The organism is Pseudomonas sp. F8002 (assembly GCF_013385495.1).
In the GTDB taxonomy this organism is placed as follows: domain Bacteria; phylum Pseudomonadota; class Gammaproteobacteria; order Pseudomonadales; family Pseudomonadaceae; genus Aquipseudomonas.
In genome coordinates this window covers 1-55,877 of the sequence record NZ_JACAPW010000010.1, presented here as the reverse complement: position 1 = coordinate 55,877, position 55,877 = coordinate 1, and the positions used below count along the sequence as shown (strand labels likewise).

Annotated in this window: 51 protein-coding genes and 1 tRNA gene; 27 read left to right on the top strand and 25 right to left on the bottom strand. The window is 60.8% G+C overall.

Translation table 11 applies throughout. The annotated features are described in order from the left end of the window. The first annotated feature begins 154 nt into the window (after nucleotides 1–154). Entirely contained in the window at nucleotides 155–1,096 is a 942-nt protein-coding gene (bcsQ, locus tag HX811_RS08495; protein ID WP_177045543.1) for a cellulose biosynthesis protein BcsQ, read from the top strand. Between the two features lie 242 nt (nucleotides 1,097–1,338). On the opposite strand, the gene HX811_RS08490 is transcribed toward bcsQ, so the two are convergent. The 5 genes from HX811_RS08490 to HX811_RS08470 all read right to left on the bottom strand — a co-directional run bounded on the left by HX811_RS08490 (nucleotide 1,339) and on the right by HX811_RS08470 (nucleotide 5,570). Further along, nucleotides 1,339–2,553, bottom strand: coding sequence for a methyltransferase (locus HX811_RS08490; protein WP_177045541.1), 1,215 nt, complete (start codon nucleotides 2,551–2,553; stop codon nucleotides 1,339–1,341). Beyond that, on the bottom strand, nucleotides 2,534–3,223 hold the full coding sequence (locus tag HX811_RS08485; protein WP_032899447.1) for an ABC transporter permease: 690 nt from the start codon (nucleotides 3,221–3,223) through the stop codon (nucleotides 2,534–2,536). The genes HX811_RS08490 and HX811_RS08485 overlap by 20 nt, the downstream gene beginning before the upstream one ends. Before the next feature lie 38 nt (nucleotides 3,224–3,261). Beyond that, nucleotides 3,262–3,957: an ABC transporter permease gene (locus HX811_RS08480; RefSeq protein ID WP_003218063.1), complete on the bottom strand. Its 696-nt coding sequence runs from the start codon at nucleotides 3,955–3,957 to the stop codon at nucleotides 3,262–3,264. Nucleotides 3,958–4,030: 73 nt separating this feature from the next. Continuing rightward, a complete protein-coding gene (locus HX811_RS08475) occupies nucleotides 4,031–4,783 on the bottom strand; it encodes an ABC transporter substrate-binding protein (RefSeq protein WP_003218061.1) in 753 nt (250 codons plus the stop codon). 13 nt (nucleotides 4,784–4,796) lie between these two features. Beyond that, nucleotides 4,797–5,570 (bottom strand): ABC transporter ATP-binding protein, encoded by a 774-nt coding sequence (locus tag HX811_RS08470; protein WP_003218059.1) that lies wholly within the window; start codon nucleotides 5,568–5,570, stop codon nucleotides 4,797–4,799. Between the two features lie 554 nt (nucleotides 5,571–6,124). Between HX811_RS08470 and gabP the strand changes: the two genes are divergently transcribed. After that, nucleotides 6,125–7,516, top strand: a complete 1,392-nt coding sequence (gene gabP / locus HX811_RS08465) for a GABA permease (protein ID WP_003218057.1) — start codon at nucleotides 6,125–6,127, stop codon at nucleotides 7,514–7,516. Nucleotides 7,517–7,657: 141 nt separating this feature from the next. Here gabP and HX811_RS08460 read toward each other — a convergent pair whose 3' ends face one another. Beyond that, nucleotides 7,658–8,071, bottom strand: coding sequence for a hypothetical protein (locus tag HX811_RS08460; RefSeq protein WP_008435696.1), 414 nt, complete (start codon nucleotides 8,069–8,071; stop codon nucleotides 7,658–7,660). Between the two features lie 73 nt (nucleotides 8,072–8,144). Beyond that, nucleotides 8,145–9,065 (bottom strand): alpha/beta fold hydrolase, encoded by a 921-nt coding sequence (locus tag HX811_RS08455; RefSeq protein ID WP_177045539.1) that lies wholly within the window; start codon nucleotides 9,063–9,065, stop codon nucleotides 8,145–8,147. A gap of 172 nt (nucleotides 9,066–9,237) precedes the next feature. On the opposite strand from HX811_RS08455, the gene HX811_RS08450 reads away from it, so the two are divergent. The 3 genes from HX811_RS08450 (at nucleotide 9,238) to HX811_RS08440 (ending at nucleotide 12,459) form a co-directional block, all read left to right on the top strand. Beyond that, the gene (locus HX811_RS08450) at nucleotides 9,238–10,203 is read left to right on the top strand and encodes an arsenic resistance protein (RefSeq protein ID WP_102367919.1); all 966 of its coding nucleotides are present in this window, start codon (nucleotides 9,238–9,240) and stop codon (nucleotides 10,201–10,203) included. Nucleotides 10,204–10,290: 87 nt separating this feature from the next. Then, on the top strand, nucleotides 10,291–11,931 hold the full coding sequence (locus tag HX811_RS08445; RefSeq protein WP_177045538.1) for a glycosyltransferase family 39 protein: 1,641 nt from the start codon (nucleotides 10,291–10,293) through the stop codon (nucleotides 11,929–11,931). 126 nt (nucleotides 11,932–12,057) lie between these two features. After that, complete coding sequence (locus tag HX811_RS08440) at nucleotides 12,058–12,459, top strand: hypothetical protein (protein WP_003218048.1); 402 nt, start codon at nucleotides 12,058–12,060, stop codon at nucleotides 12,457–12,459. Between the two features lie 91 nt (nucleotides 12,460–12,550). Here the strand turns inward: HX811_RS08440 and HX811_RS08435 are convergent. The 4 genes from HX811_RS08435 to HX811_RS08420 form a co-directional block, all read right to left on the bottom strand. Continuing rightward, nucleotides 12,551–12,626: transfer RNA gene (locus HX811_RS08435), tRNA-Phe, on the bottom strand. A 103-nt stretch (nucleotides 12,627–12,729) separates the two neighbouring features. Further along, nucleotides 12,730–13,002 (bottom strand): oxidative damage protection protein, encoded by a 273-nt coding sequence (locus HX811_RS08430; RefSeq protein ID WP_087693327.1) that lies wholly within the window; start codon nucleotides 13,000–13,002, stop codon nucleotides 12,730–12,732. Further along, nucleotides 12,999–14,066: an A/G-specific adenine glycosylase gene (gene mutY / locus HX811_RS08425; RefSeq protein ID WP_087693328.1), complete on the bottom strand. Its 1,068-nt coding sequence runs from the start codon at nucleotides 14,064–14,066 to the stop codon at nucleotides 12,999–13,001. The genes HX811_RS08430 and mutY overlap by 4 nt, the downstream gene beginning before the upstream one ends. Then, on the bottom strand, nucleotides 14,063–16,279 hold the full coding sequence (locus HX811_RS08420; protein ID WP_177045537.1) for an AsmA family protein: 2,217 nt from the start codon (nucleotides 16,277–16,279) through the stop codon (nucleotides 14,063–14,065). The genes mutY and HX811_RS08420 overlap by 4 nt, the downstream gene beginning before the upstream one ends. Before the next feature lie 295 nt (nucleotides 16,280–16,574). Here HX811_RS08420 and HX811_RS08415 point away from each other — a divergent pair, with 295 nt between their 5' ends. The 7 genes from HX811_RS08415 (at nucleotide 16,575) to HX811_RS08385 (ending at nucleotide 22,363) form a co-directional block, all read left to right on the top strand. After that, nucleotides 16,575–18,236: an OFA family MFS transporter gene (locus HX811_RS08415; protein ID WP_102367922.1), complete on the top strand. Its 1,662-nt coding sequence runs from the start codon at nucleotides 16,575–16,577 to the stop codon at nucleotides 18,234–18,236. 256 nt (nucleotides 18,237–18,492) lie between these two features. Next, nucleotides 18,493–19,086: an imidazoleglycerol-phosphate dehydratase HisB gene (gene hisB, locus HX811_RS08410; protein WP_003218037.1), complete on the top strand. Its 594-nt coding sequence runs from the start codon at nucleotides 18,493–18,495 to the stop codon at nucleotides 19,084–19,086. Next, nucleotides 19,086–19,724 (top strand): imidazole glycerol phosphate synthase subunit HisH, encoded by a 639-nt coding sequence (hisH, locus tag HX811_RS08405; protein WP_003218034.1) that lies wholly within the window; start codon nucleotides 19,086–19,088, stop codon nucleotides 19,722–19,724. Before hisB ends, hisH begins: the two co-directional genes overlap by 1 nt. Next, nucleotides 19,724–19,981 carry a DUF2164 domain-containing protein gene (locus HX811_RS08400; protein ID WP_003218033.1) on the top strand — a complete coding sequence of 86 codons (258 nt, stop codon included), beginning with the start codon at nucleotides 19,724–19,726 and terminating at the stop codon, nucleotides 19,979–19,981. Before hisH ends, HX811_RS08400 begins: the two co-directional genes overlap by 1 nt. A gap of 39 nt (nucleotides 19,982–20,020) precedes the next feature. Further along, on the top strand, nucleotides 20,021–20,758 hold the full coding sequence (gene hisA, locus HX811_RS08395) for a 1-(5-phosphoribosyl)-5-[(5-phosphoribosylamino)methylideneamino]imidazole-4-carboxamide isomerase (RefSeq protein ID WP_003187784.1): 738 nt from the start codon (nucleotides 20,021–20,023) through the stop codon (nucleotides 20,756–20,758). Nucleotides 20,759–20,767: 9 nt separating this feature from the next. Further along, nucleotides 20,768–21,538, top strand: coding sequence for an imidazole glycerol phosphate synthase subunit HisF (gene hisF / locus HX811_RS08390; protein WP_003218030.1), 771 nt, complete (start codon nucleotides 20,768–20,770; stop codon nucleotides 21,536–21,538). 66 nt (nucleotides 21,539–21,604) lie between these two features. Further along, entirely contained in the window at nucleotides 21,605–22,363 is a 759-nt protein-coding gene (locus HX811_RS08385; RefSeq protein ID WP_177045536.1) for an ABC transporter substrate-binding protein, read from the top strand. Here HX811_RS08385 and HX811_RS08380 read toward each other — a convergent pair. The 4 genes from HX811_RS08380 to HX811_RS08365 all read right to left on the bottom strand — a co-directional run bounded on the left by HX811_RS08380 (nucleotide 22,316) and on the right by HX811_RS08365 (nucleotide 27,122). After that, nucleotides 22,316–23,620, bottom strand: a complete 1,305-nt coding sequence (locus HX811_RS08380; protein WP_177045535.1) for a Vps62-related protein — start codon at nucleotides 23,618–23,620, stop codon at nucleotides 22,316–22,318. The two genes, HX811_RS08385 and HX811_RS08380, sit on opposite strands and share 48 nt — an antisense overlap. 74 nt (nucleotides 23,621–23,694) lie before the next feature. Beyond that, nucleotides 23,695–24,477 carry a divergent polysaccharide deacetylase family protein gene (locus HX811_RS08375; RefSeq protein WP_177045534.1) on the bottom strand — a complete coding sequence of 261 codons (783 nt, stop codon included), beginning with the start codon at nucleotides 24,475–24,477 and terminating at the stop codon, nucleotides 23,695–23,697. A gap of 1 nt (nucleotide 24,478) precedes the next feature. Further along, entirely contained in the window at nucleotides 24,479–25,786 is a 1,308-nt protein-coding gene (locus HX811_RS08370) for a S41 family peptidase (protein WP_003218023.1), read from the bottom strand. Nucleotides 25,787–25,817: 31 nt separating this feature from the next. Then, complete coding sequence (locus tag HX811_RS08365; RefSeq protein WP_003218021.1) at nucleotides 25,818–27,122, bottom strand: murein hydrolase activator EnvC; 1,305 nt, start codon at nucleotides 27,120–27,122, stop codon at nucleotides 25,818–25,820. A gap of 377 nt (nucleotides 27,123–27,499) precedes the next feature. Between HX811_RS08365 and HX811_RS08360 the strand changes: the two genes are divergently transcribed. Next, nucleotides 27,500–27,850, top strand: a complete 351-nt coding sequence (locus HX811_RS08360) for a PBECR2 nuclease fold domain-containing protein (protein ID WP_256344402.1) — start codon at nucleotides 27,500–27,502, stop codon at nucleotides 27,848–27,850. Nucleotides 27,851–28,148: 298 nt separating this feature from the next. Here HX811_RS08360 and gpmI read toward each other — a convergent pair whose 3' ends face one another. Beyond that, complete coding sequence (gene gpmI, locus HX811_RS08355) at nucleotides 28,149–29,675, bottom strand: 2,3-bisphosphoglycerate-independent phosphoglycerate mutase (RefSeq protein ID WP_087693337.1); 1,527 nt, start codon at nucleotides 29,673–29,675, stop codon at nucleotides 28,149–28,151. Nucleotides 29,676–29,826: 151 nt separating this feature from the next. Between gpmI and HX811_RS08350 the strand changes: the two genes are divergently transcribed. Genes HX811_RS08350 through secB form a run of 3 tightly spaced genes read left to right on the top strand, consistent with a single transcriptional unit; the run spans nucleotide 29,827 to nucleotide 31,024 of the window. Further along, entirely contained in the window at nucleotides 29,827–30,240 is a 414-nt protein-coding gene (locus HX811_RS08350) for a rhodanese-like domain-containing protein (protein ID WP_003218014.1), read from the top strand. Between the two features lies 1 nt (nucleotide 30,241). Then, on the top strand, nucleotides 30,242–30,496 hold the full coding sequence (gene grxC / locus HX811_RS08345; protein ID WP_177028519.1) for a glutaredoxin 3: 255 nt from the start codon (nucleotides 30,242–30,244) through the stop codon (nucleotides 30,494–30,496). Nucleotides 30,497–30,538: 42 nt separating this feature from the next. Then, nucleotides 30,539–31,024, top strand: coding sequence for a protein-export chaperone SecB (gene secB, locus HX811_RS08340; protein ID WP_003218009.1), 486 nt, complete (start codon nucleotides 30,539–30,541; stop codon nucleotides 31,022–31,024). 132 nt (nucleotides 31,025–31,156) lie between these two features. On the opposite strand, the gene HX811_RS08335 is transcribed toward secB, so the two are convergent. Further along, on the bottom strand, nucleotides 31,157–31,612 hold the full coding sequence (locus HX811_RS08335) for a tRNA (cytidine(34)-2'-O)-methyltransferase (RefSeq protein ID WP_003218007.1): 456 nt from the start codon (nucleotides 31,610–31,612) through the stop codon (nucleotides 31,157–31,159). On the opposite strand from HX811_RS08335, the gene HX811_RS08330 reads away from it, so the two are divergent. Beyond that, complete coding sequence (locus HX811_RS08330; protein WP_177045532.1) at nucleotides 31,611–32,048, top strand: hypothetical protein; 438 nt, start codon at nucleotides 31,611–31,613, stop codon at nucleotides 32,046–32,048. The two genes, HX811_RS08335 and HX811_RS08330, sit on opposite strands and share 2 nt — an antisense overlap. Before the next feature lie 627 nt (nucleotides 32,049–32,675). On the opposite strand, the gene ntrC is transcribed toward HX811_RS08330, so the two are convergent. The 4 genes from ntrC to glnA form a co-directional block, all read right to left on the bottom strand. Next, nucleotides 32,676–34,112, bottom strand: a complete 1,437-nt coding sequence (gene ntrC / locus HX811_RS08325; RefSeq protein WP_008435682.1) for a nitrogen regulation protein NR(I) — start codon at nucleotides 34,110–34,112, stop codon at nucleotides 32,676–32,678. Next, nucleotides 34,109–35,194, bottom strand: a complete 1,086-nt coding sequence (gene glnL / locus HX811_RS08320) for a nitrogen regulation protein NR(II) (RefSeq protein ID WP_003218001.1) — start codon at nucleotides 35,192–35,194, stop codon at nucleotides 34,109–34,111. The genes ntrC and glnL overlap by 4 nt, the downstream gene beginning before the upstream one ends. Before the next feature lie 366 nt (nucleotides 35,195–35,560). Continuing rightward, nucleotides 35,561–36,097, bottom strand: a complete 537-nt coding sequence (locus HX811_RS08315; protein WP_177045530.1) for a chorismate mutase — start codon at nucleotides 36,095–36,097, stop codon at nucleotides 35,561–35,563. 189 nt (nucleotides 36,098–36,286) lie between these two features. After that, nucleotides 36,287–37,693 carry a glutamate--ammonia ligase gene (glnA, locus tag HX811_RS08310; RefSeq protein WP_003217999.1) on the bottom strand — a complete coding sequence of 469 codons (1,407 nt, stop codon included), beginning with the start codon at nucleotides 37,691–37,693 and terminating at the stop codon, nucleotides 36,287–36,289. 333 nt (nucleotides 37,694–38,026) lie between these two features. On the opposite strand from glnA, the gene thiI reads away from it, so the two are divergent. Together thiI and typA are read left to right on the top strand one after the other, a co-directional pair. Next, the gene (gene thiI / locus HX811_RS08305; protein WP_023659343.1) at nucleotides 38,027–39,481 is read left to right on the top strand and encodes a tRNA uracil 4-sulfurtransferase ThiI; all 1,455 of its coding nucleotides are present in this window, start codon (nucleotides 38,027–38,029) and stop codon (nucleotides 39,479–39,481) included. 139 nt (nucleotides 39,482–39,620) lie between these two features. Then, nucleotides 39,621–41,441: a translational GTPase TypA gene (gene typA, locus HX811_RS08300; RefSeq protein WP_003217997.1), complete on the top strand. Its 1,821-nt coding sequence runs from the start codon at nucleotides 39,621–39,623 to the stop codon at nucleotides 41,439–41,441. Nucleotides 41,442–41,635: 194 nt separating this feature from the next. Here typA and HX811_RS08295 read toward each other — a convergent pair whose 3' ends face one another. Beyond that, nucleotides 41,636–42,070 (bottom strand): YkgJ family cysteine cluster protein, encoded by a 435-nt coding sequence (locus HX811_RS08295; protein WP_003217996.1) that lies wholly within the window; start codon nucleotides 42,068–42,070, stop codon nucleotides 41,636–41,638. 235 nt (nucleotides 42,071–42,305) lie between these two features. Here HX811_RS08295 and HX811_RS08290 point away from each other — a divergent pair, with 235 nt between their 5' ends. The 4 genes from HX811_RS08290 (at nucleotide 42,306) to HX811_RS08275 (ending at nucleotide 50,936) form a co-directional block, all read left to right on the top strand. Next, nucleotides 42,306–44,756, top strand: a complete 2,451-nt coding sequence (locus HX811_RS08290) for a glycogen/starch/alpha-glucan phosphorylase (RefSeq protein WP_003217995.1) — start codon at nucleotides 42,306–42,308, stop codon at nucleotides 44,754–44,756. A gap of 170 nt (nucleotides 44,757–44,926) precedes the next feature. Next, the gene (locus HX811_RS08285) at nucleotides 44,927–48,463 is read left to right on the top strand and encodes a DUF2339 domain-containing protein (RefSeq protein WP_177045528.1); all 3,537 of its coding nucleotides are present in this window, start codon (nucleotides 44,927–44,929) and stop codon (nucleotides 48,461–48,463) included. Next, nucleotides 48,463–49,818, top strand: coding sequence for a DUF3999 domain-containing protein (locus HX811_RS08280; RefSeq protein ID WP_177045526.1), 1,356 nt, complete (start codon nucleotides 48,463–48,465; stop codon nucleotides 49,816–49,818). The genes HX811_RS08285 and HX811_RS08280 overlap by 1 nt, the downstream gene beginning before the upstream one ends. Before the next feature lie 107 nt (nucleotides 49,819–49,925). Further along, nucleotides 49,926–50,936 (top strand): class 1 fructose-bisphosphatase, encoded by a 1,011-nt coding sequence (locus HX811_RS08275; protein ID WP_003217989.1) that lies wholly within the window; start codon nucleotides 49,926–49,928, stop codon nucleotides 50,934–50,936. A 55-nt stretch (nucleotides 50,937–50,991) separates the two neighbouring features. On the opposite strand, the gene HX811_RS08270 is transcribed toward HX811_RS08275, so the two are convergent. Both HX811_RS08270 and HX811_RS08265 read right to left on the bottom strand, forming a co-directional pair. Further along, the gene (locus HX811_RS08270) at nucleotides 50,992–51,315 is read right to left on the bottom strand and encodes a type II toxin-antitoxin system RelE/ParE family toxin (protein ID WP_177045524.1); all 324 of its coding nucleotides are present in this window, start codon (nucleotides 51,313–51,315) and stop codon (nucleotides 50,992–50,994) included. After that, the gene (locus HX811_RS08265) at nucleotides 51,312–51,584 is read right to left on the bottom strand and encodes a type II toxin-antitoxin system Phd/YefM family antitoxin (RefSeq protein WP_177045522.1); all 273 of its coding nucleotides are present in this window, start codon (nucleotides 51,582–51,584) and stop codon (nucleotides 51,312–51,314) included. Before HX811_RS08265 ends, HX811_RS08270 begins: the two co-directional genes overlap by 4 nt. 247 nt (nucleotides 51,585–51,831) lie before the next feature. On the opposite strand from HX811_RS08265, the gene HX811_RS08260 reads away from it, so the two are divergent. Together HX811_RS08260 and HX811_RS08255 are read left to right on the top strand one after the other, a co-directional pair. Continuing rightward, on the top strand, nucleotides 51,832–52,086 hold the full coding sequence (locus HX811_RS08260) for a hypothetical protein (protein ID WP_003217986.1): 255 nt from the start codon (nucleotides 51,832–51,834) through the stop codon (nucleotides 52,084–52,086). Between the two features lie 32 nt (nucleotides 52,087–52,118). Then, complete coding sequence (locus HX811_RS08255) at nucleotides 52,119–52,688, top strand: lipocalin family protein (RefSeq protein ID WP_003217984.1); 570 nt, start codon at nucleotides 52,119–52,121, stop codon at nucleotides 52,686–52,688. 112 nt (nucleotides 52,689–52,800) lie between these two features. Here HX811_RS08255 and HX811_RS08250 read toward each other — a convergent pair whose 3' ends face one another. Then, nucleotides 52,801–54,165, bottom strand: coding sequence for a formimidoylglutamate deiminase (locus HX811_RS08250; protein WP_177045520.1), 1,365 nt, complete (start codon nucleotides 54,163–54,165; stop codon nucleotides 52,801–52,803). Nucleotides 54,166–54,312: 147 nt separating this feature from the next. Between HX811_RS08250 and hutC the strand changes: the two genes are divergently transcribed. Then, nucleotides 54,313–55,023 carry a histidine utilization repressor gene (gene hutC / locus HX811_RS08245; RefSeq protein ID WP_003217980.1) on the top strand — a complete coding sequence of 237 codons (711 nt, stop codon included), beginning with the start codon at nucleotides 54,313–54,315 and terminating at the stop codon, nucleotides 55,021–55,023. Beyond that, entirely contained in the window at nucleotides 55,020–55,580 is a 561-nt protein-coding gene (locus HX811_RS08240; protein ID WP_177045518.1) for a HutD family protein, read from the top strand. The genes hutC and HX811_RS08240 overlap by 4 nt, the downstream gene beginning before the upstream one ends. The last annotated feature ends 297 nt before the right edge of the window (nucleotides 55,581–55,877 follow it).

Genomic DNA, 55,877 nt, shown 5'->3' with positions numbered 1-55,877 from the left:
TCTTAAAGATTTCTTCAGAAACACCAAAATAATGACACTTTCATTCCTTTGTCACAGAATGCGTACACAAAGGCGCCCACAAAAAGACCTGCGGTAAGCATCAGTACAGCTGACCTTTCACGTCTTTAAGATGCGTCGTGAGGGAGTGTTGGCGATGAGCCGTACCGATGATCTTTTTTCGTTGTTCGATAAGACGACTGCCAGTGATGTTCAAGGGATGGATTCGATGCTGCAGTTCTTCGAAGACATGCCGGTCGACGACAGTGCCAGCCTCAATATGGGCAGTGGCGCGTCGTTCTCCCGACATTCCCCTTGTGCCAACGAGCAGTCCCGCGAAGCCGCGACCATCCGGGCGAAGGTGGTAGCGCTGGTTTCGGTCAATGGCGGCGTCGGCCGCAGCACCCTGGCCACCGCGCTGAGCAGCGGTTTGCAGCGCCTGGGGCAGCCAGTGGTGGCGCTGGACCTGGACCCGCAAAACGCGCTCTATCACCACTTCGGCCTGAGCCATACCTTGCCCGGCATCGGGCGCACCAGCCTGCACAACGAGCGCTGGAGCCAGATCCTTCATTCAGGCTTTGCCGGTTGCCAGGTGATCACGTTTGGCGAAACCGATATCCGTCAGCAGGAAGACCTCCAGCGCTGGCTGAAACAGGAGCCGCATTGGCTGGCGCAACATTTGTCGGCCCTGGGCTTGAGTGAGCAGGACACGGTGATCATCGACACCCCGGCGGGCAATAACGTCTACCTGCATCAGGCACTGAACGTGGCCGATGTGGTGCTGGTCATCGCCCAGGCGGATGCGGCTTCCCTTGGCACCCTGGAGCAGATGGAGCAGTTGCTGGCGCCACACCTTGATGATCGGCCGGCGCTGCGTTGCCACTTCGTGATCAACCAACTCGACGAGACCTCGGGCTTCAGCCTGGACATGGTCGAGGTGTTCAGGAAGCGCCTGGGTGACAGCCTGTTGGAGGTGGTGCATCGGGATCCGGCGATCAGCGAGGCCCTGGCTTTTGGCAGCGATCCGCTGGATAACCAAGCCGCAAGCATGGCCTGTGACGATATAAACGCGCTTTGCCGCCTGCTGGTTGCCCACTGAAAAGCCCGGGTTATGCCGCTAACCTCAGATGCTTATGCACAATCGGTTGGTTCGACCTGTCATCAAACCGCAATTTTGCGGAGCGGTTCTCATCACGCTGCAACTGCCTGTTTTGCGTGCGTTTTATTTTGTGAACAAAAAATGACCAGTCAGCATTTTGCCCCGCGAAGCTTGCCGGCAGGGCCTCTGCCAGAATTCCATCAACAGAGTTATCCACAGGGCACACTGCGACAAAATGCCCTTTAATTGCGCTCGGCGAGCAGCATCAGGTTGCGCGGGGTGAGCGGTGTTTCGCAGAAGCTGCCGACTTGAACCCTGTAACCGTTTTCTTCGAGAAACAATGCCCGGTCCAGCACCAGCCACATTTCCAGCGGGCGCCGAAACAGACCACGCACTAATTCCAGGTTTCGCACCTGTGCCAAGCGCTGCCAGCCTTGGGCCTCCAGTGCCGACCAATGCTGTTCCCCTGTGGATAATCCCTTGAGGGCCGCCAGTTCGCGGCAGTAGTCGGCGAACGGCTTGGCCAGCCAACTCGCGGGCAGGGACGGAGTGGGCAGGTAAGCATCGCTCCCGCGCAGTTGCCGCTGCAGAACATCAAAACCCAGGCGCCTGGCCATCGACGTATCGCGCTGCTGACGCACCCGCGCGCCGGCGGTAACGGTTTCGCTCAGCGGCAGGCCGAGGTCTTCCACCGATAAATGCAGTGACGACGCCTGGGCGGCAATCGACAGCGGCGGGTACTGCTCGGCGCGGATGCGGTTGTAGCAGCAGGGCGCCACGGCCAACTGCTGGCAGCCGGCGGCGCTGGCCAGCTGGAGCAGGCGCACATGCAGGTCGCCGCAGGCGTGCAGTGCCACCGGGGTTTGGTCGCGGCTGATCTGCACGTCGGCCATCACGTCTTGCAGGCGATGGGTGATGGGCAATTGATGGTGTTCGCTGAGGGCTTGCCCTGAGGCGATGAGGGCCGGGTCGTATTCCAGGCAGGTCAGTTGCTGCCCGGGTTGCACCAGGCGGCGGCCGAGGTGGCCTTTGCCGGCACACCAGTCGAGCCAGTGTTCGGGGGTTTGGCGAAATTGCAGCGCGGCGCCGAAGGCTTCGATCTGCTGCCATTTGCGCCCGGGTACATCGACGTTCAGGCGATGACGGGCGGCCGGTAGCGGGCGGGACGGTAAGTTATCCACAGCACTGAGATTCAGCGACTGCATGGCCAGCTCAGGGAAAGGCGCAGGCGCCGGCAGGTGGTGAGGCTGGTTATGGCTGCTTTCCGCTTCGGCCAGCGAGCGCTGGCGCAGCCAATGGGCCAGTTCGGGATGCTGGGTTTCCCACGGCAATTGCAGGTGAGTAAAGGGCCGTGGCCGCCACAGCCCTTGATGTTCGGTGAGGAACGTATCCAGCGCCTGGAAGCGGGCGAGCAGTTGCTCACCCGTCAACAAGGCGTCAGCGGCCCTGGCAGGCATCGACCCGCAACCAGCGCTCCAGCAGCTTGAAGAAGCGCACCAGGACGTAGGACATCAGCAGGTAGAACAAACCCGCTGCGAAGAAGATCTCCACCGGCAGGTAGGTGCGGGCAATGATTGTGCGGGCCATGCCGGTCAGTTCCAGCAGGGTCACGGTACTGGCCAGGGCGCTGGCCTTGAGCATCAGGATCACTTCGTTGCTGTAGGCCGGCAGGCCGATGCGCGCGGCACGCGGCAGGATGATGTAGAACAGCGCCTTGGGCCTGGACATGCCCAGCGCCCGCGCGGCTTCGATTTCACCCGGCGGGATGGCCTGGATCGCGCCACGCAGGATCTCGGCGATATAGGCGGCGGTGTGCAGGGTCATGGTGGCGGTGGCGCACCAGAACGGGTCCCGCAGGTACGGCCACATGAAGCTTTCACGCACGGCGTCGAACTGTGCCAGGCCGTAGTACACCAGGAACAGCTGCACCAGCAGCGGCGTGCCGCGGAAGAAGAAAATGTAGCAGTAGGGCAGGGTGCGCACGTACCACAGGCGTGACGAGCGGGCGATGCCCAGCGGGATTGCCAGCAGCAGGCCGGCGATCACGGCGATGGCCACCAGCTCCAGGGTCAGGGTTGCGCCCTGGGCCAGTTTCGGCAGCCATTTAATGATCACGGCCCAGTTCAGGCCCAGGTCGAAATGCGACAGCCAGCTGTAGTCGCCACTCATTGCGTGCTCCTCGCAAAGCCGCGCGCGGCACGTTTTTCCAGGAAGTGCATGCCGGTCATCGCCAGGACGGTGAGGCCCAGGTACATGAAGGCCGCGACCATAAAGAAGGTGAAGGGCTGCTTGGTGACGGTCACGCCGATCTGCGCGTGGCGCATGATTTCTTCCAGGCCGATCACCGAGACCAGCGCGGTGTCCTTCATCAGAATCATGAACAGGTTGCCCAGGCCCGGCAGCGCGATACGCCACATCTGCGGCATGATCAAGCGGGTGAAGATCCGGACCTTCGACAAGCCCAGTGCGACACCGGCTTCACGGTGGCCCTTGGGAATGGCCAGGATCGCGCCGCGGAAGACTTCCGTGGCGTAGGCGCCAAAGCACAGGCCCAGGGCGATCACCCCGGCGGCGAAAGCGCTGAGGGAAAGGTCGGGGTTGCCGAAAAACTCCCCGAGGGAGCGCATCAGGTTGACCGTGCCGAAGTAGATCAGCAGGACCCACAGCAGTTCCGGGATACCGCGAACCAGGGTGGAGTAGCTGCCGCCAAGCCATTGCAGCGGCTTGTACGGGGAAGTCTTGGCCAGGGCGCCGGCCAGCCCGAGCACCAGCCCGAGGCACAGGGCGGTGAGCGCCAGCTTGACGGTCATCAGCGCGCCGGCGGCGAGCGCCGGGCCGAATCCGTAGAGGTCGAAATTCATGGTTTAGTCGTTTCGCAAGGCAAAGCTCAGGACCGGCGCACTCAAGCGAGCACGCCGGGCAGGCCATTCAGGATCACTCGATACTGAAAGGGAAGTACTTGTCGTTGATCTTCTTGTAGGTGCCGTCGGCCTTGATTTCAGCCAGGGCTTTGTTCAAGCGCTCGCGCAGCGGGTCGCCTTTGCGTACGGCGATACCGATCTTGTCGCTCTCGACCACCGGGTCGCCCTTGAATTCGTAGGCGGAGCCGTCTTTGCTTTTCAGCCACTCGTACTGCACGTACTTGTCGGCGAGCATCCCGTCCAGGCGGCCGGAAGTCAGGTCGAGGTAGGCATTTTCCTGGGTGTCGTAGAGCTTGGCGGTGGTGTCCGGCAGCTTGTCTTCCAGGTAGGTACCGGCCAGCGTTGCGCGCTGTGCACCGATGATCTTGCCCTTCAGGTAGTCCGCGTCGGTCTTGAAGTCTTTGTTGGCTTTGGGCGCGATGAACTGCAGCTTGTTGGAGTAGTACGGGTCGGTGAAGTCGACGGCCTGCTTGCGTTCATCGGTGATGGACAGCGAGGAGACCAGGAAGTCGAACTTCTTGGCATTCAGGGCCGGGATGATGCCGTCCCAGTCGGAGACATACACTTCGCACTTCTCGACTTTCATCTTGGCGCACAGGGCGTCGCCGATGTCCTTGTCGAAGCCGACGACGTTGCCGCTGGCATCTTTATTGTTGAACGGCGGGTAGGCCGCTTCGATCCCCATTTTCAAGGTTTCAGCCATCGCCGTGGCGCTGAACGCCATCGAAACAGCGGCGGCCAAGAGGAATTTTTTATAGTTCTGCATGCATGTTGCTCCGTTAGCGGTTGCTGGACATGAATTGTTTGCAGCGCGCCGAAAGCGGGTTTTCAAATACCTGCTGTGGCGATCCTTGCTCTTCGACCAGGCCCTGGTGCAGGAACACCACTTCACTGGACACCTGGCGGGCAAAGCCCATTTCATGGGTGACCAGCAGCATGGTGCGGCCTTCTTCGGCCAGGGCGCGGATCACATTAAGTACTTCCTGAACCATTTCCGGGTCAAGGGCCGATGTGGGCTCGTCGAACAGGATGACTTTGGGCTGCATGGCCAGGGTGCGTGCGATCGCGGCGCGTTGTTGCTGGCCGCCGGACAGTTGCGCGGGGTAGGCATGACGCTTGTCACTGATGCCGACCTTGGCCAGCAAGGCTTCGGCGATTTCAGTGGCTTCGGCCTTGCTCTGGCCGAGCACGCGGCGCGGGGCCTCGATGATGTTGTCGAGGACGCTCATGTGCGGCCACAGGTTAAAGTTTTGAAACACAAAACCGATTTCGCTGCGCAGGCGGTTGATCTGTTTGCCGTCGGCGGCCACCAGTTCGCCGTTTTTCGCAGCCTTGAGCTTGAGCTCTTCACCAGCCACCAGGATTTGCCCCTGGTGCGGGTTTTCCAGCAGGTTGATGCAGCGCAGGAACGTGGACTTGCCGGAACCGGAGGAACCCAGGATCGAGATCACATCGCCGTCGCGGGCGGTCAGCGAGATACCTTTAAGCACCTCCAGCTCACCATAGCGTTTATGCAAGTTGCGGATTTCAAGCGCGGGCGTGGCCTCAGCCATGTGCGGTCCTCATTGTGTTCATTGCGCTCCTGCTGTTGGCCCGCCTTCCTGGCGAGGCGCCAAGCTAGCATAGCGTCCGGATGACAGCCAACAGCCCTGCAGGCGGTAAACAGACGGTCTGCGGCAGGGTGTCGCATCGGCACAGCAGTGTGTCGCGCCATCAACAACCGAACAGCCGTTTGAACCAGTATTCCTACAGGTTTCGCGTAAAAAAGGGCGCGATGGTGCCAGCTTTGGCCGGGTGTTGGAAGGGTTAAACCGGCGAACGGTCCTTATCAGCCCTTTTATGGGGCGTTACGCACAAATTGTGTGTGTTTTTGGTGCGCTGATTCGTCTTTCAAGTGAGTCGCACAGTAACGCTATAGCGGAATGCCATTAGTGTCAGTGACTTACGAGAGCTATTGAGTTTCCCTACAGCCCCCGTCAATCGCGGCTCTGTAACATTTTGGCGCAAATCTTGCGTAAAAAATAAAGAACGCCCCGTTGGTTTCTTTTCACGAGAAAGACGCCAGACCGGGTGGACCGTATTCGCAATTCCTCGCAAAGGTGTGTCAATGAGTAGTACGCAAAGCTCCAATGACCTCGAACAGGGGCTCAAACCGCGTCACGTCACCATGCTGTCGATTGCCGGCGTTATCGGTGCCGGGTTGTTTGTGGGCTCCGGCCACGCGATTGCTGCGGCGGGCCCGGCCGTGCTGCTGGCTTATGCCGCCGCCGGTACGCTGGTGGTGTTGGTGATGCGCATGCTGGCCGAGATGGCCGTGGCATCGCCGGACACGGGTTCGTTCTCTACTTATGCCGACCGTGCGATCGGGCACTGGGCCGGTTTCACCATCGGCTGGTTGTACTGGTGGTTCTGGGTGCTGGTGATTCCGCTGGAAGCCAACGCTGCCGCGACCATCCTGCACGCCTGGTTCCCCGGCGTGGCGATCTGGGCCTTCACCCTGATCATTACCTTGCTGCTGACCGCGACCAACCTGTTCAGTGTGAAGAACTACGGCGAGTTCGAGTTCTGGTTTGCGCTGATCAAAGTGGTGGCGATCATCGGGTTTGTGATCCTCGGCATCCTGGCGATCTTCGGCTTCCTGCCGGGCAGTCAGGTCAGCGGCGTTTCGCACCTGTTCGACACCCAGGGCTTCCTGCCCAACGGCATGGGCGCGGTATTGGCGGCGATCCTGACCACCATGTTCTCGTTCATGGGCACCGAGATCGTGACCATCGCGGCCGCTGAATCGAAGAACCCGGGCCAGCAGATTTCCAAGGCCACCAACTCGGTGATCTGGCGGATCGGCTTGTTCTACCTGGTGTCGATCTTCATCGTCGTGGCCCTGGTGCCGTGGAATGATCCTGCGCTGGCAGCGGTCGGTTCCTACCAGACCGTGCTGGAACGCATGGGCATCCCGAATGCCAAGCTGATCGTTGACCTGGTGGTGCTGGTGGCCGTGACCAGTTGCCTGAACTCGGCGCTGTACACCGCTTCGCGCATGATGTTCTCCCTGGGCCGTCGCGGTGATGCGCCGGCGGTGTCCAAGATCACCAACAAGAGCGGCACGCCTTACTGGGCGGTGTTGCTGTCTACCGGCGCGGCGTTCCTGGCGGTATTCGCCAACTACGTGGCGCCGGCGGCGGTGTTTGAATTCCTGCTGGCCAGCTCCGGCGCCATCGCGCTGCTGGTGTACCTGGTGATCGCCGTGTCGCAACTGCGCATGCGCCAGAAACGCACGGAAGCGGGCGAGAAGATTGCCTTCAAGATGTGGCTGTTCCCGGGCCTGACGTATGCGGTGATCGTGTTCATCGTGGGCGTGCTGACGATCATGTTGTTCCAGGAAGCGCATCAGGTGGAGATCATTGCCACCGGGATCCTGAGCTTGCTGGTAGTTGCGGCGGGGCTGATGGTGTCGCGTCGGCGCAAGGGCCGGAAGGTTGGGGCGGCGGTGCTTAACTGATGGATTGAAATACGATTCATCAAACACTGCAAAACACTGTGGGAGCCGGGCTTGCCCGCGATGGCGGTGTGTCAGTCAACACATGTATCGACTGACACGCCGCTATCGCGGGCAAGCCCGGCTCCCACATTTCGTTTTGTATCAGTCTTCGGAATTCACCAGCGCCTGTGACGCCGCGACGTAATCGGCCTGGAATTCCGGCGACTCAATCCACGCCAGCGCTGCCGCTTCATCCTCGGTATCCGTGGCCCACTGGCGATACTCGATCAGCGCCGCGAGGATAAAGTCCGTCGCTTCTTCTTCGCCTTCCTGCTCCAGTACCACTGCCAGCAGCGGGTGCGCCAGGAACACGGCACACAGCGCCTGCTGGCTGGTTTCGCCAGCGGTGCGCATCTCCAGGAACAGCTCGGTCAAATCCACCGATTCAAGATCAATGCGGCTGTCATCGCCGGCAAAGGCATCCGGCTTGGTGGCGACGGCGCGTTGGGTGCGATTCTGCTTGGCCTTGGCTTTTGCCCGGTGGGCGCGTTTTTGCTGCTTGTTCGGCGAAGCCATGGGCTCACGTCCTTGGTGTCAGGATCTGGGGATGGGGTATTGAAGCGCAGGTCTGGAGAAATCCCAAGGCTTTCTAGGTGCGATCCGTCACTTGGCGCCCCGGCGTGCCGTTGGCCAACTCTCCCCGTTGCAGCCAAGCCAACGCAATCGGCCACAACCGATCCTGATACTGGCTGCGAAAGAATGCGAAGTGTCCGACCTCTTTTTCGCCGATATCTTCAGGGGCGATCCGCAGGTGCGTGCGCTCGCTGCCGTCGAAGTAACCCAGCAGGCGCTCGATTGCCGCCACTGTGCCAAACGGGTCGTCGGTAATGCTGATGGCCAATATCTGTGCTTTCACCCGCGAAAACGGCAACTCGGGCAAGGCTCGCCCACTCGGACGTTTTTCATAACTCGGCGTCGGCGTACTCCAGTCGCGTACCACGCCCGCCGGGGTATCCTCCAGCCAGCCTATGCGCTTGCCCGGGAAGTAGCCAAAAACCGCTGTCACCAGCGGCATCACCACATGCCATTTGGCAAACATCCGCCAGCGCCCGCTCGCCTCGTAGTCGCGCCAGTAGGCAAACTGCGCGCCTACCGTCACCAGGCGTCGAATCACTGCGCCGGAAGCCCCGAGCCCCGCCGCACATCCGCCAAAACTGTGCCCGACCACATCAATCGGTTGGCCGGGAAACTCCCGCTGGGCTCGCTGCAGGATCGCTTCGAAGTCCAGCACGCCCCAATCGGACCATGAGGCCTTGAACCCTTTCAGCGAGCCGCTGCGGGATTCGCCGATGCCGCGGTAGTCGTAGGTGATGACGTCGAAGCCATTGGCAAACAGGTAATCGGCAAACCGTGAGTAGTGACGGCAGCGTACGGAGGTGGCGGCGTTGATGATGACGACCGGGCGTTCAACGTCTGTGCGCGGATGGCGCCATGTGAAGCCGCCGATGGAATGCCCATCGGCTGTGGGCTCGCGGAATGCTTCGGCTTGAGGTCGGGCTGGCAGGTTCATGAACAGGCTCGATCATTGCGCTTTCGATGGGGTGTCAAAGACCCGTGCGCAGTTTTATGAGAAGTCGAAACTAACAAATTTCTGCTACGAAGACCCCGGGGATTTTTCTGAGGCTCGACCTGAGCGGCACAGATGCCTAGGCTTAGATCCTTTCGCCCACCAGAGCCGGCCCATGACCCGCGACACCCTCGAACAAAACCAGATCCCGATCTACTTCGCCAGCGTGGTGCTGGCTGCCGTTGTCGGCCTGCTGGCGCCCTCCATGGCTCAAGGTGTGGCCGCCCTGGTTACGCCCGCCATCGCCGTGCTGATGTACGCGATGTTCCTGCAAATCCCCTTTCTGGACCTGCGCCAGGGCTTGGGCAACAAACGCTTTATGGCCGCGTTGCTGCTGGCCAACTTCATCCTGATTCCGCTGCTGGTGTGGGCGCTGACTCGGGGCCTGGTGGAACACCCGGCGATCCTGGTGGGTGCGTTGCTGGTGCTGTTGACGCCGTGCATCGACTACGTGGTGGTGTTTACCCATATCGGCAAGGGTGACTCGCGGTTGATGCTGGCAGCGACCCCGATTCTGTTGTTGCTGCAACTGCTGCTGTTGCCGGTCTACCTGGGGTTGATGCTGGGGGCGCAGTCGCAGGTGGTGGTTGCAGTGGGGCCGTTTGTCGAGGCCTTCCTGCTGCTGATCGTTGCGCCCATGATTCTGGCGGTGTTGACCACTTCCCAGTCCCGGCGCTCACCGGTCGTCAGTGCCTGGAACGATGCCTGGGCCTGGCTGCCCGTGCCGGCCATGGCGCTGGTGCTGATGGTGGTGATCGGTTCGCAGATCACCGCCGTGGTCCGCGATATCGGCCTGCTGGCGCCGGTGATCCCGGTGTATATCGGCTTCCTGTTGCTGGCCCCGCTGATGGGGGCGCTGGCTTCGCGCCTGTTCAAGCTATCGGCGCCCACGGCGCGGGCGGTCACCTTCAGCGCCTCCACGCGTAATTCCCTGGTGGTGCTGCCGCTGGCGCTGGCGTTGCCCGAAGAGATCCGTGGGCTCGCTGCTGCAGCGGTGATCACGCAAACCCTGGTGGAATTGGTAGGGGAGCTACTCTACATCCGGCTGCTGCCGCTGCTGATCTGGCCCGCTCGTCGTTAGGCGGATGAATGTTTGATTCCGTTCAGGGCTTATTCAGGGTGGCGTTCGGCAACATGAGCCGGTTTACCCCACCTGACAGGCTGAATAATGGATCAACACAATCGCTTTCGAATGGAATCGCTGGGTATTTTCCTTATCGCCTTGCTGCTGTTCACCCTGGGCATCTGGGATCAGCAGCCACAGGGCTTCGACGGTCGCTGGGCCGTGTTCATGCAAGAGATGTTTCGCCACGGCGCGAGCCTGTTTCCTACCACCTACGGTGAGCCTTACCCGGACTATCCGGGCACCGCGACCTACCTCAGCTATCTCTTTGCCCGTTTATTCGGCGCGCCCAACGACCTGGCTAACGTGATGCCCACCGCCCTGGCGTCTGCCGGGGTCATGGCGCTGATCTACCGCTTGCTGGTGCCGTCCGGTCGGGCGTGGGCATTGCTGACGGTGCTGCTCACCGCATTGACGGCCCAGTTGCTGGAGAAGTCGCGCTCGGTGTGCCTGGACCAGATGATCTCGTTGTTGTGCCTGGGGTGTTTCTACTTGCTGCATAGCGGTGAGCGCCTGGGCTCGCGGCTGCGCCAATATGCGATCTTTCCGTTGTTCGTGGTGGCGTTTGCCATTCGCGGGCCGCTGGGGTTGATCGAGGTGTGCGGGGTGGCCTGTGTCTACTGGGCGCTGGGCACCGCTCGTACGCGGCAAGAGCGGATTGCACTGCTGAAAAAGGTGATTGCCCACGGCGTGGTCGGTTTGATCCTGCTGGCCGGCTGTTGGTGGGCGCTGTTGAAACTGGCGCGGATCAGCGGTGGCGATGCTTTCGTCGATGATGTGCTGCGGATGCAATTCACCGGACGCCTTGATGAAACCGGTGAGGCGTTCTACTTCTACTTCAAGCTGAGCCTGTACCGCTATTTCCCGGTGGTGCCGCTGGCCCTGGCGACGATGATTGCCCTGCGCCACAAATGGTCGGCCCGCCACGACGATGCCGATGTGCAGTTGATGCTGCGTTTGGCCGCCTGCGGACTGATGATTTTGCTGGGCTTGTCGGTGCCGCACTTCAAGCGCGCCTATTACATCGTCCCCATGGTCCCGATGTTTGCCGCGGTGGCCGCCTATGGCTTGCTCCAGGCCCAGGGCTGGTTGCTGGGCGTGCGGCGTGGCTATGAGTGGCTGGTGGCGGTCCTGCCGGTGCTGGGCATTGTCGTGGTGTTTGTCTGTCGGCATCTGTGGCACAAGCACGGCTACTGGCCGGACGTTTCAGTGCCGGCGCTGGTGGGTGTGCTGATCGTGCTGCAACTCGCAGCCGTGATTGCCTGGCGCCGTTTGCAGGGCCATCTCGGCCAGCGCCTGGTGGTGCTCAGCCTGATTGCGCTGGCCACCCAATGGCTGGTGCTGGTGAAGGTTGTGGAGCCGGCCAAGGACCTGCAATTCGACACCAGGAACTTCGTAAGCGCGGTGGAAAAGCTGCGTGCCGATAATCCCGGGACCCTGGTGTTCGTCGATCTGGCCAAGGACACCTGGGCGATTCGCTACATCATGAACCTGGATCACGACGAGCAGCCGCTGTTCATCGGGCGCAACCAACCCTTGCTGGTGGATACGCTGCCGCGCCCCGCCTGGGTGATTGTGGAGCGCAAGCAAACCGCATTGCTCAGCGGCACGCCGCTGGAACACATGGCGCCGGTGTTCAATGGGCGGTTGAATGACAACCCGCTGCTGGTGTTCCTGGTGAAGTGACTCAGTCGCCTTGACATGCTTGTCGGTGGTGACGCCGACAAGAGTGGCGATCACTGGGGAATTAAGGATGGAGCAATGGGGTCGGAATGAGGTGTTGATAACCGGCGCTTTGGATCGTCTTACTGTATGGTCGCCGCCTGGATGACCGGTTGGTCTGATTGGAGCGCTTTGCAGCCTGCCGCAAAACAGGCGCCTGCCAGGCTTGGGTACTTTCGTGGTGATGAGTTTGGGTGCGACATGGAAGCAGTAAAAATGGATTTTGAGTATGCCGGTGCCGAGAGCGTCGGTAGTGCCCACGTGATCGGCCGTTCCTGGCTTGGCGGCCTCAGCATCTGTTTTGACGGAGGCTGCAGCTACCCCTCGATGATCAGCGTGCTGGAGGCTGTGTTCAGGCGCTACGGACGCCTGGTGCGTTTTGGCGAGTCGCTCTCGGCGCAGGATTGGATTGCGCGCGTGGAGGAGAGTGGTTTTCACATCTCCGAGCAGGAGCGGGTTGCGGTGTTGACGTTGATGCGGGGCGGGGGCTGAAGGAGTCAAAAACGGCAGGCAACAAAAAACCCGCACCAGGCGGGTTTTTTGTGTGTTTCAGATGACATTTGCACCACCTGAAACTAATTAGTGGTGCCCAGAGACGGAATCGAACCGCCGACACGGGGATTTTCAATCCCCTGCTCTACCGACTGAGCTATCTGGGCAACGGGGCGCATTAAACGGGTTTTTCAGGGGGTCGTCAAGCAAGTTTTCAAAAAATATTTAATTATTACCGTCGCTTACGGGCCAACCCCCAAATTTGATCAATTATTCAGCAGGTGGCACGTAGCCGTCGGCCTTGGCGTAATCCTCGCCGGAAAAGTACTTGTCCATCTCGCCCTGCAGGTATTTGCGGTCTTCGGCGTTCATCATGTTCAGGCGCTTTTCGTTGATCAACAGGGTCTGGTGCTTTTGCCAGTCAGCCCAGGCCTTGGCGGAGACGTTGTCGAAAATGTCCTGGCCCTTGGCGCCAGGGAACGGGGCGCGCTCCAGGGCGGGCAGTTCTTCGTGGTACTTGCGGCAGATGATGGTGCGGGTCATGACGGAACTCCTGCGTTCAATACTTCAGCCGCGCGCTTCAGCAGTTTTTTCACCGGGGCGGCAAGGCCCAGGCGCGGCGGGGTGGCGAGGTTATACCAGAGCCAGTCAGCCTCGGCCACGTGATGGGCAGACTCCTGGACCTGGACCAGCCAGGGTTCGATAGCCAGTTGGAAGTGGCTGAAGGTGTGGATCAGGCTCGGGAGCTCCTGGTGTTTGCCCAGCGCCAGCGAGTGCTGGTTGGCCAGGTGTTCCAGGTCGGCCAGGTCATCCAGCTCCGGCAGGCTCCACAAACCGCCCCACAGGCCCGTGGAAGGGCGACGGTAAAGCAGGATCGCGCCCTCGTCATTGGCCAGCAACGGCATCAGCGTGCGCTTCTGGGGCACGGTCTTGCGTGGCTTGGGGATCGGGTAGCGGGTTTCCAGGCCGAGCAGGTGCGCTTCGCAGCCCTTTTCCAGCGGGCACAGCAGGCAGCTGGGCTTGCTGCGGGTGCAGAGGGTGGCGCCCATGTCCATCATGGCCTGGGTGTAGGCGTTGACGCGGTCATGGGGCGTAAAGCGCTCTGCGGTGGCCCACAGCTGTTTGGCGACCTTCGGCTCGCCCGGGTAACCCTCTTGCGCGGTAAAGCGTGCCAGCACGCGTTTGACGTTGCCATCGAGGATCGGCGCTCGCAGGCCCATGCTCAGGCTGGCAATCGCACCCGCGGTGGACAGGCCAATGCCGGGCAGTTCGGTGAGTTTTTCGACGTCACGGGGAAACTCGCCGCCATATTCGGCAACGACGATCTTCGCGGTCTTTTGCAGGTTGCGCGCCCGGGTGTAGTAACCCAGCCCGGTCCACAGGTGCAGCACTTCGTCTTCCGGCGCGGCAGCCAGGGCTTCGACCGTTGGCAAGGACGCCATGAACCGGTCGAAGTAGTTCAGCACGGTGCTGACCTGGGTCTGCTGCAACATGATCTCCGAGACCCACACCCGGTAAGGCGTGATGCCCTGTTGCCAGGGCAGGTCATGGCGACCGTGGCGGTCGTACCAGTCGAGCACCGCCGTTGAAAACTGCTCGTTTCTCATCGTTTGAACAGGCCTTTAAGCGCGTCTTTCAGCTGTGGATTGACCTTGTCGAGCTTCTGTTCAAGCTTCTCGCCGAGCTTGTTGCCTGCCGCCTTGATGGTGACCTGGCTCAAGCCGTCCTTGTCCAGGCGGCAGGCCTTGGCGCCCAGTTCCAGCGGGCCACGGCAGCGCAGCGGGACTTCGATGTTCTGGAAGTTGGAGCCCACCTGGCAAGCCGGGTCCGGCACGTCGCGCTGGTCGCCTTCGACGATGATGCCGACGCGGTAGTCCATGCCCAGCACGCGCAGGTCGACGTCACCGTCGCCGTTGACGGTCAGGCCCGGGATGCGCACTTTCAGGTCGGGGTTGCTGGCCACACCATTGCGCAAGGTCAGGTTGCCCTTGAGTTCCTGGAACGGGGTGTCCTTGCCGCGCTGGTCGCCGCTGAGGGTCTTGCGGTTGAGCAGGGCGATGCCGGTGCACAGCTGTTGCTCGATGTTGGCGTTGAGCAGCACGCCGTTGTTGATCGCGAAGCTGGCGGTACCGTTGAGGCTGTCGATCAGGGCTTTCTGGCTATTGCCGCGGCCGTTGAGGTTGCTGTCGAGGGTGAGCTGGCCCTTCACCGGCGGGTTCTGCCCCTGGGCTTGCAGGATGCGTTCGACCGGTACCTGCTTGATGCGGGTTTGCAGCGCCAGCAGCGGGATGTCCTGGCGCACGTCAAGGTTGCCGTTGGCCTGGAAGGTGCCGTTGTAGAGGCCGCCGCTCAAGGTATCGAGCTTGAGCTGGCCATCGAGGCCGGAGGCTTTCAGGGCGGCATTCTGGATCGGCAGCTTGCTCAGGGTCAGTTGGCCAAAGGACAGGTCGGCGTTTACGTCCAGGGTGCGCAGGCGGGTCAGGGGCAGCAGCTTGTCGGTACTCCAGGCGGCTTTGGTCGGGGCGTCCGGCAGCGGTGTGGTGCCACCGGCCGCCATGGCGCCGGCTTCGCTGTTCTGCACTTCGGCCTGGCGTGCGGCCGCGGCGCCCTTGGCGGCTTCGGACTTGGCCGGCAGGTAGTTGTCGGCGTTGAACGTGTCGGCCTTGAGCTGCACTCGCAGGGATTGCTTGGCGAAATCATCCACGGCCACGCGCCCGGTAAAGGTGCTGTCGTCGAGTTTCAGGTTGAGGTCTTCAAGCGCCAGGCTGGTCGGCGTGCCCTTGAGGCGGCTGACCAGTTCGACCCTGCTCAGGCTGCCGGCGGCCATCGGTGGCAGCGGGTTGCCGACGCTGTCGAGGAACTTGGCCAGGTCAAACTGGGCAATCGACAGGGCGCCGCTGAGCTGTGGAGTCTTGTCCAGGTCGTTGACCTTCAGCTCGCCCAGGGCGCGCAGTTGGTTCAGCGACAACTTCATGCCGGTCCATTCGGCGATATTCGCAGACTGGTCCACCAGCAATTGGCCCTGGGTCGAAAAGGTCACGGTCTTGCCTTGCAGCGGCTCGCCGGTGGCTTCACCAGTGACCTTCATGTCTTCGAACTGGTAGCGCTTGAGGGCGCGCTGAATGCGCAGGTTGCCGTTGACCTCGGTCTTGACGCGCATCAGCGGCTGGTTGGTGCCGAAGAACGCGGTGAGTTTGACCGGGATGCTTGCACCTTCGTGCACGGCGCCGGCACTCAGCTGGATGCTTTCGGCGCTGAACTGCTTGCCGGTCTGCTCGTCGTTGTATTCGACGCGGGCGTTGTTGATGGTCAGGCTGTCGATGTCCAGGCGGATCGGCTGCGGCGGCTTTTCAGGCTTGGGCGGTGTGGCCGCTTCAGTCACGGCAGGCGTGGTGGCGGCGGTAGCCGGGTCCGGCACATTCTTGCCGATGTCTTCCCAGTTGCCGTGGCCATGCACGTCTTTGTTCAGGCGCAGGTTCAGGCCTTCGACACGTACATCGCTCATCTGCACTTCACGGCGCAGCAGCGGCAGTACGCGCACCGACAGGCCGAGCATCTGCAGGTCGGCAAACGGTTGGCTCGGATTGGTCAGGGTCGCAACGCTGGCCTCGTGCAATTCAAGACCGAGCCAGGGGAACAGGCTCCAGCCGATGTCGCCATTGAGCGTCAGCTCGATGTGGGCCTTGTCGCGGGCAATCTGGCGAATCTCGTCTTTGTAGTCGTTGGGATCGAAGAGATGGGTCAGGGCAAAGCCTAGAGCCACAATGATCAGCAACAGCCCGAGAAGTACCAGACCCAGGATTTTGCCGAACGCTTTCATGGGCGAGTCCTTGTATGTCGATTTTAAAATTTAGCCGAAGAGTATAACGCTCGTAGCCCTATGGCTGTTTAGGGATCGTTACATGGCGTCAAACAAATCAGATAACTCCAGAAAGGTGATATCAGTTTGGTTTTTCTGTCATCCACAGATGCTAATCTGCGCATGTTCGTCTGCCGTCTGCGACTAAACGTCGCGTTTAAAAGGAGCTTTACTCAACAAAACGGCCACGCCTTGCGTGTAAGGCCGAGGGAGAGAGCGCCCGACGGACACATACTAATAACTGGGGGAAACACCAATGAGCACTAGCACTGCGGCGGGTAATACTGCTGCACAGCCTGCGTTCCTGTCCAAGGAACGCATTATCGCCAAGCCCGGGTTCAACCGCTGGCTGGTACCACCGGCCGCCCTGGCGATCCACCTGTGTATCGGCATGGCCTACGGTTTTTCGGTGTTCTGGCTGCCGTTGTCCAAGGCGCTGGGGATCACCGCACCGGTCGCCTGCGCGCCGGACATGAGCTTCATCAGCCAGGTCTTCTCGTCGCAATGCGACTGGCCCATCTCCATGCTGGGCTGGATCTACACCCTGTTCTTCATCTTTCTCGGCTGCTCGGCAGCGATCTGGGGCGGCTGGCTGGAACATGCCGGGCCACGCAAGGCTGGTGTCGTTTCGGCCTTGTGCTGGTGTGGCGGCCTGCTGATCTCCGCGCTGGGGATCTATACCCACCAGATCTGGCTGATGTGGATCGGCTCCGGGGTCATTGGCGGTATCGGCCTGGGCCTGGGCTATATCTCGCCGGTCTCGACCCTGATCAAGTGGTTCCCGGACAAGCGCGGCATGGCCACCGGCATGGCGATCATGGGCTTCGGCGGCGGCGCGATGGTGGGTGCCCCGCTGGCAGCCGCCTTGATGGGCCACTTTGCCTCGCCGACCAGCGTTGGCGTGTGGCAGAGCTTCGTGGTCATGGCCGTGATCTACTTCGTGTTCATGATCGGCGGCGCCTTGTCCTACCGTGTTCCGCCTACCGGCTGGAAGCCTGAGGGCTGGACTGCCCCGGCGAAAAAAGCCAGCAATGCGATGATCACCCACCGTCACGTGCACGTGAACGTGGCCTGGAAAACCCCGCAATTCCGCCTGGTGTGGCTGGTGCTGTGCCTGAACGTGTCTGCCGGCATCGGCATCCTCGGCATGGCTTCGCCGCTGCTGCAGGAAGTGTTCGGCGGCAAGTTGCTGGGTAACGGCCTGGCATTTGGCCAACTGGATGCCGGCCAACTGGCTTCCATCGCGGCCATCGCAGCCGGCTTTACCGGTCTGTTGAGCCTGTTCAACATCGGTGGCCGGTTCTTCTGGGCATCGTTCTCCGACTACCTGGGCCGTAAAAACACCTACTTCGTGTTCTTCGCATTGGGCTTTGCCCTGTACGCGCTGATCCCGAACCTGGGTCACCTGGGCAACGTCGCGCTGTTCGTGGCGGCGTTCTGCATCATCCTGTCGATGTACGGCGGTGGTTTTGCGACGGTGCCGGCTTACCTGGCGGACCTGTTCGGTACGCAAATGGTGGGTGCGATCCACGGTCGCCTGCTGACCGCTTGGGCAGCGGCGGGCGTATTGGGCCCGGTGCTGGTGAACTACCTGCGTGAGTATCAGTTGAGCATCGGCGTTGAACGCGCTGCCGCCTACGACATCACCTTGTACATCCTCGCCGGCCTGCTGGTGCTGGGCTTTATCTGCAACCTGCTGGTACGGCCGGTGGCAGACAAGTACTTCATGACCGACGCCGAACTGGCTGCCGAGCAGGCGCTGGGCCATGACAAGGGCGCCGATTCCAGCACCGTGCTGGAGTGGAAAGCCTCCTCCGGCAGCGTGCCATTGGCGGTGGCTGCCTGGCTGGTGGTGGGTATTCCGTTGGCGTGGGGCGTGTGGGTCACCCTGCAGAAAACCGCAGTACTGTTCCACTAACACCGCGTAACCCTTGTGGGAGCGGGCTTGTGTGGGAGCGGGCTTGCTCGCGAATGCGATGGATCAGTCAGCACATGTATTGGCTGACACACCGCTTTCGCGAGCAAGCCCGCTCCCACGCAAAGCTGCCCCCACACTTGTACTGACATGTCTATCCCCGACACTCCATCAGTCTTATCCCCTCCGATGTTTCTGTTTAGCGCCCGCGCCCCTATAATGGCTGCCTTTTTCGCCCAATGATTTTGCGGAGTTGGTGATGGCCGAACGTAAGGCGTCCGTCGAGCGCGACACTCTGGAAACCCAGATCAAAGCCTCGATCAACCTGGATGGCACCGGAAAGGCCCGATTTGATATCGGTGTACCTTTTCTTGAGCACATGCTGGACCAGATCGCCCGTCACGGGCTGATCGACCTGGATATCGTCAGCAAGGGCGACCTGCATATCGACGACCACCACACGGTGGAAGACGTCGGTATCACGTTGGGCCAGGCATTTGCCAAAGCCATCGGCGACAAGAAAGGCATCCGTCGCTACGGCCACGCCTATGTCCCGCTGGATGAAGCGCTGTCGCGTGTGGTCATCGACTTCTCCGGCCGCCCGGGCCTGCAGATGCACGTGCCGTACACCCGCGCCACCGTGGGCGGCTTCGACGTCGACCTGTTCCAGGAATTCTTCCAGGGTTTCGTCAACCACGCCCTGGTCAGCCTGCACATCGACAACCTGCGTGGCACCAACACCCACCACCAGATCGAGACCGTGTTCAAGGCTTTCGGCCGTGCCCTGCGCATGGCCGTGGAGCTGGATGACCGCATGGCCGGGCAAATGCCGTCGACCAAGGGCGTCCTGTAATGCAGACGGTCGCGGTTATCGACTACGGCATGGGTAACCTGCACTCGGTGGCCAAGGCCCTCGAGCACGTAGGTGCCGGCAAGGTGCTGATCACCAGCGATGCCGACGTGATTCGCGAAGCCGACCGGGTAGTGTTCCCGGGGGTTGGCGCGATTCGCGACTGCATGGCCGAGATTCGTCGCCTGGGCTTCGACAGCCTGGTGCGTGAAGTCAGCCAGGACCGGCCGTTCCTCGGCATCTGCGTGGGCATGCAAGCCTTGCTCGACAGCAGTGAAGAGAACGACGGCGTCGACTGCATCGGTCTGTTTCCGGGCCAGGTGAAGTTTTTCGGCAAGGACCTGCACGAAGACGGCGAGCACCTGAAGGTGCCACACATGGGCTGGAACGAAGTGCGCCAGACCGTGGATCACCCGCTGTGGCACGAAGTGCCGGACCTGGCGCGTTTCTATTTCGTACACAGCTATTACATCGCCGCCGGTAACCCGCGCCAGGTGGTGGGTGGCGGGCACTATGGCGTCGACTTCGCCGCGGCCCTGGCCGACGGTTCGCGCTTTGCCGTGCAATTCCACCCGGAGAAGAGCCATACCCATGGCCTGCAATTGCTGCAGAACTTCGCCGCGTGGGACGGGCGCTGGTAATGGCCAAGAAGGTCAAGCCGCCGATCTTGAACCTCACTCCCCAGCAGGAGAGTGAGGCCACCGACAAGATCAAGCGTTTCATGGAAGACCGCTTCGAGCTCAAGCTCGGCTCGTTCGAGGTCGCAGAAATCCTCGAACTGTTCACCACTGAAATTGCTCCGCACTATTACAACAGGGCGATTTTCGATGTGCAGACGCACCTTAAAGAAAGGTTCGAAAGCATCGAAAGCGACTTGTGGGCGCTCGAGAAACCCTGATTTCCCGAGCAACGCTGAATATCGAATAAGGTTTGCCAGATGCTGATTATTCCCGCTATCGATCTCAAGGACGGCGCCTGCGTACGTCTGCGCCAGGGCCGCATGGAAGATTCCACGGTGTTCTCCGATGACCCGGTGAGCATGGCTGCCAAGTGGGTGGAAGGCGGTTGCCGTCGTCTGCATCTGGTGGACTTGAACGGTGCGTTCGAAGGCCAGCCGGTCAACGGCGAAGTCGTCACGGCGATCGCCAAGCGCTACCCGAACCTGCCGATCCAGATCGGCGGCGGCATCCGCTCCCTGGAAACCATCGAACACTACGTGAAAGCAGGCGTGAGCTACGTGATCATCGGCACCAAGGCAGTAAAAGACCCGGCCTTCGTCGCCGAAGCCTGCCGTGCGTTCCCCGGCAAAGTGATCGTGGGCCTGGACGCCAAGGACGGTTTCGTCGCCACCGACGGCTGGGCCGAGATCAGCACCGTCCAGGTGATCGACCTCGCCAAGCAGTTTGAAGCCGACGGCGTCTCCGCCATCGTTTATACCGACATCGCCAAAGACGGCATGATGCAGGGCTGCAACGTACCGTTCACCGCTGCGCTGGCTGCGGCCACCAAGATCCCGGTGATCGCTTCCGGCGGTATCCACAACCTGGGCGACATCAAGTCGCTGCTGGACGCGAAGGCGCCGGGGATCATCGGCGCCATCACCGGCCGGGCGATCTATGAAGGCACCCTGGACGTCGCTGAAGCCCAGGCTTACTGCGACGCCTACAACGGCTGAGGACTGACCATGGCGCTGGCCAAACGCATCATCCCTTGCCTGGACGTCGACAACGGTCGCGTGGTCAAGGGCGTCAAGTTCGAGAACATCCGTGACGCCGGCGACCCGGTGGAAATCGCCCGTCGCTACGACGAACAGGGTGCCGACGAGATTACCTTTCTCGACATCACCGCCAGTGTCGATGGTCGCGACACCACGCTGCATACCGTGGAGCGCATGGCCAGCCAGGTGTTTATCCCGCTGACCGTGGGCGGTGGCGTGCGCACCGTGCAGGACATTCGCAACCTGCTGAATGCCGGCGCGGACAAGGTTTCGATCAACACCGCGGCGGTGTTCAACCCGGAATTTGTCGGCGAAGCCGCACAGCACTTCGGTTCGCAATGCATCGTGGTTGCCATCGACGCCAAGAAAGTCTCCGGCCCGGGCGAAACCCCGCGCTGGGAGATCTTCACCCACGGCGGGCGCAAGCCGACCGGGCTGGATGCCGTGCAGTGGGCGATGAAGATGGAAGCCCTGGGTGCCGGTGAAATCCTGCTGACCAGCATGGACCAGGACGGCATGAAAAACGGCTTCGACCTGGGCGTGACCCGCGCCATCAGCGACGCGCTGGGCATCCCGGTGATTGCTTCCGGCGGCGTCGGCAACCTGCAGCACCTGGCCGACGGCGTGATCGAAGGCCACGCCAGCGCAGTGCTGGCGGCGAGTATTTTCCACTTTGGCGAATACACCGTGCCTGAGGCCAAGGCCTACATGGCGGCGCGCGGTATCGTCGTACGCTAAACGTCACTGGACACCATGGCAGGCTCGCGGCACTCTCTGGGCTTGCCATGGATTCCGGTAACTTTCATGTTCAAAGACCTGCTGCTCGCCCTCGCCAGTACCACCGTTCTGCTGACGGGTTCGGCTTACGCTGATGAACCGTCCGACGGCGCTTCCCTGGTGTTGCTGACGGAAAACTTCCCGCCGTACAACATGGCGAAAAACGGCAAGAACTTCGCCAAGGAAGAGAACATCGAAGGCATTGCCGTGGACATCGTCCGCGAGACGTTCCAGCGTGCCGGTATTTCCTACAACCTGACCCTGCGGTTCCCTTGGGACCGGATCTACAAACTCGCCCTGGAAAAACCCGGTTACGGCGTGTTCGTGATGGCGCGCTTGCCGGACCGTGAGGCGCTGTTCAAATGGGTCGGCCCCATCGGCCCGGACGATTGGGTGCTGCTGGCCAAGGCTGACAGCAAGATCCAGCTGAGCGACCTTGAGCAGGCGCGGCGCTACAAGATCGGCGCCTACAAGGGCGACGCCATCGCCGAGAGCCTGGAGAAGCAGGGGCTCAAGCCGGTGATCGTGTTGCGGGATCAGGACAACGCGCAAAAGCTGGTGGATGGCCAGATCGACCTGTGGGCCACCGGGGACCCGGCGGGCCGTTATCTGGCACGCCAGGTCGGGGTGACCGGGCTCAAGACTGTGTTGCGTTTCAACAGCGCGGAGCTGTACCTGGCGCTGAACAAAAACGTGCCGGATGACGTAGTGGCGAAACTCCAGGCGGCCCTCGATCAGTTACGGCAGGAGGGTGTCGTCGATGAAATCATGGGGCGTTATCTCTAGGTCGTTTTCTGTGGGCTCGGGCACCGCTGCTGGTACTTCCTCTGGCTCCTCAACAGCAGTAACCGCCGCTTCAGGTTGCAGCAGCTCGCTGAAGTAGACGTTATCTCCGCTGGCATAGGTCAGGGTTGGCCCGAGCTGGCTGCCGTCAGCCCGCAATAGCTCGTATCGGCTTTTGACCAGGTAGGCAGCGATGGATTTATTCGCCGGGATGTAAGCCATCACATCCGCCACGCCCTCCCGTTCCCAGCCTTGTGCGGTCAAGCCCGTATGCGTGAAGTCGCGATTGAGGTTGGCACTGATACTCAACGGATGCCGGGGTGCCCAGGCAGCCTTTATATCGACGCCGGTCAAGGAGCGCAGGCCCATGGAGAAGTCACTGATCTCTCCTTTTGCGAATACCCAACTGAAGGTTTGGCTTGCTGGCGTGGTGTTTTGACCGCTGGCCACCAAGCTGTACTGGTCGATTCTTTTCAACCGATATACCGGGCACGTTTGCAGTTTTTCCAGGGGCGTCAGGGTCGGGTCGTTCACGGTAAACCAGGGCAGTTCGCACACATGAATGCCCTCTGTTACCTGCTCCGGCATCGTGCGTCCTGGTGCCATTTCGGGTGAAAGTGACGGCAAATCCTCGGAATGAAGCGCAAGGTCCAGCCGCAGGGCGTGCACCGGGCTTTGCCTGGTTGGCTTGGCATAGCCCTCGGCGCCGGTAAAGGTGCCCGGTGCCAGGTAGGCTTGGCCAGGAGCTGCTTGCGACGGGGAGACACCCCAGGCGCTGAAGTCCCGGTGGGCGCCGCTGCCTTGGTCGCTCCAGATCAACTGGTCGACATAGGCCTGAGTCACCAGGTCTTCTCTGACACAGCGGATGGTATTGCGTGGTGGTTTGTCGTTACCGAGGCCACAGACCAGCCCCATCGCCACATAACCTTCTGGAGCGGTGGGCCGCCAGATTGAGAAATTGGCGCGTGCCCTTGGTCCCGAGTGTTCCCAGACTCTCTCGAAGTCGACGGGGGGCCGCAAGGCGGTGCCATTCTCCCGGTCAACTTCGCTGACAACCGCGACGATGTTCAGTTGATTGATGTTGTGGTAACCCGCCACCGCCACATCACCCAGCGGGACGAAGTTGCCCAGCGCGTCGGAGGATGTGCTCGGGCGCCAGAAGGTCACGGGTTTTTCGGCGCGAGTGCCTTTGTCGTTCCATACAGGAACGAACTCGGTGGTGAAGTTGATCAGCAGGTCTTTGTATTGCAGTGAGTTCATCTACAGACTCTCCAGTGGATACGAAGATCCACTATCGAAGAGTCCGCTCGGTCAGGCGCGGTAGCTATATAGCACTAGCGGTAAGTGCCGTTTTTTCCGTGCCCGGCCATGGCCTGGTTGCTGCGCAGGCTGATCATCAACTTGATGTCGATCCACTCGATGCCCTGGGCCTTGAGCTTGGGCAGCTCACGTTCGAGTACCGCCAGTGTCTGTGGATAAGGGTGGCCGATCATCACCGCCGAACCCTGTTTGTGGGCCAGCTTGATCGCGGTCTGCAGCTGGGTGGTGATGGCCGCTTCGGTGCGTTCGTCATCGAGGAACACATCCCGCGAGACGCTGGCCAGGCCAATCTTTTGCGCCTCGGCGGCGGCGACGGTTTTGGCGCTGGTGCGGCTGTCGACGAAGAACTTGTGGCGCCGTTGCAACTCACCCATCAACCAGGCCATGGCCTCCGGCTGGGCGGTCATGCGGCTGCCCATGTGGTTGTTGATGCCGGCGGTGTAGGGCACGGCCTTGAAGGCCGCGTCCAGGCGTTTGCCCAGCTCTTCGATAGGCAGCTCGGGGTGCCAGGCGAACGGGCCGGTGGCCGGGTCCATGGGCATGTGCAGGATGACGATCTTGCCGGCCTTGTGGGCTTCGCGGGCGAATTCGGCGGCGTGGGGAGTGTCGGGCATGATCGCCGTGGTCACCGGGCCGGGCAGGGCGAGCACACGACGATCCCGGGGCAGGTTTTGCCCCAGGTCGTCGATGATCAGGGTCAGGTAGGCTTTGTGTTCAGCGGGGGCTGCACTGGCGGGGTTGCCTTGGGCGACTCCCGCCAGACAGCACAGCAAAGCGATGATCAGTCCACGGCGCATATCAACGGCTGCGCGTAATGCTCAGGCCCTTGAGCAGGCTCAGCGCCTGGGCCAACTGATAATCGTCGTCCTGCGGCATCGGCTTGGCTTTCGAGCCGCTGCCGGTCGGCTGGTCGGCGCCGCCGTTGCCATTGCCCAGGTGGCCTTGCAGGTCCGCTTCCTTGTAGAACTCGCTGTCGGCTTCGTTGGTGATCTTGGCCTTGCGCACTTCGATGTCCGGCACGATGCCCTGGGCCTGGATCGAGCGACCGTTCGGCGTGTAGTACAGCGCCGTGGTGATCTTCAAGGCACGCTCGTTGTTCAGCGGCAGCACGGTTTGCACCGAGCCTTTGCCGAAGCTGGTGGTGCCCATCAGCACGCCGCGTTTCTGGTCTTGCAGGGCGCCGGCGACGATTTCCGAAGCCGAGGCGCTGCCGCCGTTGATCAGCACAACCATCGGCACGCCTTCGCTGAGGTCGTTGCCGGTGGCCGAGAAGCGCAGCTCGGAGTTGGCGATACGGCCCTTGGTGTAGACGATCAGGCCCTTGGTGATGAAGTGGTCGACCACTTCCACAGCGGCCTGCAACACGCCGCCCGGGTTGTTACGCAGGTCGAGCACGATGCCGCTGAGTTTCTTGCCGTTGTCTTTGCGCAGCTTGGCGAGGGCCTTGGCCACTTCGTCGCCGGTCTTGACCTGGAACTGGGTGATACGGATGTAGCCGTAGCCCGACTCCAGCAGCTGGCTCTTCACGCTCTTGACCGTGATGGTGGCGCGGGTCAGGGTCACGTCGAACGGCGTGCCGCCGTCGCGCACCAGGGTCAGGGTGATTTTCTGGCCGATCTTGCCACGCATCTTGTCGACGGCTTCGGTCATGGTCTGGCCGCGGGTCGGCTGGCCGTTGATCTTGACGATAAAGTCACCGGCCTGGATGCCGGCCTTGGACGCAGGGGTGTCATCGATCGGCGAAACGACCTTGATGTTGCCGTCGTCGGCGCCGACTTCAATGCCCAGGCCACCGAATTCACCGCTGGTACTCTCCTGCAGCTCGGCGAAATCCTCCGGGCCCAGGTAGGCGGAGTGCGGGTCAAGGTTGCTGAGCATGCCCTTGATGGCATTTTCCAGCAGGGTCTTGTCGTCCACAGGTTCGACATAAGCGGCCTTGATCCGGTCCATGACCTCGGCAAAGGTGCGCAACTCGTCCAGCGGCAGCGGGGCCTTGGTGGTCGCGGCCGTGGCCGACTGGGCGGTCTGGTCGGCGAATGCCAAAGGCGCGCCGATCACCAGAGCGATCGTCAGGGCCAGCGATGTGAGGCGGGACAAATGCAGCATGTCGAACGAACTCCTAATGTAGATGCGACCCTTATCCTTGGGTACGGCACCATTGTGCCGGGTCGCTCGGGCGGCCCTGCTGACGAATAGCGAAGTACAGCGCCGGGGTGTCCTGGCCACCACTGTTACCGACAGTGGAGATGGATTCACCGGCTTTTACAACATCACCTGCCGCTTTAAGCAAAGTTTGATTGTGGCCGTAAAGGCTCAAATAGCCATTACCGTGGTCAAGAATCACCAACAAACCTGCGCCACGCAGCCAATCGGCGAATACCACGCGGCCGCCGTGGATAGCGTGGACCTGGGTGCCGGCACCGGCACTGATCATCACACCGTCCCACTTGGCGCGGGTGTCATCGCCACGGGTTTCACCAAAGCGTGCCAGTAATCGACCATCAACTGGCCATGGAAGTTTGCCCCGAGCTGAAGCAAAAGGTCCGCCGAAGGATTCGCCGGCGCTGGAAACCAGCGGGCCAGGCGCTGCACGCGCCGGTTTACGCGGGGCCGGGGCGTCGGTAGTGGCGCTGGCGACTGCCTCGGCGGCTTCACGCTCGCGCTTTTTTTCGGCTTCCTGCTGGGCCAGCAGCGCTTTTTGCCGCGCCTGCTCTGCCTCACGGGCCTGGCGCGCCAGGGTTTCCTCGATGGTTTTCAGGACTTTACCCAGGTCAGCCTGGTCTTGCTCGCGGGCCTGGAGCTTGGCGTCACGGGCCTTCACGTCGTCATTCAGCTTGGCCAGCGCCTGCTGGCGCTCCTTGCGGACCTTGTCCAGTTCGTCGCGCTGGCTGTCGAGGGCGGTTTTCTGGTCGAGCAGCTGCGACTGCTGGTTGGCGATTTCCTGCTCGACGTTGGCCAACTGGCGCAGGGTCTCGTTGAAGCTTTTCAGTTGCTCCAGGCGGGCCTTGCTCAGGTAGTCGTAATAGGTAAGGGTGCGGGCGAATTTTTCCGGGTTCTGCTGGTTGAGCAGCAGCTTGAGGTATTCCTGGCGGCCGTTCTGGTAAGCGGCGCGGGCCTGGATCGCGATCAGGCGTTGCTGTTCAACGCGGGCGCTCTGGAGTTTTTTTTTCTCAGCGTCGAGTCGCTCCAGTTCCGACTCGCTCTTCTTTAGTTCTTTTTGCAGCTCCTGGACCTGCTTCTCCAGCTTGCCCATCTCGGTTTCCGTGCCGCGCAGGTCTTTCTGCACGCCGGACTTCTCTTCCTGGAGCTTGCCGAGCAGCTTCTTCAGCTCGGTAATGTCCTGACGCGTAGCGTCCAACTGTTGTTGGGTTTGTGCGCGCTCATCGGCAAACGCCGGTTGGAGCAGGCAGACAAGAGCAAGGGTAATCAAGGCGCGAAGCATAGAGGCGGGCGACACCAGGGAAAGGGACGGCCTAGTATGCCCGCCAAGCGCTGCAAAAAAAACGCCCAATTCGGCTTGGCAGGCAAGTTAGGTGCCCAGTGGCCGCATTCTGCAAGCAATTGTGGGCAAGTCCCATAGCCCTTTGAAGGCGACGAGCGGTAGAGAGCGTCGTGTCGTGCTTCTGCAGTTGTTTTGTGTGCTTCGCGAAATGCCTTGAAATGCTCCACCCTGACGGTGCATTTGCGCTCGGAATAGACTCTTCGGCCCTGTTAATCCGACGGTCGGCATAGTCAGTAATGCCTTGTATTCACGAGTCAAAAGGCCAGCAAACGTGGCTTGATTATGGGCTTCCCGACCTTCGTAGTCTGGATCGGGCTTTGCGAGCGCGTCCACTTGAGGAAGTGGCCGCCGGCAATGACGTCGAAGCGGCCATCGATATAGTCGCAATGCATTTTGGCATTGCCCATTCGAGCTGTTCGGAAGTGGAAGTTGACTCGCCTTTGGGGCAAATAGCGATCAGGCGCAGTTGTCTGCAGCATATTGTTGAAAAACGGCAGGACGCCAGAGAGCGTTATGTCAGGTTCGCCTTGGACACATTGACGGGGCCTCTGGAAATATGGCGTGTTGCTTATAGCGATTGCTCCGCTCGTTTAGCATTCATTGGGGCTTATGAATCCAGGAGGCAGATGCTGGTGGTGGTCAATATTCAGGCTGGCAATGTGCTGTGAAACTTCATGCAGACAGACGCCAAGGCCTTGAACAAGCATCGTCATGGTGAGTTGCTCTACAAGCGTTACGAGCTTTTGTGATGCCCAAAGAAAAGGGCAGCTCTTTCGAACTGCCCTAAGTAGTGCTTGCTTGATATTCATATACACACCCTCAAGCAGGGGTGTGGAGGTCTCACCCTACGCGGATATCCAGCCATCTGCGGGGTTCCTACGCCAGTTATCGCCGCTGGAGGCAACTGGTTTCGCGCTCGAGTCCATTATTGACGGGCTGCCTGTTTTGAGCAACCCCTGAACTGTGTCAGACCAGAATCGAAGTGCCAGTCATCTCTTTCGGCTTCTCCAGCCCCATCAGCATCAACATGGTCGGTGCCACGTCGGCCAGCACGCCGCCATCACGTACTTTAAAGTCACGTTTGCCGACGTAGATGAACGGCACCGGCTCGGTGGTGTGGGCGGTGTGGGCCTGGCCGGTGGATTCGTCGGACATTTGCTCGCAGTTGCCGTGGTCGGCGGTGATCAGTGCTTCGCCGCCTACCTTGTCCAGGGCGTCGACGATGCGGCCGACGCACAGGTCCAGGCATTCCACGGCCTTTACCGCCGCTTCCAGGTTGCCGCTGTGGCCCACCATGTCGCCGTTGGCGTAGTTGACCACGATCACGTCGTAACGCTGGTGCTCGATGGCGTCGACGATCTTGTCCGTGACTTCCGGGGCACTCATCTCCGGCTGCAGGTCGTAGGTAGCGACTTTCGGCGACGGGATCAGGATGCGCTCCTCGCCCGGGAACGGTTCTTCACGACCGCCGGAGAAGAAGAAGGTCACGTGGGCGTACTTCTCGGTTTCGGCAATGCGCAGTTGGGTCTTGCCGTTTTTCGCCAGGTAATCCCCCAGCACGTTTTCCAGGCTGCCCGGGGCGAATGCCGACGGGGCCGGGATGTTGGCGGCGTATTGGGTCAGCATCACGAATTCGACTTTCGGCTGGCGGGCGCGCTCGAAGTCCTTGAAGCCGGCATCGACGAATACGTGGCTCAGCTCGCGGGCACGGTCGGCGCGGAAGTTCATGAACACCACGGCGTCGCCATCTTCGACCTTGACCGGTTCGCCGATGGTGGTGGCCTTGACGAACTCGTCACTCTCGCCACGGGCGTAGGCGGCTTCCAGGCCTTCCTGGGCGGTGGCGGCGTTGAATTCGGCCTGGCCGTCGACGATCAGGTTGTAGGCCTGTGCCACGCGGTCCCAGCGGTTGTCGCGGTCCATGGCGAAGTAGCGGCCAACCAGGCTGGCGATGCGGCCTTTGCCGAGGGTCTTGAAGGTTTCATCCAGCAGTTCGATGGAGGACTGGGCACTTTTCGGCGGGGTGTCGCGGCCGTCGAGGAACGCGTGCAGGTAGATCTTCTCGGCGCCGCGCTTGAAGGCCAGTTCGGCCATGGCGATCAGGTGGTCCTGGTGGCTGTGGACGCCGCCGTCCGACAGCAGGCCCATGAAGTGCACGGCCTTGCCGGCCTTGACCGCTTTATCCACTGCCGCGCAGATGTTTGGGTTCTCGAAAAACTCACCGTCGCGGATCGCTTTGGTCACGCGGGTGAAATCTTGATAGACCACTCGTCCGGCACCGAGATTCATATGGCCGACTTCCGAGTTGCCCATTTGGCCGTCCGGCAGGCCAACATCCATGCCCGAGCCCGAGATCAGGCCGTTCGGAACGGTAGCGCTCAGACGGTCCAGTACTGGCTTGCTGGCCGAGTACACGGCGTTGTCGTGGTGGCTTTCACTGTGTCCGAAGCCATCGAGAATTATCAGGACCAAAGGTTTAGGCGTAGTAGTCATAGATCCTCTCGCGGCGGTAATGAATGAAGGGAATAGAAAAGGGAGTGGCAGTTTAAAGCGAAGTTCCGACCACGTCACCGCTTTACGGGGGTTGGCCGACCATGACGGCTGTGTATACTTACCGCCATTTTAACGCCCTGGAACCTCCTTGATGGTTGATCACCTGATTGCATTTGCCACTACCCACTATTTGCTCGCTGGTGCGTTCGTCGTACTGCTGGCGCTGCTGATCGCTCACGAATTGAGCCGCGGTGGCCGCAGCCTCAGCACGTCCGAGCTGACCGCCCTGGTCAACAAGGATGAGGCCGTAGTGGTGGACATTCGTCCCGCCAAGGATTTCGCCGCCGGTCACATTGTCGGCGCGCTGAACATTCCCCAGGACAAACTGATTTCGCGCCTGGCCGAGCTGGAAAAGCACAAGGCCAAGACCATTATCCTGGTCGACGCCCAGGGCCAGCACTCCGGCACCCACGCCCGCGAGATGCTGAAAACCGGCTTCAACGCCGCCAAACTGTCGGGTGGTATTTCCAGCTGGCGTGGCGATAACCTGCCGCTGGTGAAGTGATATGAGCCAGGTTGTCGTTTATTCCAGCGATTATTGCCCTTATTGCATGCGGGCCAAGGCCCTGCTTGTGAAAAAGGGCATTGCCTTCGAAGAGATCAAGGTTGATGGCAAGCCCCAGGTGCGCGCCGAGATGACCAAGAAAGCGGGACGCACGTCCGTGCCGCAGATCTGGATCGGTGACAAGCATGTCGGTGGTTGCGATGACCTGTTCGCACTCGAGCGCGCCGGTAAACTGGATGCGCTGCTTCACGTCTGACTCCTAACCCCTAAAAGACCCCAAGATCACGAAGGATCTGCGATGACTGACCAACAGAACACCGAAGCGGCAGCAGAAGAAGCTCAAGGCCCACAATTTTCCCTGCAGCGTATTTACGTGCGTGACTTGTCGTTCGAAGCGCCGAAAAGCCCGGCCATCTTCCGTCAGGAATGGACCCCGAGCGTTGCGCTGGACCTGAACACCCGTCAGAAGGCCCTGGAAGGTGACTTCCACGAGGTCGTGCTGACCCTGTCGGTCACCGTCAAGAACGGCGAAGAAGTGGCCTTCATTGCTGAAGTGCAACAGGCCGGTATCTTCCTGATCCAGGGCCTGGACGAAGCGTCCATGAGCCACACCCTGGGCGCGTTCTGCCCGAACATCCTGTTCCCGTATGCCCGTGAGACCCTGGACAGCCTGGTCACCCGTGGCTCGTTCCCGGCGCTGATGCTGGCTCCGGTGAACTTCGATGCCCTGTATGCGCAAGAGCTGCAGCGCATGCAACAGGAAGGCTCGCCAACGGTTCAGTAAGCTGTTCTGAGCAACGACGCCGATCCAATGTGGGAGCGGGCTTGCTCGCGAATGCGGTACTTCAGTCGATATCTTCGTTGACTGGCACTCCGCTTTCGCGAGCAAGCCCGCTCCCACATTCGTTATGCAGTGTTACTTGAACCCCAGTTGCCGCCAACCTTCGTAAACCGCGACGGCCACGGTATTGGACAGGTTCAGGCTGCGGCAGCCTTCGCGCATCGGCAGGCGCAGGCGGTGGCCGTCTGGCAGGGCGTCGAGCACGTCTGCCGGCAGGCCGCGGCTTTCCGGGCCGAACAGGAAGGCGTCGCCTTCGGCAAAGCTGGCATCATGGAACGGCCGCGAACCCTTGGTGGTAAACGCGAACAACCGTGGGTGGTTCAGGCTTTCCAGGCAGCTGGCAAGGTCGGCGTGGCGTTGCAGGGTGGCGTACTCGTGGTAGTCCAGCCCGGCGCGGCGCAGGCGCTTGTCGTCCATGTCGAAACCCAAGGGCTCGATCAAATGCAGGTGGCAGCCACTGTTGGCGCACAGCCTGATAACGTTGCCGGTATTCGGCGGAATTTCTGGTTGAAAAAGGATGACGTGAAACATGCACGGCTCCGAAGGCAAAGATGCGCTGCATTCTACCCCTGAAGAAGACCCCAGGCCGAAGCTATTGCCACGGGTTTTAGGCTCGTTGGCGATTGTCGGCTTGATGGTAGGCCTGATGATCGGCCGGCTGACCACGCCAGACCCGGTTGAGCTGCAGCAGGTAGAGCCCGCCGCCGATGGCCTGGTGGTGTGGTTCAACAGCGAACCCAAGCTGCACGGCGAGCATATCGACGGCACCGTGGCGCTGCTGTTCGATGCGCTTGGCAAGGCCCAGGGCGGCCAATTGAAGGTCAATGACAAGGATGTGAACTGGCGCGTACGCAAGACCGATGGCGGCTTGCTGCTGAACCTGGTGGCGGCTCGGCCGTTGCGCGGGGAGTGGTCGGGAGAGAAGGCCGATGGACGCTGGCGGGTGGAGATCCATCTCCAGGAGTAATAAAAGAGGGAATCCCCGGCCTGCCTGTACCAAGGTTCCCAAAACGGGCTGGGGCTATGGGCGCGTTGCCTCATAAGCCCCGGGTGTAAAGAAGGGAGTTCCCGGCCTGCCTGTACCAGGGCTCCCAAAACGGGGTGAAGCCAGAGGCTTCGGTGTTAAAGAGGGAATCCCCGGCCTGCCTGTACCGAGGTTCCCGAAACGGGTGTGGGGCGCGACGCGATCCGCATCAAGCACCCCGGGTGTTAAAGAGGGGATTCTCGGCCTGCCTGTACCAAGGTCCCCGAAACTGGGTAGTGACAGGGTTATTGCAGGGCGCGTGCCAGAATTGCGAAGTGGCGCCAAAAAATTTCTTCAGAAAGCGCAAAGCCCCGGAATACGGGGCTTTGGCTTTTTTGGGGTTTAATATTTTCTTAACAAGGCATGGGTTTCAGGCGTTGGATAAGTGCGCGATGCCGGTTCGTGGTGCATTGAAGCGGTGCACGGTCGTTAGTCTGGTACAAAACAAATGTGGGAGCTGGCTTGCCTGTGATGGCGCTGTGTCAGTCGATACATCCAGTGACTGACACAGCGCCATCGCGGGCAAGCCCGGCTCCCACATTAGATCTTCAGTGGATCAGGGATTAGTGATCAGGCCTCATCACCTTCGTCATCATCCCCACCGTCGACCTTCATCCCCAGCTCCTTGATCTTGCGTGTCAGCGTATTGCGGCCCCAGCCCAGCAGCACGGCGGCGTCGCGACGACGTCCAGCGGTATGCTTGAGGGCGGTTTCGATCATGATCCGCTCGAAAGCCGGCACAGCGCTGTCCAGCAGGTTCGACTGGCCACGTGCCAGGGCCTGGTCGGCCCATTGGCGCAGTGCCTGCTCCCAGTTGGTCACCGGTGCCGAATCCTGCGGCAGGCTCAGCAGCTCAGGCGGCAGGTCGCTGATATGCACTTCGCGCCCCGAAGCCATCACCGTGATCCAGCGGCAGGTGTTCTCCAGCTGACGCACGTTGCCCGGCCATGGCAGGTTCTTCAGGTATTCCTCGGTCTCGCTTTTCAGCAGCTTCGGCTCGACGGCCAGCTCCTGGGCGGCGCGGCTGAGGAAGTGACGGGCCAGGGTCGGGATGTCCTCGCGACGGTCCGACATCCGTGGGATGTGGATGCGGATCACGTTCAGGCGGTGGAACAAGTCTTCACGGAATTTCCCGGCGTGCACCAGGGTTTCCAGGTTCTGGTGCGTCGCCGCGATGATACGTACGTCGACCTTGACCGGCGTGTGCCCGCCTACCCGATAAAACTCGCCGTCGGCCAGGACCCGCAGCAAGCGCGTCTGGGTGTCGGCCGGCATGTCGCCGATTTCATCGAGGAACAGCGTGCCGCCGTCGGCCTGTTCAAAACGGCCACGGCGCAGGTTGGCTGCACCGGTGAACGCGCCTTTTTCATGGCCGAACAGTTCCGACTCCATCAAGTCTTTCGGGATCGCCGCCATGTTCAGCGCAATGAACGGCGACGCCGCCCGTGGGCTGTGACGGTGCAGGGCGTGGGCCACCAGCTCTTTACCGGTACCCGACTCGCCATTGATCAGCACGGTGATGTTGGAGTGGCTCAAGCGCCCGATGGCGCGAAACACTTCCTGCATCGCCGGCGCTTCGCCGATGATTTCCGGGGTACGGGTCAGGGCCGGCGGGGCTTCCTGGTTCTGCTGTTCCTGGGCGTGCTGGTTGGCGCGTTTTACCAGCGCCACCGCTTCGTCCACGTCGAACGGTTTTGGCAGGTATTCAAAGGCGCCGCCCTGATAGGACGCGACAGCGCTGTCCAGGTCCGAGTGCGCGGTCATGATGATCACCGGCAGGCGCGGGTGCTGCTCGCGAATCCGCGCCAGCAAGTCCAGGCCACTGGCGCCGGGCATGCGGATGTCGGAGATGATCACGTCGGGCTGCTGGCGAGCCAGGCGGCTCATCACCCCGTCGGCGCTGTCGAAGCTCTGGGTGGTCATGCCTTCCTGTTGCAAGGCTTTCTCCAGGACCCAGCGGATAGAACGGTCGTCATCGACGATCCAGACAGTTTCACTACGGCTCATGTCGATGGGGCTCCTTGTTCCAGTGGCAGAAAGATCGAGAAGGTGGTGTGACCGGGATGGCTCTCACATTCGATCAAACCCTGGTGCTGGCTGATGATGTTCTGGGTAATGGCCAGGCCGAGCCCGGTGCCGTCCGGGCGGCCGCTGACCATTGGGAAAAAGATGGTTTCCTGCAGTTCTGCAGGGATGCCGGGGCCGTTGTCGATGATCTCGACCTTGGTCACCAGGCGATGGCGCACGTGGCCGATGGTGAACTGGCGCAGGGCACGGGTGCGCAGGCTGATGCGGCCCAGGCGCAGCTCGTTCTGGCTGCTGATGGCCTGCATGGCGTTACGCACGATATTGAGCACCGCCTGGATCATCTGCTCGCGGTCGATCAATACGTCGGGAATGCTTGGGTCGTAGTCGCGCACCAAGGTGATGCAGCCCTGGCTTTCGGCCTCCACCAACTGGCAAACCCGCTCCAGCACTTCGTGCACGTTGGTCATTGCCAGCGACGGCAGCTTGTTGGAGCCGAGCATGCGGTCCACCAGGTTACGCAGGCGGTCGGCTTCCTCGATGATGACGTTGGTGTAGTCCTTGAGGTTCTCGTCCGGCAGCTCGCGGGCCAGCAGCTGTGCGGCACCGCGAATCCCGCCCAGGGGGTTCTTGATCTCGTGGGCCAGGCCTCGCACCAGCATCTTGCTGGTTTCCTGCTTGGACAGTTGCGCCTCTTCCTTGGTGATGCGCAGCAGGCGATCGCGGGGATGCACCTCCAGCAGCAGCAAGGTGGCACCGTGGCTGAGGATCGGTGTAACCGCGTAGTCGACGGTGAGGGTCTGGCCGGTGAGGGCGGTGAGCATCGCTTCGCGCTTGGTAAACGGATGCGCCTGCTCCACAGCCTGGCGCAACGAGCTCAGGGCCTCGGCCGACTCCGTGAACAACTCACTGATGAATTGCCCATGGCTGCGCTGCCCGCTGATGGCCAGCAGCATCTCCGCCGCCGGGTTCATGTACTCAAGGCGCAGTTCGTCATTGAGCAGAATGGTCGCGGTGGTCAGGTTGTCGAGTAACAGGCGGTGCAGTGCGTCGCTGATGGTCATTAGGACCTCTTTTGGAGCAAGGCGCGGGCTTGAGGCACACGCTGATACAAGGAAAATGCAAAAACCAAACCAAAGCTCCGAAAAGAAGCGTTAAAGCCCTGAAATGGGGGCTTAAGGCGCGAAACTGTGGCGTTCTGCCAGCTTGGACGGGAAGTTTCGAACCAAAATGGGTTGCGTAAGTGGGAAGGGTGCAGCGTATCGCACCAATATAGTGCGGTTTTGAAAAGTCTGTTCAGGAACTCGTGTCACTGAAACCTGTGGGAGCTGGCTTGCCTGCGATAGCGGTGTATCAGCCAGTACATCTGGCACTGAAACACCGCTATCGCAGGCAAGCCAGCTCCCACATTTTTGATTGGGTTCGCAGTTTTAGTTCTGGTAGACACACAGCTCGGCGGTGGCGCGGATCATTGCCAGTTGGTGCAGCGGGTCTTTGGCAGGTGCGTGATTGGCCTGGGCCAGCCATTGCGGGCATTGCGGGTTGGTGCGCTCCGGGGTGAAGTCCGCCAGCTGTTGCAGCAGGCGTTTTTGCAGCAGGTCCAGTTTAGGGCGGATCTGGCCGACCAGATCCGGGCGTGGGTCATTCGGCGCCTTGCCTTGCAGCTGCCAGTCGGACAGGTGGGCGTACTGCACCAGTTTGTTCGCCTCGATCTGGGCCGAGAAAAACTGCTCGGCCTGTGCCGGTGCCAGTTTGTAGCTCGGCGCCTGGGCGACGACGCTGGCGATCACGTCCTGCTCCCGTGGGCGGTCCTCGACGGGCTTGTGGCTGTCCCATTTGCTCAGGGCCACCTGGTCGGCAATCGCCAGGCGTTCGGCAATGCTGTCGAGCAGCGGGGCGAGGGTGGGTGGTGCTGCGAATACATTGGCGCTGATGGCCAGCAAGATGAACCCAAGTTTGAATTTCAAGGCAGATCCCTCTTCTGTAGGGGCGAGCTTGCTCGCGAAGGTCGTTAACGATAACGCGTAAATATTGAAGAAATGCGGCGCCTTTGAATTTTTCGCGGGCAAGCCCGCTCCCACAGGGTTTTGCGGGCAAAAAAAAGACCTCCCGAAGGAGGCCTTTTTCATCACGCCGCGTTACGCAGCGCTACCGGATCAGCAGCTGTAGTACAGCTCGTATTCCAGTGGGTGTACGAAGGTGCGGACCTTGATTTCTTCTTCGCTTTTCAGGGCGATGTAGGCATCGATAAAGTCGTCGCTGAACACGCCGCCTTTGGTCAGGAACGCACGGCCCTTGTCCAGCTCTTCCAGGGCTTCTTTCAGGCTGCCGCATACTTGTGGGATCTCTTTGGCCTCTTCAGGCGGCAGGTCGTACAAGTTTTTGTCGGCGGCGTCGCCAGGGTGGATCTTGTTCTGGATACCGTCCAGGCCGGCCATGACCAGGGCAGCGAAGGCCAGGTACGGGTTGGCTGCCGGATCCGGGAAACGGGCTTCGATACGGCGAGCGCGAGGGCTGGACACGTAAGGAATACGGATCGAAGCGGAACGGTTGCGAGCCGAGTAGGCGAGCATTACCGGAGCTTCGAAACCTGGAACCAGACGCTTGTAGGAGTTGGTCGATGGGTTGGTGAAGCCGTTCAGGGCCTTACCGTGCTTGATGATACCGCCGATGAAGTACAGGGCAGTGTCGGACAGGCCGGCATAACCTTCGCCAGCGAAGGTGTTCTTGCCTTCTTTGGCGATGGACAGGTGAACGTGCATACCCGAACCGTTATCGCCGTACAGAGGCTTAGGCATGAAGGTAGCGGTACGGCCGTAGGCATCAGCCACGTTGTGTACGCAGTACTTCAGGGTCTGAACTTCGTCAGCCTTGGCAACCAGGGTGTTGAACTTCACGCCGATTTCGTTCTGGCCGGCAGTCGCCACTTCGTGGTGGTGAACTTCGATGACCAGGCCCATCTCTTCCATGGCGTTGCACATGGAGGTACGGATTTCGTGGTCGTGGTCGAACGGAGGAACCGGGAAGTAGCCGCCTTTGATACCTGGACGGTGGCCTTTGTTGCCGCCTTCCACGTCCTGGTCGGACATCCACGAACCTTGTTCGGAGAAGATCTTGAACATGGAGCCAGAGATGTCGGACTTGAACTTGACCGAATCAAAGATGAAGAATTCTGGTTCCGGACCTACGAATACGGTGTCACCGATACCGGTCGACTTCAGGTATTCCTCGGCACGCTTGGCGATCGCACGTGGGTCACGGTCGTAGCCCTGCATGGTCGAAGGCTCGATCACGTCGCAGACGATGATCAAGGTTGGGTCTTCGGTGAACGGGTCGAGTACGGCAGTGCTGTCGTCCGGCATCAGGATCATGTCGGACGCTTCGATGCCTTTCCAGCCGGCAATGGAGGAACCGTCGAACATTTTGCCTTCTTCGAAGAAGGCGTCATCCAGCGCGTCGCGAGCCGGCATGGTCACGTGGTGCTGAGTGCCTTTTGTGTCCGTGAAGCGCAGATCAATCCATTTGACGTCATGATCTTTGATGAGTTGAACCGACTTCGACATAGTGTCCTCCGGGTGGCTTCGGGCTGGGGTAGTGGAGTAGCCCTTAGAATGTGGGTGATGCCGGCGCGAATACTCGACCAAGGCAACCTGCCTCACAAGAGAGCAAATTGCATGCCAGTGCCCCGACATGGGTTTTTTGCCACAAAAACGCCCCTATAAAGGTGCAATCCGCTGAAACGGAAGAAATTGCGCACCGCAATGTAGCGCTTATTTTGGTTTATGACCCGTTTTGGTGCGCGAAAGGTCGGTTGCATATTAACTGGTTAAACCTTGAGCGATTTCCGCTATAATCCGCGCCCCCCTTTTTCGGCTGGGCCTGCGCGCGCTGTTTTCATGAAATTAATCGTTAAAGTCTTCCCCGAGATCACCATCAAGAGCCGACCGGTACGGATGCGTTTCATCCGTCAATTGGCCAAGAACATCCGTGCCGTGCTCCGCGATCTGGACCCGGCTGTGGTGGTGAATGGTGTGTGGGACAATCTCGAGCTGGAAACCCGCCTCACAGACCCCAAGGCCCTGAAGGACATGACCGAGCGCCTGAGCTGCGTGCCGGGCATCGCGCATTTCCTGCAGGTCGACGAGTACCCGCTGGGCGACTTCGACGACATCACCGAAAAGTGCAAGCAGCACTACGGCGATGTGCTGGCAGGCAAGGTGTTTTCAGTGCGTTGCAAACGCGCCGGCAAGCACCCGTTCAGCTCCATGGATGTCGAGAAATATGTGGGCAGCAAGCTGCGTCGCGAGTGCGGCGCTGCCGGAATTTCCCTGAAAGAGCCGCAAATTGAAGTGCGGATGGAAATTCGCGACCAACGGTTGTTTGTGATCCACAGCCAGCACGACAGCATCGGCGGCTACCCGCTGGGTGCCCTGGAACAGACCCTGGTATTGATGTCCGGCGGTTTCGATTCCACTGTCGCGGCCTACCAGATCATGCGCCGCGGGCTGATGAGCCACTTCTGCTTCTTCAACCTGGGCGGGCGTGCACACGAATTGGGCGTGATGGAAGTCGCGCATTACATCTGGAAGAAGTACGGCAGCTCGCAACGGGTGCTGTTTGTCAGCGTACCGTTCGAGGAAGTCCTGGGAGAAATTCTCGGGAAAGTCGATAACAGTCATATGGGCGTAGTATTGAAGCGTATGATGTTACGCGCTGCGTCCCGAATCGCGGATCGGCTGGAAATCGACGCACTGGTCACCGGTGAAGCGATTTCCCAGGTGTCCAGCCAGACCCTGCCGAACCTGTCGTTGATCGACTCTGTGACCGAGAAGCTGGTACTGCGCCCGCTGATCGCCAGTCACAAGCAAGACATCATCGACCTGGCGACCCAGATCGGCACGGCGGATTTCGCCAAGCACATGCCGGAATATTGCGGGGTCATCTCGGTGAACCCCAAGACCCACGCCAAACGCAACCGCGTGGAGTACGAAGAACAACAGTTCGATATGGCGGTGCTCGAGCGTGCGCTTGAGAACGCCAAGCTGGTGCCGATCGATCGGGTTATCGACGAATTGGGCCAGGATTTGCAGATCGAAGAAGTCAGCGAGGCTCTGGCCGGTCAGATCATCATCGACATCCGTCACCCGGATGCCGCTGAAGACGAGCCGCTGGAAATTGCTGGCATCGACGTACAAACGCTGCCGTTCTATGCATTGAATGCGCGTTTCAAGGAACTGGATGACAGCCGTCAGTACCTGTTGTATTGCGACAAAGGCGTGATGAGTCGCCTGCATGCCCACCATTTGCTCAGTGAGGGGCATGCCAATGTGCGCGTTTATCGACCGAGCTAAGAGCCCGGGGCTGTTTGCCTGTGGCCTGCGTCACCGGCCCCCCGACTCTGCCGTCAAGCTGTAACGGCAAGGCCTGACTCTACTGTTAATCGCTGCCACGACCTGTCAGCACACCGAATCCTCTGATCGAGATACACAAGTGATCGAAAATCTACGCAACATCGCCATCATTGCTCACGTTGACCATGGTAAGACCACCCTGGTAGACAAACTCTTGCGTCAATCCGGCACCCTGGAGCGCAACGAGCTCAACGACGAGCGCGTGATGGACTCCAACGACCAGGAGAAAGAGCGCGGTATTACCATTCTGGCGAAAAACACCGCCATCAACTGGAACGGCTACCACATCAACATCGTGGATACCCCGGGCCACGCCGACTTCGGCGGCGAAGTTGAACGCGTAATGTCGATGGTTGACTCCGTTCTGCTGCTGGTTGACGCTCAAGACGGCCCTATGCCGCAAACCCGTTTCGTGACCAAGAAGGCTTTCGAAGCCGGCCTGCGTCCGATCGTGTGCATCAACAAGGTTGACCGTCCAGGCGCGCGTCCGGACTGGGTTCTGGACCAGATCTTCGACCTGTTCGACAACCTGGGTGCCACCGAAGAACAGCTGGACTTCAAAGTCGTCTACGCCTCGGCCCTGAACGGCATTGCCGGTCTGGAACACACCGACATGGCTGAAGACATGACCCCGCTGTACCAGTCGATCGTCGACAACGTACCGGCTCCGAAAGTTGACCGTGAAGGCCCGTTCCAGATGCAAATCTCGGCACTGGACTACAACAGCTTCCTGGGTGTTATCGGTGTTGGCCGTATCGCTCGTGGTAGCGTCAAGCCGAACACTCCGGTGGTCGCCATCGGCGCCGACGGCAAGAAGCGCAACGGTCGTATCCTGAAGCTGATGGGTCACCACGGCCTGCACCGCATCGACGTTGAAGAAGCGTTTGCCGGTGACATCGTGTGTGTGAGCGGTATGGACTCGCTGTTCATCTCCGACACCCTGTGCCAGCCGGACAACGTCGAGGCGATGAAGCCTCTGACCGTTGACGAGCCAACCGTTTCCATGACCTTCCAGGTAAACGACTCGCCTTTCTGCGGTAAAGAAGGCAAGTTCGTGACTTCCCGTAACATCAAGGAACGTCTGGACAAAGAGCTGCTGTACAACGTTGCTCTGCGCGTTGAAGAAGGCGACTCGGCTGACAAGTTCAAGGTTTCCGGCCGTGGTGAGCTGCACCTCTCGGTACTGATCGAAACCATGCGTCGCGAAGGCTTCGAAATGGGCGTTGGTCGTCCTGAAGTGATCATCCGTCAGGTTGACGGCGTGAAGCAGGAACCGTTTGAAAACGTCACCATCGACACCCCTGAAGAATCCCAGGGCAAGGTCATGGAAGAGATGGGCCTGCGTAAGGGCGACCTGACCAACATGGTGCCGGATGGCAAAGGCCGTGTGCGTCTGGAATACAACATCCCTGCTCGTGGTCTGATCGGTTTCCGTAACCAGTTCCTGACCCTGACCAACGGTGCTGGCATCCTGACCTCGATCTTCGATCGCTACGACACCATGAAGTCCGGCGACATGTCCGGTCGTCAGAACGGTGTTCTGGTATCGGTAGAAACCGGCAAGGCGCTGACCTACTCCCTGGAAACCCTCCAGGCGCGTGGCAAGCTGTTCGTTGAACACGGTCAAGAGATCTACAACGGTCAGATCGTCGGCCTGAACAGCCGTGACAACGACATGGGCGTCAACCCAACCAAAGGCAAGAAGCTCGACAACATGCGTGCTTCGGGTAAAGACGAAACCATCGCTCTGGTTCCACCTGTTCGCTTCACCCTGGAACAGGCTCTGGAATTCATCCAGGACGACGAGCTGTGCGAAGTTACGCCTAAGTCGATCCGCCTGCGTAAGAAGATCCTGGACGAAGGCGAGCGTACCCGCGCTGCCAAGAAAGCCAAGAACTGAGTTAACTCAGGCTGAATGAAAAACGCCCCCGGTCGAAAGGCCGGGGGCGTTTTTTTATGCCTGCAATATCTGTAGTGACTGCAGCGGCCTCATCGCGGGCAAGCCCGGCTCCCACATTTTGATAGGTGAACACATTCAACTATGGGAGCTGGCTTGCCTGCGATAGGGCCTCAAGGACCCCACAAAAATCTGGATCAGAACTTGTCGAGGGTCTTGAACCTGGTCTCGCGCACCACTTCCTTCGGCTTGTACGCGCAATACCCCGGGCGCGGCCCGATTTTCGGGTGATTGCGGCACGTATCCGGGCGCTTGTCATAAATAGTGCAGAAGCGGCTCTTACGATCCAGGTACAGGCAATCGTTGTTGCTCATGCGCTGCAGGGTGAAGATCTCGGATTTGGCGTTGAAGCGCTCGACGATGCCTTCCTTCTGCAAGCGCTTGGCGATGTTCTTCGGCGGGTCGCCACGCTCGAACTCATCGACGATGCCGATGCGGATCAGGTCCTTGATCTTCACCTCAACCGGCAGGGTGCAGCAGCTCGACACACAGCCGCCACACATATGGCTTGAGTATTTCTGCCAGGTCTCGAGACGGTCGAGTTCCGCGGCGGCGATCAGTTGAGGCTTCATCAGGTTTCCAAGAGGGGTGTTATCCGGCGCGGGATCATACCGGAACTGGTGGTTTTTTGAACAATATCTTCCAGCTTTCAGCTCGAAGGCTGTGCCGGGCCACAAACGGGCACGGCCCCTGCATCAAATTCCCGCAAAGGTGAATGAGTTAAAAAACTGCCGAACCAGAGCGTCTACCGTCTGTCAGACCGTCTAGGCTCTAGCAACTCCTTCTATCTCGCCCGAGGTCGCATCGATGTCTCAGGAACCGCTTGTACGAGAAGCAGAGGTAGCCGCATTTCGCGATGCTGTCTTGACCAAACTTACCTATGCGGTGGGCAAGGACCCCGACCACGCCTTCGACCACGATTGGTTTGAAGCCATCGCACTGGCCGCCCGCGACCACATGGTCGACCACTGGATGGACCACACGCGGCACATCTACCGCAAGGGACAGAAGCGGGTCTATTACCTCTCGCTGGAATTCCTGATCGGCCGTCTGCTCTACGACAGCCTGAGCAACCTTGGCTTGCTGGACGTGGCCCGTGAGGCCATGAGCGAGTTGGGTGTGGACATGGAGCGCATTCGCCTGCTGGAGCCCGACGCGGCCCTGGGCAACGGTGGCCTTGGCCGCCTGGCGGCCTGCTTCATGGAAAGCATGTCGACCCTGGGCATCGCCGGCCATGGCTATGGCATTCGGTATGAGCACGGCCTGTTTCGCCAGGCGATTGTCGATGGCTGGCAGCAGGAGCAAACCGAACGCTGGCTGGATTTCGGCAACCCCTGGGAGTTCGAGCGCGCCGAAGTGATCTACCCGATCGGCTTTGGCGGTGGTGTGGAAACCGTGCTGGACGCGTCCGGCAAGTCGATCCAGGTCTGGTCGCCGAATGAAACCGTACGTGCGGTGGCGTATGACACCCCGGTCGTCGGCTGGCGCGGCGCCAGCGTCAACACCCTGCGCTTGTGGCGCGCCCGGGCCGTCGAAGACCTGCACCTGGAACGCTTCAACGCCGGTGACCACCTGGGCGCCGTCGCCGAAGTGGCCCGCGCCGAAAGCATCTCCCGAGTGCTTTACCCGGCCGACAGCACCGAAGCAGGGCAGGAGCTGCGCCTGCGCCAGGAGTACTTCTTCGTCTCCGCCTCGTTGCAGGATCTGCTGCGTCGCCACAAGAACATGCACGGCTCGGTATTGAGCCTGGGCGAGCACGCGGCCATTCAACTCAACGACACTCACCCGTCGATCGCGGTGGCCGAGTTGATGCGTCAGTTGGTGGACCTGCACGACATCCCGTGGGATGCCGCCTGGGACGTCACCGTCGAAACCCTTTCGTACACCAACCACACCTTGCTCCCCGAGGCGTTGGAAACCTGGCCAGTCGGCCTGATGGAGCGCATGCTGCCGCGGCACATGCAGATCATCTACCTGATCAACGCCCAGCATATCGACTCGCTGCGGGCCAAGGGCATCCATGACTTCGACGTGCTGCGTGCCGTCTCGCTGATCGAAGAAGACAACGGTCGCCGCGTACGCATGGGCAACCTGGCGTTCCTCGGCTCCCACAGTGTCAACGGCGTATCCGGCCTGCACACGCAACTGATGCGCAGCACGGTGTTCTCCGAACTGCACAAGCTCTACCCGGATCGCATCAACAACAAAACCAACGGCATTACCTTCCGCCGCTGGCTGTACCAGGCCAACCCCAAGCTCACGGCGATGCTGGTGGAAGCACTGGGCCCGGACGTGCTGGATAACCCCGAACAGCGCCTGGCAGACCTGGAACCGTTTGCCGAGAAGCAAGCCTTTCGCAAGGCCTTCGCCGAACAGCGCCTGCACAGTAAGCGGGCACTGGCCGACATCATTCACGAGCGCCTGGGGATTTCGGTCAACCCGGCGGCGATGTTCGATGTGCAGGTCAAGCGGATCCACGAGTACAAGCGCCAGCTGCTGAACCTGATGCACACCGTCGCGCTGTACCAGGCGATCCGGGCCGAGCCGGGCACCGACTGGGTGCCGCGGGTGAAGATCTTCGCCGGCAAGGCCGCGGCCAGCTATCACCAGGCCAAGCTGATCATCAAGCTGACCAACGACATCGCCCGTACCGTCAACAACGACCCTACCGTGCGCGGGTTGCTCAAGGTGGTATTCCTGCCCAACTACAACGTCAGCCTGGCGGAAAGCATCATTCCGGCGGCCGACTTGTCGGAGCAGATTTCCACCGCCGGCTTTGAAGCCTCGGGCACCAGCAACATGAAATTCGGCCTCAACGGCGCGCTGACCATCGGCACCATGGACGGCGCCAACGTCGAGATGCACGAGCGCGTGGGTGCCGACCACATGTTCATCTTCGGCCTCAGCGCCCAGCAGGTGGAAGCGCGCAAACACGCGGGCGAGTTCAACGCCGGGCCAGAGATCGCCGCGTCCCATCGCTTGAATGATGTGCTGCAAGCGATTCGTGGCGGGGTGTTCTCACCGGATGATCCGGGCCGTTATGCCGGGTTGGTGGATTCGCTGATCGACTACGACCGCTTCCTGGTCTGTGCCGACTTCGATTCCTACTGGGATGCCCAGGCGCGGGTCGAGGCCCATTGGCACGACTCCAAGGAATGGTGGCGTTCGGCGGTGCTTAATACCGCGCGCATGGGCTGGTTCTCGTCGGACCGGACCATCCGCGAATACGCGACGGAAATCTGGAAAGCGTTGGATTAGACACTGCAATAAAAAATGTGGGAGCGGGCTTGCTCGCGAAAGCGCAGCGTCAGTCGACAAATTTGTGACTGATCCACCGCCTTCGCGAGCAAGCCCGCTCCCACATGGGGTCCGTGTCGATATACTGAGCATCGCCTTTGCCCGCTTCGGGCTGCTTAGGGATATCGACCATGCAATGGATTTTCATGCTGATTGGCCTGGTGCTCGGCTGGACACTCGACGAGTCGTTCAGTGATGCGGGCATTGGTGCGCTGCTCGGTTTGGGCATTGGCCAGGCGATTCGCCTGTCGATGCTCGCCTCGCGTACGGAGGAACAAGGCCGTCAGCTGGAGTCTGCCCGCAACGCCCTGAAAGTGGTCGAGCAACGCCTGGCCTTGCTGGAAAGGCCTGCCGCCGTTGAAACCCCCGGACCTGTGTTTGTCGAAGAGCCGCTGCCGGTAGCGGCGCCGCCCGAACTCGTCTGGGAATTACCCGCCGAACTGGAACCCGCCTACGCAAGCGTGGTGGCCGAACCCAGCCAGCCATTGCCGGCTGATGTGTGGCGGGCCGAACCGAGCGCGAAAATCCCTGAACAACCTGCCGCGCCTGCGGTGCCTCGCGGCCCCAACTTTATCGCGCGCGCAATCAGCGGTGCCCGCAACTGGCTGTTCGGTGGCAACACCGTGCTGCGGGTCGGCGCGGTGTTGTTGTTCCTCGGCCTGGCCTTCCTGCTGCGCTATGCCACTGAAGGCATGGTGGTGCCAATCGAGTTGCGTTACGCAGGTGTTGCCGGTTGCGCATTGGCACTGCTGGGCCTGGGTTGGTGGCTGCGGCTGCGCAACAGTAATTACGGGTTGATGCTGCAGGGCACCGGCATTGCGGTGTTGTACCTCACGGTGTTCGCCGCGATGCGCCTGCACCCGCTGCTCGACCCCGGCGCGGCACTCGGCTTGCTGGTGGCGGTCACTGTTTTCTCGGCGATCCTGGCGATTACCCAGGACGCTCTCGGCCTGGCCTGCGCCGCCGCCCTCGGCGGTTTTGCGGCACCGATCCTCACGTCCACCGGCGCCGGCAACCATGTGGCGCTGTTCAGCTATTTCGCCCTGCTCAACGCAGGCATTCTCGCCATCGCCTGGTTCAAGGCCTGGCGCCTGCTCAATTTGATCGGTTTTGTCGGCACCTTCGGCATCGGCTTCGCCTGGGGCATGCGCTCCTATACACCGGAGCTGCTGTGGAGCACCGAGCCGTTCCTGATTCTATTTTTCCTGATGTACCTGGGCATCGGCCTGTTGTTCGCCCGGCGCAAGTTGCTGGAGATGCGCGACGCGCCGGACGATGACAGCCGTGGCGCGTTGCTGCGCTGGTCGGCGGCCAAGGGCGATTATGTGGACGGCAGCATGCTGTTCGGTCCGCCGCTGGTGGGCTTCGGTTTGCAGTTTGCGCTGGTGCAGCACCTGGAATTTGCCGCTGCGTTCAGCGCGCTGGCCCTGGGCATTATCTATATGGGCCTGGCTCGTTTGCTGAGTGGCGGGCGCGCCTTGCTGCTGGCGGAAACCTGCCTGGCGCTGGGTGTGATCTTCGCCAGCCTGGCGATTCCGTTGGGCCTCGACGCACGCTGGACCGCGGCGGCCTGGGCCGTGGAAGGCGCCGGGATTTTCTGGCTCGGCCTGCGTCAGCAGCGGCCTTTGGCACGGGCGTTTGGCTTGCTGTTGCAAGTCGGTTCGGCGCTGGCGTTCCTCAGCGAATTGCGGATTGGCGAGACCAGCCTGCTGGACGGTGCACCCTTGGGTGCGTTGTTGCTGGGGGCGGCCTTGCTGTTCAGTTTCGACCAGTTGCGCAAGGCGCCGGTGGAGCACGCGGCGCAGTGGGAGCGTCGAGGCTTGCCGGTATTGGCCAGTGTGGGCCTGGGCTTCTTGTACCTGCTCGCACCGTTGCTGCTGTGGACCCAGGGCACGGCCATCAGTTGGGCGCTTGCCGGTCTTGCGACCTTGCTGGTGGGCCTGCGCATCGGCTCGCGCACGTTCCTCTTCACCGCGTTTGCCGTGCAACTGCTGGGTGGTGCGCTGTTCCTGCTGCGCCTGCAAGCGGGGGCTGATTCAGGCGCGGTGTTCAGTGCGGGCTGGAGCGGCTTGCTCACCGCATCGCTGATTGGCCTGGCATTGATCGGCGGCATGCTGCTGGCCGCGCGGGACACCATGGTGCGCAGCGATGTGCGGTTGTTGCGTGGCCTGTCGGTGGTGTTGCTCGCCGGGTTGGTGCTGATCAACCTGGCGGTGCTGTTTGTGCTGCCGTGGGAGACCGCCAGCGGCGTGTGGGCAGCCAGTGGTTTGTTGATCATCTGGCTGAGCCTGTACCTGCAACAGCGCGTCAGTTTTGTCTTCGGGTTGTTGCTGCAAGTGATCGGCGGCGCTTCGTTCCTGATCGCGGTGCCGGACCTGCTCGGGCCGCTGGCCAGCGAGGGTTTGCGTCCGTTGGGCCATAGCGGTTTCTGGACGCCGATGGTGCTCGGGCTGGCGGCGCTGGTCGGTGCCTGGCGCTTGCAGCGTCGGCCTCATGCGCCGGTGTTTGAGGCGTTGAGTTTGCAACGGCTGTCCGACGTGCTGCTGGTGTGGGGTGCGGGTTGGTGGACGCTGGCGTTGGTCAGCGAAGTGCTGCGTTTTGCACCGTCGATGCTGCAAGGCACCTGGCTGTTGGCGGTAGCGGCGGTGAGTGTGGCGATCTGGGCAGTGCTGGCCCTGAGGCTGCAATGGGCATCGCTGGGCGTCTTGTGCACGCTGTTGATGCCGGCGGTGGGCGTGGTGTTGCTGGGCGCGTGGGGCTCGCGTTATCACCCGGCGGCGAACTTCGCCTGGCTGGCCTGGGCAGCGGTATTTGCGGTGCATTTCGTGTCGCTGCGGCGCCTGGCGTTGGTCATCCCGGAAAAAGCCCTGGGCGCCGCGCACGTGCTCGGCTGCTGGCTGTTGATCGGTGTGCTGGCGCTGGAGTTGCGCTACGGCCTGTTGTTGCTGTCCGAGGAATACAACGCCTGGCGCTGGCTGGGCTGGGCGATTCTGCCAAGCCTGTACCTGGTGCTGGCCGCCGCGCCGCGCAGTTGGCCGTGGCCGGTGTCGGCGTACCCGCGCGAGTACCGGTTGTATGCCGCGTTGCCGCTGGCGGTGTTGATGCTCGGCTGGTTCTGGCTGGCGAACATCTTCAGCGACGGCACCGCCGAGCCGCTGCCGTATGTGCCGCTGCTCAACCCGCTGGATATTGGATTGCTATTCGCGCTGCTGGGTGTGTACCTGTGGTCCCGCAGTGCCGCACCGCAACGCGGGCCGCGCGCCGAACTGGTCGCCCAGGCGGTCGCCGGTGTCTCGTTGTTCGCCTTCTTCACCGCGCTGGTGATGCGCACGGCTCATCACTGGGGTGGCGTGCCGTTCCATCTGGATGCGTTGCTGGAGTCGATGCTGGTGCAGGCCGGGCTGTCGATCGTGTGGACCCTGATTGCCCTGAGCCTGATGATCGGCGGCCATCTGCGTCACCGGCGAGAGGTGTGGCTGATCGGTGCGGCATTGATTGCCGTGGTGGTGGCCAAATTGTTCTTCGTCGAATTGAGCAACCGCGGCGGGCTGGCGCGGATCGTATCGTTTATCGGTGTGGGCGGGCTGTTGCTGGTGGTGGGCTATTTCGCCCCGCTGCCCCCCAAGCGCCCCGAGCCGGTGGTTGAAACTGAAGGAGTGGCCTCTTGATGGGCAAGCTGAGTGTGGCGCTGTTGGGGTTGTGCACGACGTTATCGGCCTGGGCCCAGGAGACGCCCGCCGATTTCACCACGCGGGTGCCGCTGACGGTCAGTGGCGAAGGCCCGTGGTACCGCCTGGAACTGCCGCTGGCGGTGCAATTGAGCGCCCGTCAGGCCGACCTGAGTGATGTGCGGGTGTTCAACGCCGCTGGCGAGCCCCAGGCTTACGCACTGGCGCGGCAGTCGGCGCAAAGCACCGAAAGCCGCAGCCTGTCCAACGTGAAGTGGTTCCCGTTGTACGCTGCGGCTGACTCCTCCGAAGCCGTGCCCAGCGTGCGTGTGCAATCCACGTCCACCGGCACGCTGGTGCAAGTGCAGCCGCCGAGCCAACTGGAGGCCGGCGAAGAAGTGCTGCGCGGCTGGCTGCTCGATGCGAGTGCGATCAAGGCCCCATTGCAGCAACTGATCCTCGACTGGACGAGCGAGCGCGACGGCTTTCAGCGTTTCAGCATCGAAGCCAGCGACGACTTGCAGCACTGGCGCGCCTGGGGCGAAGGGCAGGTGGCGCGGTTGTCGTTTGCCGATGAGCGCGTCGAGCAGCATGAAGTGAGTTTGCCGGGGCAGTCGGCGCGGTATCTGCGCCTGCTGTGGAAAGGCCAGGCGGCACCGATGCTGACGTCGGCGCAGTTGGAGAGTGTCAGCGCCCACAGCCTGCCGTTGCCGCTGGTGTGGTCGCAGCCGTTGTCGGGCAGCCGACTCAAGGCCGGGGAATACAGCTGGCAGTTGCCCAACGCACTGAACGTCGAACGCTTGCGAATCGACTTGAGCCAACCCAACAGTCTGGCGCCGGTCACCTTGTCGGGCCGCCGGGAAACTAATCAGGCCTGGCAACCCATGAGCAGCGGTTTGCTCTACCGGTTGACGCAAAATGGCCAGGACGTTTTACAGAACGAACTGCAGTTGCCGGGCCAGGCTGTTGCGCAGCTCAAGCTCGACGTGGACGAGCGTGGTGGTGGCCTGGGCGTGGAGGCGCCGACCTTGAGCTTTGCGGTGCGGGCCACGCAGTTGGTGTTCCTGGCGCGGGGCGAGCCACCGTTCACCCTTGTGCTCGGCAATCCGTCGGTGAAAGGCGCGAACTTGCCGCTGTCGACCCTGATTCCGGACTACAGCGCCGAACGCCTCGCGGGGCTTGGGCAGGCCAAGGTGGCGGGCGAGGCGGTGGTCACATCGCCTGCGGTCGCGGCCCCGGTTGATGCCGGACCGAACTGGAAAAAGCTCGGTCTTTGGGCCGTGCTGCTGCTCGGTGTGGCGGCCCTGGGCGCCATGGCCTACAGTTTGCTGCGCAAGCCACCGGTGGCACGTTAAATAAAGTCCATGAACTCTATTGGGTTTAAATCCTCTGATAGGAGGAAATACGCCCCGACTCGCGTTAAACTGCGCGGGTTTTTAGCCCCCCATTTCCGGAGCCTTCCATGTCCCGCGTTACCCTGAGTCGCTATTTGATCGAGCAGACCCGCAGCAACAACACGCCTGCCGATCTGCGCTTCCTTATCGAAGTGGTGGCGCGTGCTTGCAAGGAAATCAGTCACGCCGTGTCCAAAGGCGCGCTGGGTGGTGTCCTGGGCAGCATGGGCACTGAAAACGTACAAGGCGAAGTGCAGAAGAAGCTTGACGTGATCTCCAACGAAATCCTGCTCGAAGCCAACGAGTGGGGCGGTCACCTGGCCGGCATGGCGTCCGAAGAAATGGACAATGCCTACCAGATCCCGGGCAAATACCCGAAAGGCGCGTACCTGCTGGTATTCGACCCACTGGACGGTTCGTCGAACATCGACATCAACGCGCCAGTCGGCACCATCTTCTCGGTACTGCGTTGCCCGAACGAATACCTGAGCCAGAACGAAGCCCTGAACGAAAAGGCCTTCCTGCAGCCGGGCACCGAGCAGGTAGCTGCCGGTTACGCGATCTACGGCCCACAGACCATGCTGGTGCTGACCCTGGGCGACGGCGTCAAGGGCTTCACCCTGGACCGCGAAATGGGCAGCTTCGTGCTCACCCACGAAGACATCACCATTCCTGCGTCCACCCAGGAATTTGCAATCAACATGTCCAACCAGCGTCACTGGGAAGAGCCGGTTACCCGCTACGTGGGCGAGTTGATGGCCGGCGAAGAAGGCCCGCTGAAGAAGAACTTCAACATGCGCTGGGTGGCTGCGATGGTTGCCGACGTGCACCGCATCCTGACCCGTGGTGGCCTGTTCATGTACCCACGCGACAGCCGCGAGCCGTCCAAGCCAGGCAAGCTGCGCCTGATGTACGAAGCCAACCCGATGTCGTTCCTGGTTGAGCAGGCGGGCGGTGCGTCCACCGACGGCCACCAGCGCATCCTCGACATCCAGCCTGAAGGCCTGCACCAGCGCGTAGCGGTGTTCCTGGGTTCGAAGGAAGAAGTTGAGCGTGTGACCGGCTACCACAAGGCGTAAGTTCTTGCGGTAAGCAAAAGCCCCGACTGCTTTTAGCATTTCGGGGCTTTTTTGTTTATTGAACAAGGCGTTTCAGTAGAAGCGACCGCAGGTTTTTCCGTGTGTCCGCGATGATATGGATATAGATGGTTTTATCCCTGATTTCATAAATAATCCGATTCATTCCACACACGACCTGTCGGTACTGGCTGAGGTTGACCCTCTCAATCTCTTCAGGCATTGAGCCCGCGTAAGGCTGGGTTTCGATGCGTCGCAGAGCGTGCTTCAATGAATCATAGGTTTGTTGCCAGGATGCTGCGGAAAATTGGCGGGTCAGATAGGACTTGATTTCTTTGAGGTCAGATTTTGCAGAATGAAGAATCTCAACCCTGAAACTCATTGTGCTTCGTCTCTGTCCAGCTCGGCGAACACGTCCTCCATTGCTTGGAACTGACCCAATTCAATCTGGCGGTTTCCCAAAGCGAGTAGCTTCAACAGAGCCATGGTCTCTTCTTGTTCTTCAAAACTCTTCACATCCATCACAACCAGCTTGGCCTCACCATTTTGGGTGATGACCAGCGGTTCGCGACTTTCGGTGAGATTTTTCACAATCTCAGCGGTGTGGCTTTTCAAGTAACTAATAGGTTTGATCTGGGATGAGAGTTTCATTGAATGTTCCTTTCTCAAAGATAGGACTGATTTTAGTCTTTATTCGGTCCTTTGTACTGCTGCAATAGCTGTTCATTCAATGGCTGCGACGAAAGGCACCTTCATCCTGAAACCCTATGAATCCTTGGACAAACACCTCCTGCGCAGAAAAAAGAAATACCACCCCCCATCGGGAACCAGACACCTCTTTTCCCTTCTAAGCTTCTGGCAGACCCCCAAGCTGCTTCGTCTCTCCAGGAGTTTTTCCATGTCGTTACGCCGTCTCGCCCTGTTGTCGTTTTGCGTGCTTCTGGCCGCTTGCAGCAAGGTCACTCAAGAAAATTACGCAAAACTGTCGGCCGGCATGCCAAAGGCCGAGGTGGAGTCGTTGTTGGGCAAGCCGACTGATTGTTCTGGCGCACTGGGTATGTCCAGTTGCACCTGGGGCGATAAAAACAGCTTTATCAGCGTGCAATATGCCGGTGACAAAGTACTGATTTTTTCCGGGCAAGGCCTGAAGTAAACCGGGGCGAAAGCCTGCGGGAGAAAAACAACATGATGCGTTTCGTTCTATACCTCTGCGCCAGCCTGTTTTTGGCGGGCTGCGCCAGCCATTCTGGCGATGATCTGCAACCCAAGACTGTTGGCAGCGTCAACCTCAAGCGTTACCAGGGCACCTGGTATGAGTTGGCCCGTTTGCCGATGTACTTCCAGCGCAATTGTGCGCAGTCCGAAGCCCGCTACACGCTGTTGCCCGATGGCAACATGTCGGTGTTCAACCGCTGCCTGACCCCTGAGTGGAAGTGGCAGGAAGCCAAGGGCACCGCAACGCCGCAGGTCGCCGGCAAGACCGACAAACTGTGGGTCGAATTCAACAACTGGTTCACCTCGCTGTTGCCGGGCGTGGCCAAGGGCGATTACTGGGTGCTGTACGTCAGCGATGACTACAAGACCGCCATTGTCGGCAGCCCGAGCCGGCGCTACATGTGGTTGCTGTCGCGCACGCCGACGGTCAGCGCCGACACCCGCGAAGACCTGCTGAGCAGGGCGCGGCAGCAGGGGTATGACACCACGCGTTTGATCTGGCGTACGTCGGACAAGCAGATGGCGAAGACCTCGCAGTAACGGAAGAACGCCATCGCTCCAATGTGGGAGCTGGCTTGCCTGCGATAGCGGTGTTGGATTCACCATCGCTATCGCAGGCAAGCCAGCTCCCACATTTGTCATGTGTCGTCTGTTAGCCCAGCAAATCCCGCAGGACCTGGGTAAACGCCCGGCTGCTGTCTTCTTCGGCAGCGTGATGCCCGTCGCGCACCACCCACTTCCCGTTGACCAGCACGTCGCGCACCTGGCGATCACCACCGGCAAACAACCAGCGATTGAGGATCCCGTCTTCGTTCGCTGTCGCCAGGTACGGATCGTTACCGTCCAGCACCAGCCAGTCCGCACGCTTGCCAACTTCCAGGCGCCCATTCGGCTGCCCCAACGCTTCGGCACCGCCGTCCAACGCGGCATCGAACAGCGTACGCCCAACCATCGGCTGATCGCTGCGATACAGCCGGTTGCGCCGCTGGTCCCGCAGCCGCTGCCCATATTCCAGCCAGCGCAATTCTTCCACCACGCTCAGTGATACATGGCTGTCGGAACCGATCCCCATGCGCCCGCCCTGGGCCAGGAAGTCCACCGCCGGGAAAATCCCGTCGCCCAGGTTGGCTTCAGTGGTCAGGCACAACCCGGCAATCGCCCGGCTCCTGGCCATCAACGTCACTTCTTCCGGATTGGCGTGGGTGGCGTGCACCAGGCACCAGCGCTGATCCACTTCAACATGGTCATACAGCCATTGCAGCGGGCGCTGGCCGCTCCAGGCCAGGCAGTCGTCGACTTCCTTCTGCTGCTCGGCGATGTGGATATGCACCGGGCACGCCTTGTCGCTGGCGGCCAGCACTTCGCTAATCTGTTGCGGTGTGACGGCGCGCAGCGAATGGAAACACAGGCCCAGCCGTTGTGCTGGTTGCGCGGCCAGAATCGGTTGCAGGCGTGATTGCAGGCTCAGGTAATTTTCGGTGCTGTTGATAAAGCGGCGCTGGCCTTCATTGGGTGCCTGGCCGCCGAAACCGGAGTGGCTGTAGAGCACCGGCAATAACGTCAGGCCGATACCGCTGCTGGCGGCCGCCTGGCTGATTTGCCGCGACAGCTCCGCAGGGTCCGCATAGGGCTGGCCGCTGACGTCGTGGTGCACGTAGTGAAATTCGGCCACCGAGGTGTAGCCGGCCTTGAGCATTTCGATATACAACTGGCGCGCGATGACCTGCAACTGGTCGGGGCGGATCTTGCCGACCATCCGATACATCAGGTCGCGCCAGGTCCAGAAACTGTCATTCGGGTTGCCGGCCACTTCCGCCAGCCCGGCCATCGCGCGCTGGAACGCGTGGGAATGCAGGTTCGGCATGCCCGCCAGCACGGGGCCCCTGAGCCGTTCGGCACCGTCTGCACTGGCGTTGGGCTCAACCTTGGTCAGCAGGCCATCGGCGCTGACTTCAAGACGTACATCGTTGGCCCATCCATTAGGCAGCAGCGCGCGTTCGGCAAAGAAAGCGGACATGATTCAGGCACCCCAGTCGTGTGTTTATTTGTATATACATATACAGACGTTTGCCTGCTCGGTAAACTCCGGCAAGCTATGCTTCTTTTTCACCTACAAGGATTTCCTGTGTCGACTCCGCCCGCCAAGTCTCCACTGGCTGCCCACATGGACGAAAGTCCGGCGCCCTTGTATGCCCGCGTCAAACAGATGATCAGCCAGCAGATTCTCAACGGCAACTGGCCGCCGCATTATCGCGTGCCTTCGGAAAGCGAACTGGTCAACCAGTTGGGCTTCAGCCGCATGACCATCAACCGCGCCCTGCGCGAGTTGACTGCCGAAGGCCTGCTGGTACGCATGCAAGGTGTGGGCACCTTTGTCGCCGAGCCCAAGAGCCAGTCGGCGCTGTTTGAAGTACACAACATTGCCGATGAGATCGCCTCCCGCGGTCATCGCCATACGTGCAAGGTCATTACCCTCGGTGAAGAAGCCGCCGGCTCCGAGCGCGCCGTCGCCCTGGAAATGCGCGAAGGCGGGCGGGTGTTCCACTCGTTGATCGTGCACTACGAAAACGACATTCCGGTGCAAATCGAAGACCGTTTCGTCAACGCCCTGGTAGCACCGGAATACCTGCAGCAGGATTTCACCCAGCAAACGCCCTATGCCTACCTCAACCAGGTGGCGCCGCTGACCGAAGGCGAGCACGTGGTCGAGGCGATCCTGGCCGACGCCGACGAATGCAAGCTGCTGCAAATCGAAACCAGCGAGCCATGCCTGCTGATTCGCCGCCGCACCTGGTCTGGCCGCCAGCCGGTCACGGCCGCACGTTTGATCCACCCCGGTTCCCGTCATAGCCTGGAAGGACGTTTCAGTAAATGAGTTCGATGAAAGTCTGGCGCGCTAGCGATTACATACGCATGCCGTGGAAAAACGGTGGCGGCAGCACTGAAGAAATCACCCGTGACGCGGGCGAGGGCCTGGACGGTTTCGGCTGGCGCCTGTCGATTGCCGATATCGCCGAGTCGGGCGGGTTCTCCACCTTTGCCGGGTACCAGCGCATTATCACCGTGCTGCAAGGCTCGGGCATGGTGCTGACGGTGGATGGCGAGGAACAACTCGGGTTGTTACCGCTGCAGCCATTCCCGTTCAAGGGTGACAGCCAGGTGTCCTGCCGCTTGATCGGCGGGCCTATCCGCGATTTCAACCTCATCTATTCGCCGCAGCGCTATCAAGCGCGGTTGCAATGGATGGACGGCACGCAGCGTTTCTTCAGTGCCGCGCACACCGTGCTGGTGTTCAGCGTGGCCGATGAAGTGAAGGTGCTCGGTGAGCGGCTGAACCGTCACGACTGCCTGCAACTGGACGGTAACACCGGCCTGCTGGATGTCAGCGTGATTGGCCGTTGCTGCGTTATCGAATTGACTGCCGCCGCCTGAACAGGTGGGGGTTTCTTCCCCCACATTTTGTTTCCCTCTTCCCGCACCAACTTGTTACCGAACGCCCCAGCATGGCGCAAAGCCCTGCCTCGATGACAAGTGTCCCGCACTGTAAAAATCCCCCGTAAGAAAATTCATCATGCTGCGAAGCCTTGTTTTCCAAGGCTTCCACCCTCGTCCCGGAAAAATCTTCAAACCTTGCGCGCAAAGTTGGCCGCTTGATTGCATATGCTTGTATGTACAAGTAAAGATGTGTGCGTAAGAGTCCGTAAACTTCCTCTTCGCACCCATCAATGT

Excerpts from the sequence above, each read along its gene's own strand:
- glnA (WP_003217999.1), bottom strand. The coding sequence starts at position 37,693 with ATGTCGAAGTCGGTTCAACTCATCAAAGATCATGACGTCAAATGGATT.
- mutY (WP_087693328.1), bottom strand. The coding sequence starts at position 14,066 with ATGAGAAACGAGCAGTTTTCAACGGCGGTGCTCGACTGGTACGACCGC.
- HX811_RS08415 (WP_102367922.1), top strand. The coding sequence starts at position 16,575 with ATGAGCACTAGCACTGCGGCGGGTAATACTGCTGCACAGCCTGCGTTC.
- HX811_RS08295 (WP_003217996.1), bottom strand. The coding sequence starts at position 42,070 with ATGAAGCCTCAACTGATCGCCGCCGCGGAACTCGACCGTCTCGAGACC.
- thiI (WP_023659343.1), top strand. The coding sequence starts at position 38,027 with ATGAAATTAATCGTTAAAGTCTTCCCCGAGATCACCATCAAGAGCCGA.
- HX811_RS08240 (WP_177045518.1), top strand. The coding sequence starts at position 55,020 with ATGAGTTCGATGAAAGTCTGGCGCGCTAGCGATTACATACGCATGCCG.
- HX811_RS08490 (WP_177045541.1), bottom strand. The coding sequence starts at position 2,553 with ATGCCTGCCAGGGCCGCTGACGCCTTGTTGACGGGTGAGCAACTGCTC.
- HX811_RS08400 (WP_003218033.1), top strand. The coding sequence starts at position 19,724 with ATGGCCAAGAAGGTCAAGCCGCCGATCTTGAACCTCACTCCCCAGCAG.
- HX811_RS08330 (WP_177045532.1), top strand. The coding sequence starts at position 31,611 with ATGCACGGCTCCGAAGGCAAAGATGCGCTGCATTCTACCCCTGAAGAA.
- HX811_RS08280 (WP_177045526.1), top strand. The coding sequence starts at position 48,463 with ATGGGCAAGCTGAGTGTGGCGCTGTTGGGGTTGTGCACGACGTTATCG.
- HX811_RS08265 (WP_177045522.1), bottom strand. The coding sequence starts at position 51,584 with ATGAAACTCTCATCCCAGATCAAACCTATTAGTTACTTGAAAAGCCAC.
- HX811_RS08480 (WP_003218063.1), bottom strand. The coding sequence starts at position 3,957 with ATGAATTTCGACCTCTACGGATTCGGCCCGGCGCTCGCCGCCGGCGCG.
- hisB (WP_003218037.1), top strand. The coding sequence starts at position 18,493 with ATGGCCGAACGTAAGGCGTCCGTCGAGCGCGACACTCTGGAAACCCAG.
- ntrC (WP_008435682.1), bottom strand. The coding sequence starts at position 34,112 with ATGAGCCGTAGTGAAACTGTCTGGATCGTCGATGACGACCGTTCTATC.
- HX811_RS08365 (WP_003218021.1), bottom strand. The coding sequence starts at position 27,122 with ATGCTTCGCGCCTTGATTACCCTTGCTCTTGTCTGCCTGCTCCAACCG.
- HX811_RS08350 (WP_003218014.1), top strand. The coding sequence starts at position 29,827 with ATGGTTGATCACCTGATTGCATTTGCCACTACCCACTATTTGCTCGCT.
- HX811_RS08375 (WP_177045534.1), bottom strand. The coding sequence starts at position 24,477 with ATGCGCCGTGGACTGATCATCGCTTTGCTGTGCTGTCTGGCGGGAGTC.
- HX811_RS08260 (WP_003217986.1), top strand. The coding sequence starts at position 51,832 with ATGTCGTTACGCCGTCTCGCCCTGTTGTCGTTTTGCGTGCTTCTGGCC.
- HX811_RS08470 (WP_003218059.1), bottom strand. The coding sequence starts at position 5,570 with ATGGCTGAGGCCACGCCCGCGCTTGAAATCCGCAACTTGCATAAACGC.
- HX811_RS08250 (WP_177045520.1), bottom strand. The coding sequence starts at position 54,165 with ATGTCCGCTTTCTTTGCCGAACGCGCGCTGCTGCCTAATGGATGGGCC.
- HX811_RS08475 (WP_003218061.1), bottom strand. The coding sequence starts at position 4,783 with ATGCAGAACTATAAAAAATTCCTCTTGGCCGCCGCTGTTTCGATGGCG.
- HX811_RS08285 (WP_177045528.1), top strand. The coding sequence starts at position 44,927 with ATGCAATGGATTTTCATGCTGATTGGCCTGGTGCTCGGCTGGACACTC.
- HX811_RS08460 (WP_008435696.1), bottom strand. The coding sequence starts at position 8,071 with ATGGCTTCGCCGAACAAGCAGCAAAAACGCGCCCACCGGGCAAAAGCC.
- hisH (WP_003218034.1), top strand. The coding sequence starts at position 19,086 with ATGCAGACGGTCGCGGTTATCGACTACGGCATGGGTAACCTGCACTCG.
- HX811_RS08255 (WP_003217984.1), top strand. The coding sequence starts at position 52,119 with ATGATGCGTTTCGTTCTATACCTCTGCGCCAGCCTGTTTTTGGCGGGC.
- secB (WP_003218009.1), top strand. The coding sequence starts at position 30,539 with ATGACTGACCAACAGAACACCGAAGCGGCAGCAGAAGAAGCTCAAGGC.
- HX811_RS08370 (WP_003218023.1), bottom strand. The coding sequence starts at position 25,786 with ATGCTGCATTTGTCCCGCCTCACATCGCTGGCCCTGACGATCGCTCTG.
- HX811_RS08445 (WP_177045538.1), top strand. The coding sequence starts at position 10,291 with ATGGATCAACACAATCGCTTTCGAATGGAATCGCTGGGTATTTTCCTT.
- hisA (WP_003187784.1), top strand. The coding sequence starts at position 20,021 with ATGCTGATTATTCCCGCTATCGATCTCAAGGACGGCGCCTGCGTACGT.
- HX811_RS08430 (WP_087693327.1), bottom strand. The coding sequence starts at position 13,002 with ATGACCCGCACCATCATCTGCCGCAAGTACCACGAAGAACTGCCCGCC.
- HX811_RS08455 (WP_177045539.1), bottom strand. The coding sequence starts at position 9,065 with ATGAACCTGCCAGCCCGACCTCAAGCCGAAGCATTCCGCGAGCCCACA.
- HX811_RS08440 (WP_003218048.1), top strand. The coding sequence starts at position 12,058 with ATGGTCGCCGCCTGGATGACCGGTTGGTCTGATTGGAGCGCTTTGCAG.
- grxC (WP_177028519.1), top strand. The coding sequence starts at position 30,242 with ATGAGCCAGGTTGTCGTTTATTCCAGCGATTATTGCCCTTATTGCATG.
- glnL (WP_003218001.1), bottom strand. The coding sequence starts at position 35,194 with ATGACCATCAGCGACGCACTGCACCGCCTGTTACTCGACAACCTGACC.
- HX811_RS08450 (WP_102367919.1), top strand. The coding sequence starts at position 9,238 with ATGACCCGCGACACCCTCGAACAAAACCAGATCCCGATCTACTTCGCC.
- HX811_RS08335 (WP_003218007.1), bottom strand. The coding sequence starts at position 31,612 with ATGTTTCACGTCATCCTTTTTCAACCAGAAATTCCGCCGAATACCGGC.
- hisF (WP_003218030.1), top strand. The coding sequence starts at position 20,768 with ATGGCGCTGGCCAAACGCATCATCCCTTGCCTGGACGTCGACAACGGT.
- HX811_RS08290 (WP_003217995.1), top strand. The coding sequence starts at position 42,306 with ATGTCTCAGGAACCGCTTGTACGAGAAGCAGAGGTAGCCGCATTTCGC.
- HX811_RS08270 (WP_177045524.1), bottom strand. The coding sequence starts at position 51,315 with ATGAGTTTCAGGGTTGAGATTCTTCATTCTGCAAAATCTGACCTCAAA.
- gpmI (WP_087693337.1), bottom strand. The coding sequence starts at position 29,675 with ATGACTACTACGCCTAAACCTTTGGTCCTGATAATTCTCGATGGCTTC.
- HX811_RS08385 (WP_177045536.1), top strand. The coding sequence starts at position 21,605 with ATGTTCAAAGACCTGCTGCTCGCCCTCGCCAGTACCACCGTTCTGCTG.
- HX811_RS08420 (WP_177045537.1), bottom strand. The coding sequence starts at position 16,279 with ATGAAAGCGTTCGGCAAAATCCTGGGTCTGGTACTTCTCGGGCTGTTG.
- hutC (WP_003217980.1), top strand. The coding sequence starts at position 54,313 with ATGGACGAAAGTCCGGCGCCCTTGTATGCCCGCGTCAAACAGATGATC.
- HX811_RS08380 (WP_177045535.1), bottom strand. The coding sequence starts at position 23,620 with ATGAACTCACTGCAATACAAAGACCTGCTGATCAACTTCACCACCGAG.
- HX811_RS08275 (WP_003217989.1), top strand. The coding sequence starts at position 49,926 with ATGTCCCGCGTTACCCTGAGTCGCTATTTGATCGAGCAGACCCGCAGC.
- bcsQ (WP_177045543.1), top strand. The coding sequence starts at position 155 with ATGAGCCGTACCGATGATCTTTTTTCGTTGTTCGATAAGACGACTGCC.
- gabP (WP_003218057.1), top strand. The coding sequence starts at position 6,125 with ATGAGTAGTACGCAAAGCTCCAATGACCTCGAACAGGGGCTCAAACCG.